Here is a 53,538-nt window from a genome sequence, read left to right as displayed (position 1 = left end):
CCGTCCTGCGGCCGCCCTGGGGCGCGCCCGATCCCGGCGTCGCGCAGGCCGTGACGCACGCCGAGGCGGACCAGCAGGTAGACGAGGACCAGCGGCAGGAGGTACACCAGCAGGATCACCAGGTGCGAGAGCTGGATGCGCATGCAGGCAACCTAGTCCCTGGCGTCCCACCGCGTCGCCCTCCGTCCGGAGGCGCCCCGGCCGCGTGCGCCGGGATCGGCACAATGGGGCTGCTGACCACCACCCCGAGGAGCCCCGTGTCCCAGGACCACCCCACCATGCGGGCCGTGCGCTTCGACGCGTTCGGCGAGCCGCCCTACGTCACCGAGGTCGAGGTCCCGCGCCCCCGGCCGGACGGCGTCGTCGTCCGGGTCGAGGCGACGGGGGTCTGCCGCTCGGACTGGCACGCCTGGCAGGGCCACGACGACGACATCACCGACCTGCCGCACGTGCCGGGGCACGAGTTCGCCGGAGTCGTGCACGAGGTCGGGGCGGACGTGCGGTCGGTGGCCGTCGGCGACCGCGTCGTGGTCCCCTTCGTCTGCGGGTGCGGCACCTGCGAGGTATGCCGTGCCGGCGCCTCCCAGGTGTGTCCCTCCCAGTGGCAGCCCGGCTTCAGCGGGCCGGGCTCCTTCGCCGAGCTCGTCGCCGTGCCGTGGGCCGACCACAACGTCGTCCACCTGCCCGACGAGATCGGGGCCGACGTGGCGGCGAGCCTGGGATGCCGCTTCGCCACCGCCTACCGCGGCGTCGTCGACGTCGCCCGGGTGACCGAGGGCGAGCACGTGGCCGTCCTCGGCTGCGGCGGGGTCGGGCTGGCGGCGGTCATGGTGGCCCGGTCGCGGCGCGCGCACGTGGTGGCGGTGGACGTCAGCCCGGATGCGCTGGAGCTGGCTCGGGCGGTCGGCGCGGAGGAGACCGTGCAGGTGGACGTCGCCACCGATCCGGGTATGGAGCGCGCCGTCGCCCGGGTGCGTGACCTCGTCCCGGGTGGGGTGGACGTGGCGGTGGACGCCCTCGGCAGCGTCGCGACGGCCCGCGCCGCGACCTCGGTGCTGCGCGTGCGGGGTCGCCACCTGCAGCTGGGACTGATGCCGCCGGTGGTCGTCGCGGACCGGGCGAGCGTCCCGATGCACCTGGTGGTCGCCCGGGAGCTGCAGGTGCTGGGCAGCCACGGGATGGCAGCGGCCGACTACCCGCGGATGCTGGCCGACGTGGTGGCCGGGCGGCTGGAGCCGGAGACGTTCCTGGGGCGGACGATCACGCTGGAGGAGGCACCGGCTGCGCTGGCCGCGATGAGCGGACGGACGACACCCGGGGTGACGATCGTCCGGCCGTGACGAGGTTCGTCTCCAGGGGTGGGCCGCTCCTACCGGTCGCGCAGGACCGCGGCCGTGGCGATCGCAGCGCCGGCGGCCTCGTGACCCTTGTCCTCCTGCGAGCCGGGCAGGCCGGCCCGGTCGAGCGCCTGCTGCTCGTCGTCGCAGGTGAGCAGTCCGAAGCCCACCGGGATCCCGGTGGCGACGGAGACCGAGGTCAGGCCGTCGGTGGCGGCGGAGCAGACGTAGTCGAAGTGCGGCGTCCCGCCCCGGATGACGACGCCGAGGGCCACGAGCGCGTCGTACCGTCCGGACCGGGCGAGCCGGGCCGCCGCGACGGGCAGCTCGAAGCTGCCGGGCACGCGCACCTCGTCGACGTCGGTGACCCCGGCCTCGGCCAGGGCCCGCCGGGTGCCGTCCAGCAGCCCGTCCATGACCACGGTGTGCCAGGACGCGGCGACCACGGCCACCCGCATCCCCCGGCCGTCGGCCTCCACGGTGGGGGCTCCGCTGCCGCTCATGTCCTGCTCCTCGTGTGCTCGGGGGTGGGGTGGGGCTCGTCCTCCGCCCCCGGTGGGGGCGTGCGGTCCAGCTCTCGGCGGTGGGCGACGAGCTGCTCGATGGTCAGCACCGGCAGGTCGTGCTCGGCCCCCAGGGCCAGCACCTGGGTCGTGCGCAGCATCTCCCCCTCGTCGTCGACGAGCTCGGCGATCGCCGCCACCGGCGTCAGCCCGGCCAGGACGCACAGGTCGACCGCAGCCCTCCGTGTGGCCACGCCGCGCGAGCACCCCGCCCGGTCGGGCCCGCAGCGGCACGACGTGGCCAGGTCGGCGCAGGTCCGTGGCGACCGTGGAGGGGTCCCCGAGGGCGGCCACGGTGCGGCACCGGTCGGTGGCGCTGATCCCCGTGGTGACTCCCTCGGCGACGTCCACCGTGATGGCGTACGCCGTACGCAGCGCGTCCTCGTTCTGCTCCACCATCGGCGGCAGGCCCAGCCGGTCCGCCCAGTCGGCGGGCATCGGCGCGCACAGGTAGCCCGAGGAGTGGCGGATCGTCCAGCCCGTCCACCGGGGCGTGATCGTCTGCGCGGCCAGGACGACGTCCCCCTCGTTCTCCCGGTCGACGTCGTCGAGCACCAGCACCGGAAGCCCCGCCCGCAGGGCAGCCAGGCCCTGGTCGACCGACGACAGCCCGGGCACGACGACCTGGCTGCTCATGACGGCACCTCGACGTCCACGCTGTCCGTCGCCGCGTCCGCACGGTCCGTTCCCGCCGAGGAACGACCCGCCGCAGTGTCCGGGGCGAGCAGCCGCTCGACGTCTTGGCGAGCACGTCCACCTCGACGTTGACCTCGTCCCCGGGCTGACGGGCGCCCAGCGTCGTCAGCTCCAGCGTGGTCGGGATGAGGCTGACCTCGAAGGCCTCCTCGTCGAGCGCGGACACGGTGAGGGACACCCCGTCGAGGCAGACCGAGCCCTTGTGCACGACATACCGGGCGAGCTCCGGCGGAAGCGCGAACCGGACCACCTCCCACCGGTCCCCCGGAGTGCGCGAGAGCACCCGGGTGGTCCCGTCGACGTGACCCTGCACGATGTGGCCGCCGAGGCGGGCGTCGACCCGGACCGCCCGCTCGAGGTTGACCGGGTCACCCTCCGTCAGCCGGCCCAGCGTGCTGCGCGCCAGGGTCTCGGCCATGACGTCGGCCGCGAATCCGTCGTCCAGGACCTCGGTCACGGTCAGGCAGACGCCGTTGACGGCGACGGAGTCGCCGTGCGCCAGGTCGGGGACCACGGTCGGTCCGTGGACCTCGACGCGGCTGCTATCCTGTCCTGTGCGTCGGTACGGCGGGCCAGGCGGCCCAGCTCCTCGACGATGCCGGTGAACATGGCGCTCCTTCAGGAGGTGGAGGACGGGGTGAGCGTCCGGTCGGTGGCGTGGGTCGGGGCGGGGTCGGTGCCGAGCGGCGCGGGGTCGGCGTGCCCCGGCGCGGGGCCGGCGGGACGGTCGGGGCGGGCGGAGACCGGGACGAGGGAGAGCCGCAGGTCGGGGCCCACGCGGGCCACGTCGCGCAGCTCGAGGCGGGCGGCGTCCTCGATCGAGCCGATGCCCAGGTCCCCCACTCCGGGCGGTCCGGCCCCCAGCAGCGCGGGCGCCAGGTAGACGAGCACCTCGTCGACGCATCCGGCCCGCCAGAAGGCGGCCGCCAGGGCGGGCCCGCCCTCCAGCAGCACCCGGTGGACGCCGCGTCGGGACAGCTCGGCCAGCACCTCGTGCGGGTCGTGGGTGCGCAGGTGGAGGAGCTCGCCGGCACCCGAGCGCAGCCTCGCCCCGGCGGGTACGTCCCGCCGACCCACGACCACCCGCAGGGGCTGGTCGGGCAGCAGCTCGCCCTGGGGCGTGCGCGCGGTCAGGCTGGGGTCGTCCCGCAGGGCGGTGCCGGTGCCCACGACCACGGCGCCGACCGTGGCGCGCAGCAGGTGGGCGTCGGCCCGGGCCTCGGCGGAGGTGATCCAACGGCTGGAACCGTCGGCGGCGGCGACCCGTCCGTCGAGGGTGGTGGCCATCTTCCACACCACGACGGGTCGACCGGCCCGGGCGGCCGCGGTCCAGTCCGCGACCAGCGCCCCGGACGCCGGGTGCTCCTGGTGGGTGACCTCGATCCCGCTGTCCCGCAGCACCTCCGCACCCCCGGCGGCCCGCGGGGTGGGATCGGGCACGGCATACACGACCCGGGTGACGCCGGCCCGGAGCAGCGCGCCCGTGCAGGGACCCGTGCGCCCGTGGTGGGCGCAGGGCTCGAGGGTGACGTATGCCGTGGCGCCCGCCCCGCGCGCGCTCCCCCCGTCGGCGAGCGCGCCTCGACCTCGGCGTGCGGCGTCCCTGCTCCGCGGTGGTGACCTTGACCCACGACGAGCGTCCCGCCGGGGGCGACCAGCACGCAGCCGACCCGGGGGTTGGGGTCGTGGGCGGGACCGTGGAGGGCCACCGCGACGGCGTGGTCCAGCCAGTCGGTGTCGGTGCTCATCCGGGTGTCCTCCGTCGTCGGTCAGGTCCGGGACGAGGGGGACGACGGCAGAGGACCGGGGGCCGGGGGGCGGTCGAGGAGCGACCGCCCACGCCGACACGTGGTCCACCGCGCGCTGCCTCCCATCCGGACTCTCACCGTCGGTCCTGGAGTTTCACCAGGTCAGCCGACCGCTGGCTGCGGCCGGTTCGCGGACTGTCACCGCCGGCTCGGACTTTCACCGACCCCGGAGCGCGTGTGCTCTACCCCTCCACGGTATCAGGACGGGGAAAGGTCGCAGTAGGACGGAGGACGGGTGGCGGGAGGACGAGGGCAGCAGCACGGGTGGCAGGAGGACGGGGCAGCAGCACGGGTGGCAGGAGGACGGGTGGTCGGGAGGCAGCAGGACGAGGAGGGGGCGGGCGACCCTGTTCAGGCGACCCGCAGCCGGACCGCCCGCACGAGGAGACCGCTGCCAAGGACCGCGGTCCCCACCAGCACCGCCATGACCGGCAGGGTCAGCACGAGGACGACGCAGCCCAGGGCACCCACGGCCTGCAGGACCCGCGGGAAGCGGCGGTGCTCCCCGTCCTGGGTCCACGCGGAGACGTTGGCGACCAGGTAGTAGAGCAGGACACCGAAGGAGGAGAAGCCGATCGCCCCGCGCAGGTCGACGGTCAGGACCAGCAGGACGACGACGACGGCCAGCGCGACCTCCGCGCGGTGGGGCACGTGGTGACGCGGGTGCACGGCGGACAGCCACCGGGGCAGGTCGTCCTGCCGGGCCATCGCCAGCGTGGTCCGGCCGATGCCGGCGATGAGCGCCAGCAGCGCGCGAGCGAGCGAGGCGGCGGCCCCGCCGATGCGCACCACGACCCCGGCCCGGTCCCAGGTGCTCGCGGCGACGACGTCCGCCAACGGGGCGGCCGAACCCGCCGTCCCCTCCGCGCCCAGGACCGCGAGGAGGGTGACAGCGACCGCGGCGTAGACGAGCACCGCCCCGCCCAGGGCGAGCTGGATGGCCCGGGGGATCGTCCGGGCGGGGTCGCGCACCTCCTCCCCCATCGTGGCGATGCGGGCGTAGCCGGCGAAGGCGAAGAAGAGCAGGCCGGCCGACTGGAGGATCCCGTACCAGGACAGGCCGCCCCCCGCACCCAGGCCGGTCGCCCCGTCCACCCCGGTCGCGCCGCCCACCCCGGTCGCGCCGCCACCGTCCGACCCGGCCCCCACCCCGGGGGCTGTGCCGGTCGGCAGGACCCTGGTCCAGTCCGGGTCGCCCCCGACCAGCCCGGCGAGCACCACCACGCCGAGCGCCGTCAGCACGACCGTGACGATGATCCGGGTCAGGCCGGCGGTCCGGGTCACGCCGTGGTAGTTGACCGCCGCCAGCGCCACCACCGCCGCCGCGGCGACGGGTCGCTCCCAGCCCGGCGGCGCGGCATACGCCGCGAAGGTCAGCGCCATCGCGGCGCAGCTGGCGGTCTTGCCGATGACGAAGCCCCACCCGGCGGCGAAGCCCCACCAGTCGCCGAGCCGTTCGCGGCCGTAGACGTAGGTGCCGCCGGACGTCGGGTACTGGGCGGCGAGCTGGGCCGAGGAGGTGGCGTTGGCGTAGGCGACGAGCGCGGCGAGGGCCAGCCCCACGAGCAGTCCGGCACCGGCCGCCTGGGCAGCGGGGGCGAAGGCGGCGAACACCCCCGCGCCGATCATGGAGCCCAGGCCGATGACGACCGCGTCCCTCGTGCCCAGCCGTCGGGCCAGCGTCGGTCGGGTGCTCACCGGCTGCTCCTGGGGGGGGTGACGTGGGCCCGGGCGCACGGCTCCATCCTGGCACGCTCCTAGACTGTGGACATGTCACCCACCGCCCTGTCCGTGCTCGACCTGCTGCCCGTCCGCTCCGGGCAGTCCACCGCTCAGGCCCTCGACGCGGCCCGTTCGCTCGCCGTCGTGGCCGACCGCGGCGGGGTGACCCGCTACTGGCTGGCCGAGCACCACAACACGATGTCGGTGGCCTCGACCAGCCCACCGGGCGGCGGTCGGGATGCTGGCTGCGGCGACGGAGCGGATGCGGGTCGGCTCCGGCGGGGTGATGCTGCCCAACCACGCCCCGCTGGCGGTGGCGGAGCAGTTCGCGCTGCTGGAGGCGGCATACCCCGGTCGGATCGACCTCGGGATCGGGCGGGCCCCCGGGACCGACCCCGTGACCAGCTGGGCCCTGCGCGCGGGGCAGTCGGACGCCGATGCGGTGCAGCGGTTCCCGGAGTACGTCCAGCAGGTGATGGCGTTCATGGACCCCGAGGGCGCCGCCGTGCAGATCGGGCAGCGCCAGCACGCGATCCGCGCGACGCCGCTGGCCCGCACGGCCCCGCCGGTGTGGCTGCTGGGCTCCTCCGACTACTCGGCGCGGCTGGCGGCCGAGCTCGGGCTGCCCTACGTCTTCGCCCACCACTTCGCCGGGCGCGGGACGGCCGCGGCGCTGGAGCTCTACCGGTCCGGCTTCGCCGGCCCCGGCGAGCCGCGGACCTTCCTCACCGTCAACGCCGTGGTCGCCGACTCCCGCGAGGAGGCCGAGCGGCTGGCGCTGCCGTTCCACCTGATGATGGCCAGCCTGCAGGCGCCGGGCCCGCTGCGGATGCGGCCGCTGCTGACGGTGGACGAGGCGCTCGAGGAGCCGCTGCCGATCCCGCAGCCGGCCTTCGACGCCGTCACCGACCCCTGGCTGCTCGGCACCGCCGACGAGGTGGCCGACCAGGTGCGGGAGCTCGCCGGGCAGTTCGGCGTGGACGAGGTCATGGTCCAGCCGGTGGCGGGCGCGTATGCCGCCGAGCAGCTGGACCGGGACGTGCACCGTGAGCGCACGGTGGGTGATCTGGCGGCGCGCCTGGTCTGAGCCGGGCAGCGTGATCCACCTGCCCCGCAGCGTGGCTGCCCCCCCTCCCCCCCCCGGTACCGCGGGATCCCGGGCCCGCAGCATGGCTGACCCCCTCGGCGCAGCGGGATCCACGGGTCCCGCAGCCTCGTGGTCGCACGAGCGCACGAGTTGTTCCGAAGGATCCAGGGCGAGCCCAGGATTCCGGCCGAACAACCCGTGCACTCGTTCGGCTCGCTTCCCGCTGCTGGCTTCCCGCAGACAGGGTTCGGCGAGCGCCCGGGGACAGTGCAGCGTGCGGCCCAAACGGGGCAGCAGGCGGCGGACGTGGGCGGGTGCGTGGCGGTAGGAGGTCGACGATAGTTGACTTGTCACATAATATCCCGCTACCGTTGAGGCGAATCCCCGCACCACCCGATCTTCAAGGAGCTCCCCCATGGGTCTGTTCGACTGGTTCAAGAAGTCCGACACCGCCGCCTCGACGTCGTCGTCCTCGTCTCCGTCCACGACCACGGCCCCCGCCGTGACCTCCTCGGCGCCGGCCACCGAGTCCTCCGTCCCGGCCGCCCCGGCGAGCGAGACGCCGGCCGCCGCCCAGCTCGACGGCACCTGGACGCTCGACCCGAGCCACAGCAGCCTGGGCTTCGTCGCCCGGCACGCGATGGTGACCAACGTGCGCGGCACCTTCGACGAGTTCCAGGGCAGCGGCGTGGTCGACACCACCGACCTGTCCGGCTCCCACGCCACCGTGGTCATGAAGGCCGCGAGCATCAACACCGGCTCCGAGGACCGCGACGCCCACCTGCGGTCGGCCGACTTCTTCGACGTCGAGACCTACCCCGAGGTGCGCTACACCACGACCTCCGTCGAGCGCGTCGACGAGGAGACCTTCCGCCTCGACGGTGAGCTGACGATCAAGGACGTCACCCGTCCCCTGTCGATCGAGCTCACCTCCACCGGCCTGGCCCAGGACCCCTTCGGCAACCTGCGCGCCGGCTTCGAGGGTGAGACCAGCATCAACCGCAAGGACTGGGGCCTGGTGTGGAACGCCGCCCTGGAGACCGGTGGCGTCCTGGTCAGCGAGAAGATCAAGCTCGTCCTCGACATCTCCGCGATCAAGTCCGTCTGACGGAACGACCGGCCGCGCCCCCCGCGCGCGGCCAGGCTCGCCGGATCGCCGGCCACGAAACGGGTGGGGCTCTGTGGAGCCCCACCCGTTCGTCATGTCCCGGTCGTCATGAGCGTTCGTCGTGTGCCGGTCGTCATGAGCGTTCGTCGTGTCCCGGTCCTCATGAGCGCGTCGGCGGGCGGCGGGGCCCGGTGGCCTGGGAGCGGAGGTCCTCCCCCGTCGGCACGTCCTGGTGCTCCTCGGCCGTCGCGGTGCCCAGGTGCGCCAGGTGTGCCGACCGCTCGGGATCTCCGCCGCGCCGGGTGGCGTAGAGGCTCGTGGCGGTGACGAGCGCGAGGACCCCGACGATGACGAGCAGCGAGGCCAGGGTCGGCACCTCGGGCACGCCGGGCCAGATGCCGTGCGCCCAGTGCAGGACGAGCTTGACGCCGATGAAGCCGAGGATGGCCGCCAGGCCGTAGCCCAGGTGGACGAGCTTGCTGAGGGCGCCCTGGAGCACGAAGTACAGGGCGCGCAGGCCCAGGAGCGCGAACGCGTTGGTCGCGAAGACGAGGAACGGGTCGCCGGTGATGCCGTAGACGGCCGGCACCGAGTCCACCGCGAAGACGATGTCGGTGGCGAAGATGGCCACCACCACCACCGCCAGCGGCGTGAGCGCGCGACGCCCGCCCTCGCGGACGACCAGCCGGGTGCCGCGGTAGTCCTCGGTGACGGGGACGAACCGCCGAAGCAGGCGCACCGAGCGCATCGAGGAGACGTCCAGGTCGTGGTTGCCACCTCTGAGCTGGTCGCGGAGCACCTTGACGGCGGTCGCCAGCAGGATGGCCCCGAACAGCAGGAACGCCCAGGTGAAGTTGGCCAGCACGGCCGCGCCGAGGGCGATGAAGATCGCCCGCAGCACCAGGGCCGCGGCAATACCGAAGAGCAGGACCCGCTGCTGCAGCTCCTTGGGCACGGCGAAAGCTGCCAGCAGGAGCATGAAGACGAACAGGTTGTCCACGGACAACGACTTCTCGACCAGGTAGCCGGTGAGGTACTCCAGCCCGGTGGTGGAGCCGAAGCGGGTCCAGACGTAGGCACCGAACGCCAGCGGCAGCGCGATGTAGAAGACGCTCCAGCCCACCGCCTCCCGCATCGAGACCTCGTGCGGCTTGCGCGTCAGGGCGAAGTCCAGCGCGAGCAGCGCCAGGACGGCCGTCACGGTCACGGCCCACAGACCGGGCGTGGCGACGGTGGAGATGGCCGACGGGGCGTCGGCAGCAGCGATGAAGAGCATGGGGCGGGGGCCTCTCGGTCAGATCAGGACGATCGGATCGAGGTCTCCTTCACCCGGGCCACGGGCCGCCGTCCGAGACGCGTGCGCGTCGTAGTGACCGGAACGGCGCTGGGAAGTACTCCCCTCGCTGACGACGATGGTAGGGCATGCGCGACCTGGAGCACATCGCGCACCTGCGGACAGCCGGGCGCCAACCCGTCAGCGAACCATCGGGACGGCCCCCGTCAGTAGACGATCGAAAAGACCCAGACCGCCAGGGTCATCACCGTGATCGTCACCAGGACGATGCCGATGAGGTTGAGCCACAGGCCGCCCTTCATCATCTGCGGAATCGTCACGTAGCCGGAGCCGAACGCGATCGCGTTGGGTGGGGTGGCCACCGGCAGCATGAACGCGCAGGTCGCGGCGAGCGCGACCGGGATGACGAGCAGCATCGGGTCGACGCCGATGCCCAGGGCGACGCCGCCGGCGACCGGCAGGAAGGTCGCCGCGGTCGCGGTGTTGCTCGTGAGCTCGGTCAGGAAGATGATCCCGGCGGCGAAGACGACCACGAGCAGCACGACCGGCAGCCCGCCGAGACCCTCGGCCTGGGTGCCGATCCACTCGGTCAGGCCGGAGTCGCCGAACTGCGCCGAGAGCGCCAGGCCGCCGCCGAAGAGGAGCAGCACGCCCCAGGGCAGCTGGACCGCGCTCTCCCAGTCGAGGAGCCGGACACCGCGGGCGGCGCCCGCGGGCAGCAGGAAGAGCAGCAGCGCCACGGCCATCGCGATGCCGGCGTCGCTGATCGGGGGCTCGTCCCAGATGAGCGGGACGGTCACCCAGGCGAGCGCGGCGAGAATGAACAGGCCCAGCACCCGGATCTCTCCCTGGGACATGCCACCGAGCTTGGCGACCTCCTCGTCCATCAGCTTTCGCCCGCCGGGGATCTCGTCGATCTCGGGCTTGAAGAGCACCTTGGTCAGCAGGAACCAGCAGATCACCAGGAAGATCACCGCGAGCGGGACCCCGACCAGCATCCACTGGCCGAAGCCGATGGTGATGTCGTGGTTCTCGGCGAGGTAGCCCACCATCAGCGTGTTGGGCGGGGTGCCGATGATCGTGCCGAGGGAGCCGATCGAGGCGGCGTAGGCGATGCCGAGCATGAGCGCGGTGCCGAAGTTGGACTCGATGACGGCGTCCTTGACCGCCTTCGACTGCAGGTCGGGCTCGCCGTCGGCGTCGACGGGGACGTCCGTGCCCGCGCCCCGCTCGGCTCCCTCGCCGGCGACCGCCGGAGCACCGACCTTCTCGCCGAGCGTCGTCACGAGCATGAGCACCGAGACGCCGATCGGCAGCATCATCACGGCCGTGGCCGTGTTGGAGACCCACATCGACAGGAAGCCCGTGGCGATCATGAACCCGGCCACCACCATCGCCGGGTTGGTCCCCATCGCCCGCACCGTGACCAGGGCGATGCGCCGGTGCAGGTTCCAGCGCTGCATGGCCAGCGCCAGCATGAAGCCGCCCATGAACAGGAAGATGATGTTGTTGCCGTAGGACGCGCCGACGTCGTTGACGCTGGCCTCCCCCAGGACCGGGAACACCACCAGGGGCACGAGCGCGGTCGCCGGGATGGGCAGCGCCTCGGTCATCCACCAGATGCCCATGAGCACGGCGACCGCCGCGGTGAGCTTGGCGGGGTGGGCGACGTCGCCCATGAGCAGGTAGATGATGACGGCGGCGACCAGTCCGGCCGCCAACCCGCCCCAGCGGACCTTGTTGGCCCGGGGCTCCAGCCCGGGGTCCCGCTCGCCCGGGGACTGCTGCTCGATCTCGGCGCCGCGCTCCGGATCGGGGTCGAACCTGCGCAGATGGTCGCCGGGAACCGGCGGTGGCTGGTGGCTCATGGTGGGATCCTCTCCCCCTCGTCGCGGACCGGTCGTGCTCACGCTACCGCCGGACGCCCCACCAGCAACCGGAGAACCACCAGGGACAGGACGACGGACACGGCGACGAAGCCGACCACCCCCGTCCAGCCCCGGGCCTCGAAGGCCAGCCCGCCGGCCCACCCGAGGAGGCTGGAGCCGCCGTAGTAGGAGAGGTTGTAGAGCCCGGTCGACTGCGCCCGCGCCGTCACCGCCCGCGCACCCGCCCACCCCGAGGCCACCGAGTGCGCCCCGAAGAACCCGGCCGTCATCACCAGCAGGCCCAGCAGCACCAGCCACAACGGACCGCCCAAAGTGACCAGCAGGCCGGCGAGCATGACGAGCACGGAGGCGACGAGCACGGCATACCTCCCGTGGCGCGCCGCGAGCGCCCCCGCCCGCGGTGCCGAGACCGTGCCCGCCAGGTAGGCCAGGAAGACGAGCCCGACCGCCCACGCCGGCAGCAGGTAGGGCGCGGCCACCAGCCGGAACGCCAGGTAGTTGTAGACGGCGACGAACCCGCCCATGAGCAGGAAGGCGACCAGGTACAGGCCCAGCAGGGCCCGGTCCTGCAAGTTCGTCAGCACCCGCCGGGTGCGGTCGAGGAACGTCTCGCCGCGGACGCGGACGAACCGACGCTCGCGCGGCGCCGCAGCACGAACCCGACCGCGGCGACCGCCGCCATCGCCGACACGGTCGTCATCCCCATCCGCCAGGACGTCAGGTCCGCGACGGGGGTGGCCACGAGGCGGCCGATCAGACCGCCGACCGTCGTCCCGCCGACGAACCAGCCGGCGGCGACCGCTGCCGACCGCGCGTCGACCTCGTCGTTGAGGTAGGCCATCGCCAGCGCCGGCACGCCACCCAGGAACGCCCCCTCCAGCAGCCGCATGAGCAGGACCAGCTCGAAGGTCGGCGCCCACGCGGACGCCAGGCCGAGGACCGTCGCGCCGACGACCGCGGCGACCATGGCGCGCAGGCGGCCGTACCGGTCCCCCACGAAGGACCACGGCACGACCGCGAGCGCCAGCCCCAGCGTGGCGGCGGAGACGGCGAGCGCGGCCCGGTCGGCGGTGGTGCCCAGGTCGGTGGCGATCTGGGGCAGCACGCCCTGGGGCGAGTAGAGCTGGGCGAAGGTGGCCACCCCCGCCAGGACGACGGGGCGGCGAGCAGACGTCGGTATGCCGTGCTGCCGCGGGCGTGCCCGGGGTGCCCGGGCGTCGGGGGGTGGGGTCGGATCACCGAGGACCTACCCGGTCGCGGCCGGGGCGGGGTCGAGGAGCTGCTGGAGGGACTCGAAGGCGGTCGGCTCGATGACGTACCAGGTCTGTCGGCCGTCCCGGGTGCGGGTGAGGAAGCCCGTGTCGTGCAGGACCCCCAGGTGGTGGGAGACGGTCGGTTGGCTCAGGCCCAGGTGGTCGGCGAGGTCCTTGGTGGTGGTGCGGGCGCCGGCGCTGGTGCGGATCCGGCCGAGGATGCGCAGCCGCACCGGGTCGCCCAGCGTCCGCAGGGTCCGGGCGAGCAGCTCGGCGTCCGGGCCGTCGAGCTCTCCGGCGAGGACCGGGGAGCAGCAGAGGTCCCGCAGCCGCGCAGCCGGGTCCGGAACGTCCTCGGCGTCCGGCCGGCTCGCGGAATGAGTTGACACGGATCCACCTTTCATAGACAGTCATCTAATCATTAGATAGACATCTATGCAAAGGAGCTCCCGATGTCCATCCCGTCCTCCCATCTTCTCCTGCGGGTCCTCGAGCGGGTCACCGACACGGTCGAGGCCACCTGGCCGTACCTGGTCATCAGCGTCCTGCTGGCCTCGGCGATCCAGGTCTACGTCGGCACCGACCGCCTCGGCGGGTGGCTGCGGAGCAGCACCCCGGTCGCGGTGCTGGGCGCCGTGGCGCTGGGTGCGCTCACCCCCTTCTGCTCGTGCGGCACCATGGCCGTGGTCCTGGGGTCGCTGGTCGCGTCGGTCCCCTGGGCACCGGTCGTGGCGTTCCTGGCGTCCTCCCCGCTGACCAGCCCCGGTGAGTACGCCTGGTCGGTCGGGCTCTTCGGGCCGGGCTTCGCCACGACGTTCCTCCTCGCCGCGGTCGGCGTGGGGCTGCTGGGCGGCGGCGCGGCCTGGGTGCTGGAGCGGCACGGCTGGCTGGCCGGCCAGGCGAGGGTCGCTCCCGCGCCGGTACGCACAGAGCTGCCGGCTCAGGAGCCCGCCCGGGTGGCGGAGCACGGGCGGGAGGCCGAGCCCGCACGGGTGGCGGAGCACGCACGGGTGGCCGAGCCCGCGCTGGCGACAGCCGGCGGAGGGTGCGGGGCAGCAGGCGCGCCGACGGGCGCGACGGCATACCTCCCCGAGGGTGGTGACCCGCAGAGCTGCGGCGTCGACGAGGTCGCTGCGGCCCCACGCTGGGACCGGCACCGGGAGTTCGCGCGCGTCGTGCTCGCCAACGGTCGGCGGCTGACGGTCTACTTCCTGGCGTTCGCGACCCTGGGTTACTTGCTGATCGAGCTGGTGCCGTCGTCGGTCTTCGAGCAGCACCTGGGCGACGGCAACGCGCTGACCGCCGTGCCGCTGGCCGCCCTCCTTGGCGTGCCGGTCTACCTCAACACCGACGGCTCCCTGCCGCTGGTCGCCTCTCTGATGGACGGTGGCATGGGGGTGGGTCCGGCGCTGGCGTTCCTCGTCACCGGCGCCGGCACGAGCGTCGGGGCGGTGACCGGGATGCTGGTCGTGGCCCGCTGGCGGGTGGTCGCGCTCGTGGTCGGCACGCTGCTGGTCTCCGCGTGCCTCACCGGGTGGCTGGCGCCGCTGTGGCTGACCTGACCGGTGCCCGACAGACCGTCAGGAGCATGATGGAACCATGATCTGGTTCTGGACCGCGCTCCTCGTGGTGGGTCTGGCCCTGCTGGCGTACACGCTGGTGAGGGTGCTGGCCGGTGGAGCCGCCGACCGCCCTGCCGGTCACGGATCGCCGGGCGGGCAGGACCGGGGGGACGTCACCCGTGCCGGGCTGCCGGCCACGTCCCGGGCGCGGGCGATCCTGGACGAGCGCTACGCCACCGGAGAGCTCACCACGGAGGAGTACGAGCACCGTCGGGCCGTGCTGGCCCGGGGGGAGGGCGGGTCGTGAGGCCGATCAGTCGCCGCACCGCGCTGACCATGGGTGGCCTGGGGGTGGTGAGTTCCGTCGTGGGCGGGACGGGACTGTGGCGCGAGCTGTCCGGACCCGGTGGTGACGGGATCCTGAAGGGTGCCGTCAGCGGTGGCGGTGGCGCCGACGAGCTGGTGGAGCCCGAGGTGCTGGCCAGCAGCGACGGTCGGCTGGAGGTGACGCTGCAGGCGCGGTTCGGCACGCACGAGGTCGCCGGCCAGTCGGCCAGGACGATGGGCTACAACGGTGGCGTGCCGGGCCCGACGCTGCGGCTGCGGCCCGGGGACCTGCTGCGGATCGAGCTGGACAACGAGCTGGACCACGTCACCAACCTGCACGTGCACGGGCTGCACGTCACTCCCGAGGGGATGGGTGACGACGTCTTCGTGGAGGTCGGTCCTGGGGAGAGTCACCAGTACGAGTACCGGCTGCCCGAGGACCACCCGCCGGGCGTGTACTGGTACCACCCCCATCACCACGGCACCGTGGCCGACCAGCTGTTCGCCGGGCTCTACGGGGCCATCGTCGTGACCGAGGAGGAGGACGACCCGCCGGCCGTCGACCGGGAGCGGATCCTGGTCATCTCCGACATCACCCTGGCCGACGACGGGTCCGTGGTGGGCCCCTCGATGCCGGAGCGGATGATGGGCCGCGAGGGTGAGCTGGTCCTGGTGGACGGCCAGCTCGAGCCCCTGCTGCGCGGACGGGCCGGCGAGCGGGAGCGCTGGAGGGTCGTCAACGTCTGCTCCTCGCGCTACCTGTCGCTGCGCCTGGTGGGCCAGGACGTCACGGTGGTGGGCCGGGACGTGGGCCGCCTGTCCGCGCCCGTCGCCCTGGAGGAGGTCGTGCTGGCCCCCGGCAACCGGATGGACCTGCTGGTCGACCTGGCGCAGGGCGGGGCCGAGCTGGTCGCCGTGCCCGTGGACCGGGGCCAGATGATGGGCGGGATGATGGGCGGCGGCGCCGGCCCCGAGGACGCCGAACGGGTCCTGGCGCGCCTGGAGGTCGGGCGGGGCGGCGGGTCGAGCGCCGGTGGGTCCGGCAGCGGCACCGCCGGTGGGGCTCCTGGTCCCGACGGACCGCTGGCAGACCTGCGCGAGGCCCGCGTCGACCGGCGCCGGGAGCTGACCATGGAGATGTCCATGGGCGGGATGATGGGTCCGGGCATGGGTGACGAGGAGCGGGGTCCGGGCATGGGTGGCGGGGGCCGGGGCCCGGGCGGCGGAGGTCGCGGTGGCGGACCCGGCGGGATGATGGACTTCACCATCGACGGGCGGTCCTTCGACGTCGACCGCGTCGACCAGGAGGTCCGGCTGGGCACCGTGGAGGAGTGGACGATCGGCAACGTCGGTCCCCTGGACCACCCGTTCCACCTGCACGTGTGGCCGATGCAGGTCATGGACGTGGACGGACGCCGCCCCCCGGACCCGCTGTGGCTGGACGTGGTGAACGTCCCCGCCGAGGGCAGCGTCACCGTGCGGATCAGGTTCGCCGACTTCGGCGGGCGGACCGTGTACCACTGCCACATCCTCGACCACGAGGACCTCGGGATGATGGGCACGATCCTCGTCGAGTGACCCTGCCGATCAACAGCTGATCCGACCACCACCGGAAGGAGACATCATGTACGGCGACGGATGGGGCATGGGTATGGGCATGGGCTGGATGTGGCTCGTGTGGCTCCTGGTCATCATCGCCGTCGTCGCCCTCGTGGCGCTGCTGGTCCGCTCCGTCGGCGACCGGGCCCGCACGCGTGGGCCGGTCGAGCAGCCACCCCCGCAGCCACCCCCGCAGCCACCGGCGCACGAGGCCGACGAGGCGAGCGCCTCCGGCGGGGGGTCCGCGGCGCGCCGGATCCTCGACGAGTGCTACGCCCGCGGCGAGATCGACGAGCAGGACTACCAGGAACGACGCCGACGCCTCGCCGAGCCCGACGACTGAGAGCGACCTAGCCTGACGGTGCACCCGCTGAGGCGCACCCCTGACCGCACCACCGGTGACCCCCCTGAGGAAGGACCCGCATGTCCACCCCGCACGAGCAGCACGACCAGTCCCACGAGTCCTCACCCCACGAGCAGTCCGACCAGTCCCACGAGCAGTCCGCGCAGGACCAGCACAAGAAGCACGAGCGCAAGATGTACCTCATCTTCGCCGCGATGATCACCACCTCGACGGTGACGATGTTCCTGCTGACCTACACCAACACGTGGACCTGGGCGCACGTGACGTTCAGCGAGATGCGGGTGTACATGGCCCTCATCATGGGCTCGGCCATGGCCATCATCATGCTGGCGTTCATGTGGGGAATGATGTACAAGAACGTCGCGGTCAACCTCGCCATCATGGCGGGTGCGCTCGTCCTGGGCCTGACCGCGCTGTGGCTGGCCCGCTCGCAGACCTTCGTCGACGACCAGGCCTACATGGACGGGATGATCCCCCACCACTCGATCGCCATCCTCACCAGCGAGCGTGCCGACATCGACGACGTGCGCGTGCGCGAGCTGGCCGACGAGATCATCGAGGCCCAGCGCAAGGAGATCGCCGAGATGAAGTGGCTCGTCGACGACATCGAGGAGAACGGCGTCGTGACCTCCTCGGAGGAGGCCGAGCAGCGCCCGGTGCCCGAGCTCACCCCCTGACGCTCACCGAGGAAGGTGTCGTCCAGTTTGCCCGGATGCCACGGAGCGTGACCTGCGGAAACGTCGTGAGGGCCTGTGCAAACCGGACGAGACCTCAGCGCAGACCGCAGGAGCCCTGAGCACGCACCGCCGCAACGAGACACCAGCACACCGCATCAGACCTCAGCACGCACCGCCGCAACAAGACACCAGCACACCGGACGGACCTCGCCCAGACCCGACGAAGCCTCAACCGGCGCCCAGCAGCCGCCGCCAGCTGCGGACCGCCGAGCCCTCGGCCAGGTGCCCCACGAGGTCGTCGGCCGCGGCGGTGAGCGCGTCGTCGTCCATCGGGCCGAGCGCGTCGAGGATGAAGAGCGCCGTGGTCGTCGGCCGTCGTGCAGCTGGGTGCGGCGGGCCTGACGCCAGTTCCACCGTCGGCAGGTCACGCCGGCGTCGTCGGTCCACACGACCTCGCCGGGCTCGGGATGCTCCACCACCGCCTCCCCCTCCGCCGTCGCGTCGAACGGCTCGGTCCCCGTCGCCCGCAGCAGCCGGGGCGGACCGGCGTACCGGTCCAGGTCCTCCCCGCCCAGCGGCAGCTGGTGCAGCACCGACACCGCGTTGTAGACGTCCGTCAGCCGGTTGACCCGCGGCAGACCCTGGGGCGCGCGACGGGTCAGCGCCTCCAGGCTGTTGCGGGTGCGCTGGGGCTTGGCCCCGAAGGCGCGGTAGGCCTCGCGCCACGCCGCCACGTGCGGCAGCGCGTCGACCGGGGTGTGCTCGAGCAGCCCCCGGGCGTGCTCCTCGGCGGCGACGAGCAGTGCCTCGCTGCCGCTGTCCCCGGCCGCGGGGACGATCCCGTCGACGACGACGAGCAGGGCGCGGTAGTCCGGCAACAGCGCGAGCACCTCATCGGTGACGGATGCGCGGGCGAGCAGGTCCTCGGCGGTGGGGGTCAACGGGTGCCTCCTGGGGTGGTGGGGCCGACCCCCGGTTCGAGGACGGCCAGGGAGAAGCGGGCGGGTATGTCGTGCACGTTGCGGTAGGCGTGCGGGAGGTCGCCGCGAAAGGTCGCGGCGTCACCGGTCGCGAGTTCGTGGGTGGTGCCGTCGACCTCGAGCAGGACCTGGCCGTCGAGCACGTGCAGCAGCTCGGTGGTCCCGGCGGCGTGGGCCTCGGTCGCGTGGACGTCGCCCGGCGCGAGGGTCCAGTCCCATAGCTCCAGCACGTCTGGCGGCCGGGTTCCGGCGACCAGGACGCCGCGGCCCCCGTGCTCCCCGGTCCACAGGGTCGCCCCCTCGCCGGCACGGGTGAGTGCGACGTCCGCGCGGCCGTGCGGCGGCTCGACGAGGGTCGGCAGGCCGAGTCCGAGGGCGTCGGCCAGCCGGAGCAGCGTGCCGACGCTGGGGTTGGCCGCGCCCTGCTCGACGTTGACGACCATCCGCCGGCTCAGCCCGGACGCGTCGGCGAGCCGGTCCAGCGTCCAGCGCCGGTCCTGCCGCTCGCGGCGCACCCGGGCGCCGACGGCGACGGCGAGCTCGGCGGCCTGTTCGTCCATGAAGTGCAGCATAGTGCACTAGTTCGTGCACTCACGCGGAGCCAGGGGCGCTACGCGACACCTTGCTCGCCCCTGCCGGCGCCGCGGCCGCGGGTGCCCGGGCTGGTGCGCTGAGCCATACTGACGCCTGACCGTTCGGGAGGCTCGAAGGGATGGGACACGCATGAAGGTTCTGGTGACCGGCGCGACCGGCTACGTCGGCGGGCGGCTCGTGCCGCGGCTGCTCGACGAGGGGCACGAGGTGCGCACCACGACGCACGACCCGTCCAAGGAGGGGCCGTGGTTCTCCGACCGGGTCGAGACCGTGGAGATGGACATCAAGGACGCCGACCAGGTCGACGCGGCGATCGAGGGGGTCGATGCGGTCTACTACCTCATCCACGGGATGGGCGGGGGCGACGACTTCGCGCAGAAGGACCGCGAGGCCGCCCAGCACGTGGCCCGGGCTCTGACGAAGCACGGCACCGAACGCGTGGTCTACCTGTCCGGGATCGTGCCGCCGGTCGACGAGGACGAGCTCAGCGAGCACATCAGCTCCCGGCTGCAGGTGGAGGAGATCCTCAGCTCCACCCCCGCGACCGCGATCACCCTGCGGGCGGCCGTCCTCATGGGCAGCGGGTCCACCTCCTTCGAGATCATCCGTCAGGTCAGCGAGCGCATGCCGCTGCAGACCGTGCCGACGTGGATGAACTCCGACGTCCAGCCGATCGCCGTCGTCGACGCCATCGAGGCGCTCGTGGGGGCGCTGTCGGCCGAGGTGGGCACCCGCAGCTACGACATCGGCGGGCCCGACCGCGTGCCGTACGCCGAGCTGCTGGACCGGTACGCCCCGTCGCGGGCCTGGAGCGCCCCCAGGTGGAGGTGCCCTTCCTGCCCACCGACCTCGTGGGGACCCTGGCCGGCAGCCTCACCGACGTGCCCACGCCCACCGTGGAGGCCCTGGTCGAGAGCCTGCACCACGACATGGTCTGCGCCGAGGAGGACTTCCGCCGCGACCTGCTGCCGGAGGGGTATGCGTTGATGGGGTTGGACGAGTCCGTGCGCCGCTCGCTGGGCGACCCGCGCGAGGAGTCCGCCGCCGATCCGGCCACGGCCGACCCGATGGGGCCGATGCCGCAGGATCCCTCGTGGGCGGCCGGGGGCAAGGACCAGCCGCTGCTGGCCCGGGCGATGGACACCGTCCAGGGGGTCGTGGACCGGGTGAGGCCCGAGTAGAGGTCAGCAAGCCCGGGCCAGGCGCTCGGGGCAGGGGCCTCCGGTCAGGAAGCGCCCGGATCAGGGACTACCGATCAGGGCCTCCCGACCAGCGACTACCGACCAGGGCCTCCCGGCCAGGGCCTGGCGGTCAGGAGGCGGCGGCCACGCGGGTCGGTTGCAGCTCCTGCAGCGCCGCGAGGCCGGTGCGGGCACCGGTCCGGTCGACGAGCGCGATCGGGCCGGGCCGCCCTTCCTCGACCCAGCGCTGCTGCCACCGCTCCAGGAGGTGGTAGGCCCCGTCCGACAGCGGCTCCCGGGCCGGCGAGACGACGTACCCCCACTCGCGGCGGGGGTCGCCGGTGCAGGGCGCGAGGTCGTCCACGAGGACCCTCGGCAGCAGCCGGCGCAGGACCTCGGGATCGCCGATGTCGCGGCCCTCGAGCCAGTAGGACCGCAGCAGCAGGGCCAGCACCTGCGGGCCGCGGCCCAGCTCGACCCCCTCGGCGTAGGCGGCGGCGACCGGCCGCGGGTGCGGCAGGACGGCGGGGACGTCGTCGGGGATCTCCTCACCGTCGAGGGCGACCTCCCGGACCTCCGCCAGCTCCCGGCGCAGCTCCTCGCGCACCGGACCGGGCGTGCGCAACCCGGCCAGCGGCACGGAGGTCGAGGGACGCACCGCCCACCACAGGGGCCCGCCGTCGGGATGGTCGGAGTCGTGGGAGCCGTCCGCGCCCGGCGACGTCTGCGCCACCTGCGCCGCCCGGGCGCCCAGCCTCAGGTGGGCCAGGTAGGCCCACGGCGAGGTCAGGTCGGCGAGCAGGAGCGCCGGACCGCCGGCCGTTCCCACCGGGATCTCGTGGCGGGGCGCCCTGTCGGCGGAGGTCCGCAGGTGGCCCACCGGGCGGACGGGGCGCCCCGCTGACCGGCCGAAGGCGGGGAAGGAGGGCCGGGGGCTCCGGGGCATCGTGTTGTGCCGACGGTGGAAGACGTGGGTGGGGGCGACCCGCTGCTGGTTCTTCATGATGTATTTCTACTAGAGTTATCGTGTAAAAGGAAGCGGGTGCCCCCGCCCGAGCGAAGGAGTCCGTCATGACCTACGTCATCGCCCAGCCGTGCATCGACGTCGTCGACCGCGCCTGTGTCGAGGAGTGCCCCGTCGACTGCATCTACGAGGGTGAGCGGGCGCTCTACATCCATCCCGACGAGTGCGTGGACTGCGGTGCCTGCGAGCCGGTGTGCCCGGTCGAGGCCATCTACTACGAGGACGACCTACCGGCGGAGTTCACGCCATACTTGAAGGACAACGCCGACTTCTTCTTCGAGCAGCTGCCGGGCCGGGAGGAGCCGATCGGCTCCCCCGGTGGCGCCGCGGCCGTCGGGGCGCTCGGCCTGGACACGCCGCTGGTGGCCGCCAGCCCGCCGCAGGCCTGAGCGACCCCGAAGGTCAGGCGCGGGTGTCGGCGCCTGCCGGCGAGAGGTGGGCCAGGCACAGGGACGGGGTGACGAAGGGCTCGAGCCGTTCGACCGTCCCGGCCTCCCCGAGCACTCCCTCGATGAGCCCCAGGTGCACCGAGCAGGGCAGCGTGCGGTCCTGCCGCGACAGCGCGAGGAAGGGGCAGTGGTGCACCCGCAGGACGGCGCCTCCTGGGCCGTCGTCCACCTCCGGGGCGAACCCCTCGTCCTGCTGCACCACGACGAGCCGGTCCAGGGCCGCCTCCCACGACCATCCGTCCGTCTCCGTCGGGACGGCCCTCCCGAGGCGCCCCCGGCCCCAGGCTCGCCCGGACTCCCGGGCGGCCGCGGCCGGGTCCGCGGTCGACCCCGCCAGCGCGTCGCCCAGGACCGTGGCGATGAGGGCGTAGTTGTCCCGCGCCTCGTCCGGCTCCCGACGGGCGACGTAGGTCAGCGGCGGCCGCCCGGGACCGGTCGCCGCGCTGCTCGTCCGGTCCACCAGACCGTCGGCGACGAGCCGGTCGAGGTGGAAGCGGACGGTGTTCTCGTGCAGGCCGGTCGCGGCCGCCAGGTCCCGAATGCCACGACCATGCCGGGAGGCACGCAGCGCCTGGAGGATGTCCGAGCGCCGGGCCCCGGCGCGGCCCCTGGCCCGGTCGATCGGCTCATCGGTCGGCATTTTCCCAGCATACGCAGGGGAAAAACGCGCCCTCACCGCCCTCGGCGGTCCTGCTCCTGCTTCTGAGGTCGAGGCCGAGGAACCTGGCCAGCGAGCCCAGGTCGGCCCGGACGGCCTCGCGCGCGGACAGCTCGATCATCGTCGGCCGGGCCGAGCCCCCGGCAGAGCGGTCAGAGGGTCCGCCCCCACCCCGGGCCGGCCGGAGACAGCAGGAAGCCCCGCGCAGATCGCGCGGGGCTTCCTGGTGCATGCGGTCGTGGTCAGCTCAGAGGGACCGGACCTGCTCCGCCTGCGGGCCCTTGGGGCCCTGCGTGACGTCGAACTCGACCTTCTGACCCTCCTGGAGCTCACGGTAACCCGAGCTCTCGATGGCCGAGTAGTGCACGAACACGTCCGCGCCTCCGCCGTCCTGCTCGATGAAGCCGAAGCCCTTCTCGGAGTTGAACCACTTCACGGTGCCTGTAGCCACTGGTGCTGCCTCAATCTTGATCGCTTGTCGGGGCCCACGTGTGCGCGCCTCCGGACCCCCGCAAACGTCCACGAAGAGGAGCTCCGACCCACCTGGGGCACGAAGACCTCGCAGGACGTTGGTACGACGGGTCGATATGACGCTAGCACGGCGAGGGCCAGAACGCCGAGGCGCACCTTCTGGACACGCCGAGGTGCGCCCGGTGGAAAACCTCTCAGGACGCCCCCGGCCGGACCCGCACCCCTCCCGGACCGACCCCCGCACGCGCCTTCCCGCGGTGGCACAGTGGGCCCATGAGCATCGTCGTCGATCTGGACCAGCTGGCCACCGCCCTGGCGGACCACCCGTACGGCTACCTGCTGACGACCTCCGGCGGCGCCGTCAAGGCCGTCACGGTCACCGCGCACGTCGTGGGCGGGCACGTCCTGGTTCCGGTGCCCAGCAACGGCAGCGCCCGCAACCTCGCGGACAACCCGGCGGCGACGCTGCTGTTCCCGCCGGCCGAGCCGCGAGGATATTCGCTCATCGTCGACGGCACCGCGGTCAGCACGGACGACGGCTTCCGGCTCGAGCCGTCCCGGGCCGTCCTGCACCGCCCGGCCGACCACGCCGGGGCCGGAGGAGCACCGCATACGCACGACGGAGGCTGCGGGCACGACTGCCGTCCCGTCTGAGCCCCGAAGGCACCCGGCTCCCAGATCCGCGCCGCCGCCTGGCCCACCGCCCTCGCTTGCGGGCCGGGGCGACTCCGCTGGCGGGCGCGGCGCGACTGGTGTTCCCTTGACGGACACCGCCCACCAGCCGAAGGAGAAGCACATGGGACTCATCTCAGGACTGCTCAGCCGTGCGACCGGGGGGTCCCGCCGCGGCACCCGCGCCGCAGGAGTCGGCCGTGGCACCGCGCCCGGCGGAACGGCCGGCCGGTCCGGGGTCGGCGGACTCCTGGGCCGCCTCGTCGGGGGTCGGCGCCGACTCTGACCCACCCGCGCAGCGCCCCTCCGGACTCCGGAGGGGCGTTGCGCTGGCCATGAGGCTGACGATCGCGCGACCAGCCCGATCTCTGTCAGGCTGAGGGTGCGTCCCGGCACCGGGGCGCACCCCCCCAGCACCAGGAGGTCATCGTGACGTACAACGTCGGCTACTTCATCGGCAGCCTGTCCTCGGAGTCCATCAACCGGACCCTCTGCGAGGCGCTCATCAAGGTCGCGCCCAAGGACCTGCACTTCACCGAGATCCGCATCGACGACCTGCCCCTGTACAACCGCGACCTCGACTCCGACTACCCGGACGAGGCCGTGGCGATGAAGGAGGCCATCGCGGCCTCGGACGCGGTCCTGTTCGTCACGCCGGAGTACAACCGCTCCATCCCCGGTGCGCTGATGAACGCCATCGACTGGGCCTCACGCCCCTACGGTGAGAACTCCTTCGACCACGTCCCGGCGGCCGTGATCGGCGCCTCCCCCGGCGGCATCGGCACCGCGGTGGCGCAGCAGGGGCTGCGCGGGGTCCTCAGCTTCTGCAACGCACGGCAGATGACGGCCCCCGAGGCCTACATCCAGTTCAACCCCGAGGCCTACGGCGAGGACGGGGAGGTCAAGGACCCGGAGCTGGAGAAGATCCTCACCGACTTCATGCAGGAGTTCCGCGACCACGTCCAGCGGGTGCTGACGGTGCTGCCTCGACGCTGATCGAGGCCCGCACCCGCCCGCACCATCAGGGCCAGGTCACCCCTCCACCCGCTCCAGCGGGCGCGTCGTCCACGTGAGCCGCTCCCACCAGGGGCCGACGAAACCGTCGGCCTGCAGGTGGAGCCGGTCCTCCTCGAGCCGGAACGGAGCCTCGAGGAGGGTGTATGCCGCGCAGCGGGCGCCGCGCTCGGCACCCAGCCGCAGGACGGCGTCGTCGACCTCCACGCTGCCGACGCAGTCCGGCTCCACCTGTCCGTCCCGTCGGAGCTCGTAGCGCGGCCCCTCCAGGGTCAGGGTGTAGTCCCCGGCCAGCTGCTCCGCCCGCGCCAGCACCTCCTCCGCCGCCACCTCGTCCTGGTCTACGGCGAGCGTCGACCCCACGCCGTCCACGAACGCGCCCTGCAGCTCCTCCGTCGTCCAGGACAGGGCGTAGGTCCCCGTCAGCCCGGCCGGGTCCGTGCCCCCCGGTCGCAGGCCGCGCATCTCGGCCAGCACCGGGCAGTCCCGGTCGAAGCCGTAGGTCTCGCACTCCGTCTGGGTGTAGCCACGGGTCAGGGAGGAGCGCACGAGCTGGAGCAGCTCCTCGGGGTCGACGGTGACCACGACGGCGTCGCCGGTGGCGAAGGCCACGGCGACGTCGTGCTCCCCCACCCAGGCCGTCGCCTGCGGCTGTGACTCCTCGAACGCCACCTCGTGCACCAGGACACCGGTCCCGAGGTCCCACACCCGCACCGTGCCGTCCCAGCTGGCCGTCGCCAGCCGGGTCCCGCCGGGGTCGATCGAGCCGGCCCGCACCGACCCGTCGTGCACGTCACGGACGGTGCGGGTGACCTCGAGCGTCACGGGATCCATCCACTCCAGGGTTGCGCCGAGATCCTGCGCCCGGTAGCGGCCCATGGCGATGAGGTCTCCTTGGGCGGCGAAGCCGAGGACCCCGGCACGGTCCGTCGTCAGGCGACCGGAGGCCTGCACCGCCCAGGTCGTGGTGTCGAGGCGCAGAACCTGGCCGTCCTCGAGGGAGACCAGCAGTCCTGTCCCGTCGGGGGTGAAGATGAGGTCGCGGGCCACGTCGTCGAAGTCGTGCTCCTCCAGCACCGGCCCGGCGTGGACCAGATCGCCGGTGGTGGCGTCCCACACCGCCACCCCCGAGGCGGGAGCGAACGCCTCCGACTGGACGGTCGCCGCCAGGAGCTTTCCGTCGGGAGACCACGCGACCTCCCAGGCCCACAGGTCGAACGGCGTCTCGGGGAACTCTGCGCAGGCGGAGTAGTCCGTGTTGACAAGGTAGCTGCACGTCCCCTCGAGCACGACCAGGACGTCCCCCGCCCGGCTGTCCCGCAGGACCGCCCTGTCGACGGTCGCGGGGGGCTCACCGGGTCGCGCCACGCCCGTCCCGTCCTGACGGAACCAACGGGTCCCGTCGGGAGAGATCGAGGTGACCTGTCCCTGATGACCGGACAGGGAGAAGATCTGCTCCCCCGTGCTCGGGCGGTAGGCCAGGGTCGTGGAGTTCTTGGCATCGTCACAGGCCAACCCCAGAGTCACCAGGTCCTTCTCGACCGAGGCGTTGAGGGAGTCGGAGAAGACGAAGGCGGGACAGGTGGGCATCTCGGCGAGCTCGCCCCGCAGGGTGGTGTCCACCACCTGCACCCCTCCGTCGTCGCGCACGACCGCGAGCAGCCCGTTCCCCGATGCCGTCGCCGACTTGTTCCCCGCACCCGGGTACACCTCGACCTCCCTGCCGGTGCGTGCCTCCCACTGGTGCAGCGACCCGTCGTTCCCGCTGCTCACGATCGTCTCCGTGCCGGGCACCAACGAGGCGTGGTTGACGACGGCGTCATGCCCGTTGTAGGTCGCGACGAGCTCGCCGCTCCCGACGTCCCAGACCTCCATCGGTTCGATCGACACCACGACGAACGACGCGTCCTCGGCGAAGGCCCACAGCTCGGGGGTGCGCGTCTCCGCGCGCATGAGCTCCTCGCCCGTCTCCACGTCCATGACCACGACCGCGGACGGCTCCGGCTCGGCATAGGCGACCGTGCGACCGTCGGCGCTCAGCGTCGCGACCACGCCCCAGACGGCCGGGCCCGCTGGCAGGGTGGTCCGCTTCCCGGTCTCCCGGTCGACGAGAATGACGTCCGCACCCCCGGTCTCGTCCTCGTAGAACTCGGCACACCCGTTGTCGGCGCCGTCCGTGCGCGCCCGGGCCAGCAGGGTGGCCTCGGTCACCTGCATGACGACTCCACCGCAGGGTCCGAGATCGACCCGCTCGACGACCTCACCGGTCGCGGCGTCCCAGAGGTAGCCCCCGAGGAGGTCCTCCGGCGCCCCCTGGCCCTCCTCCCTGACCCACCCTGGACGACCCCCCTGGTGCGGCTCCCAGACGATCCCTCCGGCGAGCAGCTGCCCGTCGGGCGAGAAGTTGGGCACCATGACGTATGCCGCGTCGTGACCGGGGTCGCTCGGGAGCTCGTACGACCAGACGTCGTCCCCGGTGAGAGGGTCGACCACCTGCAGGCTCCGGGCTCCCTGGTCGAACCACACCCCGGACATCGCCAGCAGGGTCCCGTCGGGGTGCAGGGACAGTCCGCCGTCCACCTCGACGGGGTGCGTGTGCCGGGCGACGGTGTCGTCGGCCGCCCAGACCTGGTGCAGCACCCTGCTGGTCTCCACGGTCATCGGTGCGGTCATGGCGGCGGAGACCGCCAGGAGCTTGGCCAGTCCGGGAGACTGGCCGATCGCACCGACCGCCGACGCGGACAGCTCGTGGGCACGGGCCTGCCCCGCCTGGGCCCGGGCCTCGGCGGCCTGGGCGTCCGCCCGGTCCGCCTGTCGGAAGGCCACCGCCCCCACGAGGACGGCCACGAGCGCCAGCGAGGCCACCCCCGCCACGAGCGCCCGCAACCGCCGGTTGACCCGAACCTGGCGGGCCGCCTCCTGCTGCTCCCTGTCCTGCTCCGAGCGGTATGCCGTCTCGCTGGCCTCCAGGAAGTCCCGCTCGGCGTCGTTCAGGTCGTCCCCGGAGCGCTCGCGCCACTCCCGCGCCCGGGCCAGCCGCACGCCGCGGTACAGCTCGGAGGGTGGTCGGCCCATGGCGTCCCACGCCTCCGCCGACGTCGTGAGGTGACGCCAGATCCGTTGACCCTCCACGTCGTCGACGAGCCACTCGCGCAGCCGCGGCCAGGCCCGGGCCAGGGACTCGTGGGCGATCTCGACCACGCCGTCGTCACTGGTGACCAGGCGGGCACGGACGAGCGTCTCGATCATCCGCTCGTGCGCCTCGTCGGTCGCCACCGACCTGCGCGGCACCCTGGACCGGACCGGTTCGCCCTCGGGGGTGGGCGTGACCAGCCGGAGCAGCAGGTCCCGCAGCACGCGGTGCTCCCCTGCGGGCACCTGCGCGTAGACCGCGTCGGCGGTCTGGGCCACCGCCCCCCGGATGCCCCCGGTCGCCTGATAGCCCTCCACCGTCAGCGTCGACCCCTCCCGCCGGGCCCACGTCTGCTCCAGCGCGTGCGAGAGGAGCGGCAGCGACCCCGCCTCACCCTCCACCTCGCGCACGAGCAGGTCCACGAGCCCGGGCTCGAACAGCAGGCCCGCCTGGCGGGCGGGCGACTCGATCGCCTCGCGGAGCCCGGTCGAGTCCATGCCCGCCAGCAGGTAGAAGCCACGCTCGAGGAGCCGGACGAACTCCGGGTAGGGGGTGAACTCTCCCAGCTTGTCGGCTCGGAGGGCCAGTACCACCGGCGAGCGGTCGGCACGCTCGGCGACAGCCTGCAGGAACTCCGCCCGCTCGACCTCGTCGTCGCACAGCGTGACGACCTCCTCGCACTGGTCCACGGTCCGACCAGGACCGGCTCCCCCGTGCTGCCCGCCGCGGCAGCGAGAGCATCGAGCGGATGCGTTCCGGGGGTGATGATGACGACGTCCCGTCCCAACCGGCACAGCGCGGCGGCGACTCCAGCCCGCACCAGGGACGACTTGCCCGACCCGCTCGGCCCGACGACGGCCAGGACGCCTGAGGCCTCCACCCGGTCCAGCCCCTCCTGGATCTGACGACCGCGACCGAAGAAGTGCTCGGCGTCCTCCACGTCGTAGGGCACCAGACCCTGGTAGGGACAGACCGAGGTCCCGACGGGGGTCGTCGAGGCGCGGAGGGACTCGTCCTGGCGGAGGATCGCCTGCTCCATCGACACCAGCTCCGGCCCGGGGTCTACCCCCAGCTCCTCCGAGAGGACCCGCCGGGCCCGGCGCAGCGCCTCGAGAGCGTCACCCTGACGACCGGCCTGGTACAGGGCCAGCGCCCACGACGCCCACCGGTGCTCCCGCAACGGGGCCTCCGAGACCCGTGACCTCACCTCGGCGAGGACCTCCTCGACCCGCCCGGACTGCAGGGCCGCGTCCAGGCGCAGCTCCTCGGCGGACAACCGGATCTCCCGGAGCCGATCCGCCTCGATCCGGGCCGGTTCCCAGGCCTCCAGCTCGGGCCACGGGTCCCCCGCCCACAGCTGCAGCGCCTCGTCGACGGTGTATGCCGCCCGGTCGGGCTCGCCGAGCGCCAGGAACTCCCGTGCCCGTCCCACGAGTCGCTCGAAGCGGACCGCGTCGACCTCCTCGGCCGGCGACCGCAGACGGTAGCCGCGCCCCTGGGTCTCGATCGCCTCCGGTCCCAGCGCACGGCGCAGGCGGACGATGCACCCCTGCACGACCTTGGCCCAGGACGACGGCGGCCTCTCGGACCAGAGGGCGTCGGCCAGGGCGTCTGCGCTGACCACCTCGCCCCGCCGGACCACGAGCGCCCCCAGGACCACCCGGTCGCGAGGACCCAACGATCGGGACCCGTCCCCGAGACCCACTCCCCCGAGCACCCGAATGTCCATGAGTGATCGTCCTCCCGCCGTTGACGCAGCGTCAACGGGGTTGTTACCGGGCTGATACCGGGGCGGAGCCGGCCCGATACCACCGGTCTCCACGGTGGGTCCATCGGGACCGCACAGGCCCCGCCCCGACGGAAGGACCGGACCGATGAACACCGACAGAAGCCCCGTACCCCTCCTCGCAACAGCCCTGCTGGCGGGCACCTTGGCGCTCGGAGCATGCGGGGAGACCCCGGTGGAGACTCCGGCCCAGCAGCCGGCCACCGTCGAGCGGCCGCCAGCCACCGAGCGCGTCGCCACTCCGAGCCCCGGCCTCGTTCAGGAGGTTCCTCCAGCCGACCTCAGCAGGTCCTGGCCCGCTGACGGTCACCAGGAACAGGTCGGAACCGCCCCCGGACGGCTCCTGACCGAGCCGACCGACCGCCTCGCCCGCCACGTCCTGTGACACCTCGACACCGCATACCCGCTCCCACCACCCTCACACCCGTCAAGGAGACATCATGAACCAGTACATCGACCTCATGGCCGCCCACAGCATGGCGAAGGAGCGGGAGCGCCTGACCGAGGCGGACCTGCGCCACCGCGAGGCCTCCCGCCGCCGCACCCCGGCCGCCACGATGCCGGAGCTCGCGCCCCGCTCGTGGTGGCACGACCTGCTCGTCCGGGTGCACCTGGCGCACGCGCCCACACTCTGACCTTCCAGCAGCCCTCCGGCCGGGACGGCGTCCTGTCGTCCCGGCCGGAGGCCTGGCCGGCGTCCTGTCGTCGCGGCCGGAGGCCTGCCGGGGCGCCGTGGCCCCGCCATGAACGGCCACCCCTACGGGGGATTGTGCAGCCACCCAGACAGGCGGAGAGTGGAGGAGTCGCCCCAGGAGGTCATCATGTCCACGGTTCCTGAACTCGCCACCCTGCAGCCGACCACCGTCGCCGTGGTCCGGGACACGGTGCGGATGCGCGAGCTGCCCGACTTCTTCGGCAGGGTGTTCCACGCCGTCATGACGGTCGCCATGGACGAGGACGTGGAGATCACCGGCCCGCCGTTCGCCCAGTACTTCGGCGTCCCCGACGAGGCGGTCGAGGTCGCCGCGGGCTTCCCGACGGCCCGCCCTGTCACCCCCAGCCACGGGGTCACGGCCTCCGAGCTCCCCGGCGGCCGCGTGGCCCAGCTGCTCCACGAGGGGTCCTACGACGGCCTTCCCGACGCCTACCGGCGGCTCATGTCGTGGATGGACGACCAGGGCCTGCGACCGGGGGAGGTCATGTGGGAGAGCTACCTGACCGAGCCGCCTGCCGACGCCGGGGAGACCGCCCGCACCCTCATCTCCTGGCGGGTAGCGGACTGAGCGAAGGCCCTTTCGCTCCCGCGAGTTCCCCGGCCTCTGACGGCTGGGCGTGATGGCCTGGTTCACGATGTGCGACAGGTCACATCCTGGGGCACCCTGGAGTGGCCGGCTCAAGGCCGAGCCGGCGTCACCACTTGGGCGTCGTCGACGCGGTCAGCCCGGGCGGCGTCCCGGTGGAGGCCATGTCGGACCTCCGCTGCGAGGACGGCATGGCCGGCATCTTCCCCTGCCACAAGGTCGACCTGGCCTCCTTTACCCCGCTGCCCGACATGGAGTCGTCGTTCGTCAACGACCTGTGGGGCTGGGAGGACGAGGAGACCGGGATGCAGCTCGCGATCGTCGGCACGTTCGAGGGCACCGCGTTCATCGACGTCACCGACGGCAGCAACCCCGTCTACCTCGGCACGCTGGAGTCCGAGGTCCCTGGCGACTCCGGCAACATCTGGGGCGACGTGCGTGTCTACGAGGACACCGCCTACATCGGCAGCGAGGCGATCGACCTCGCGACCTACGACCCAGGTGCCGGGACGATCGAGGGTTTCGGGATCCAGGTCGTGGACCTCACCCAGTTCCGCGGCAAGACGGCGCCGACCGAAGTCGAGCTGACTGCGCACATCGACGACGTCACCAATTCGCACAACATCTCGCTCAACGAGGAGAGCGGTCGGATGTATGTCGTCGGCTCCGTCTACGACGTCGAGGTCTGCGGCACGCCGAACCCCGGTTTCCCGGTGCTCAACGGCAACGGTGGGGCCATCGTCTACGACGTCGCGACCGATCCGCACAACCCGCAGTTCGTCGGGTGCCTCACGGAGGACGGTTACTCCCACGACATCTAGTGCGTGGACTACGCCGGCCCGGACGCCGACTACACCGGGCGGGAGATCTGCATCGGCTCCAACGAGGACACGGTGACGATCTACGACGCGACCGACCCGGAGAACCCGGTGGTGCTCGACCGCTTCCGCTACGTCGACGAGTCGCTGGAGGTCGGTGACATCTACACCCACCAGGGCTGGCTGAGCGCCGACCACAGCTACTTCTTCCTCGGCGACGAGCTCGACGAGCTGAGCGGAGTGGCGAGCGAGCGCACGACCTACATCTGGGACATGCGCGACCTGGACCGACGCCAAGGTCATCGGCACGCACACCGGCGGCAACACCTCGATCGACCACAACATGTTCGTCGACGACTTCCTGCTCTACCAGGCCAACTACACCTCGGGCCTGTGGATCTACGACACCTGGAAGCAGGAGCAGGGCCGGGTGACGATGCGCGGCTTCTTCGACGTCTTCCCCGCCGACGACCGGACCGAGTTCTTCGGGTCGTGGGGCGCCTACCCCTACTTCGGTGACGGCAAGGTCGTGGTGACGAGCAGCGACGAGGGGGTCTTCGTGCTGCAGTCCCGCGCCAAGAGCTCCGACAACAGCGACAGGTCCGCCGGGAAGGGCGGCGGGCAGGGCCGCGGCAAGGGCGGCGGCTCCGCGAGGTAGTCCGTCACGCCTCCCAGGGGTGGGGGTCCGGGTCAGCCGGGTCCCCACCCCGCGACGTGTGGGTCGACGTCCCGGGTGGCTGATCCCGGGGCGAGCCGCCATGCTGTCCGTCATGGCCAAGCACACGCTCACGATCACCGTGGACGCCGAGATCACGGACGAGGAGGCTCTCGTCCAGTCGGTCCGGTCCGACACCCCCGAGGACTCGCTCTCCCCCGACGACATCCGGGAGGAGGACCGCGCCTCCGCCGCTCTCGTCGCCGGCATCTCCAAGGCACTCAGGGACCTGTCCGTGCCCGGGGTCGACATCGACGAGCCGAAGGTCGCCGCCCGGGACGCCTGACCCCGGGGAACCCGACGCCCACCCCGTGCGCACCTGTGCGCACCTGTGCGTACGGTCGGGCGCGGCACGGCGGGGACGGTCGTGATCTTCGACGGCGAGGTCGTGGCCCACCTCAGCTGACGCTGAACGGCATACCCCCGGGTTCGACGGGCGACGTCCGCCCGACCGCGTCGAGGACGGCGTCGAGGAGCTCCGGCGTCGGCAGGGTGCGCAGGCCCTCGTCGACCTCCTCCTCGGCCCACGCGCGCTCGCGCGGCGTCGCCGTCGGGTCGAGGGCGACCCTCGCCTGGGCGTGGAGGAAGTTGAACCGGGTGGAGAGCAGCATGCTGAAGTCGGCGCGCGTCCGCAGGCGCCCCGGACCGCCCGCCTCCACGTAGGCGGCGTAGGCCCGACGCATCGCGTCCAGGTCCGGGGTGCCGTCGTGGAAGCACAGCACCAGGGCGCCGGCCAGCTCCCGGGTCGGGTCGGCCGGTCCGACGTCGTCCCAGTCCACGACGACGAGCTCACCCGAGCCGTCGGTGAGCACGTTCTCCGGGTGCAGGTCGCGGTGGCACAGCCGGAGCCGGTCGGGGTCGGCGGGCCCGAGAGCGGCGGAGAGCGCCGAGATGCTGGCCGTCGCCGCGGCCAGCCGTGAGCTCCAGGACGTCCCCGCCCCGACCGCCTCGGCCGCCAGGCGGTCCCACCCGGCAGCCCCGGGCGGCGCCTCGTACCAGCCCTGCGGCGGTGCCCCGTCGGGCTCGTGCCGGACCGCGGGTGCGACGGTATGCAGTCGCGCGAGCAGGACGCGAGAGCGCGTCCGCGTCGACGGTCGGCTCGCACCGCCGCACGTCCATCCAGTCGTACAGACGCAGCCAGCCCCCCTCCGGCAGTGCCACCACGAGCTGCCCGTCGCGACCGGGACGACTCGCCGGCAACCGGACACCGGCTCCGGCCGCCGCCCGGGCGAGGACCAGCTCGGCCTCGACCGTCGCGCGGGCAGGAGGAGGACCGGTGAGCACGTGCTTAAGCGCATAAACCCTGTCGCCCACCTCCAGCCGCCACACCTGGCCCACCGCGCCCCGCGGCCCAGGGGTGACCCGCAGGCCCCCCTCGCCGAGGTCGAACCCCGCCCGCGCCCGGGCGAGGACCCTGGTCTCCACCGGTCAGGACAGCGCCGGAGCCCGTGCCGGGTCCAACCGCCCGGACCCGACCAGCCACCGGGTGGTGTCCCGCAGGGACTCCTCGAGCGACAGGGGGACGATGCCGAGCTCTGTCCTGGCCGGCCCGTCGTCGAGCCGGGTGTCCCGGCCGAAGATCTCCACCCCCTCGGACTCGGCCGGATAACGCAGGCGGGCCGGGAGGCGGGCCATCAGGTGGTCCGTCGCCCTCAGCTGCGGCGCCAGCACCCGGGCCGGCAGGTCCACGTGCGGCAACCGGCGCCCGGACACCCGGGACAGGGTGGAGTAGAGCTCCCGTCCGGTGACGTGGTGCCCGGGCACGACGAACCGGCGCGGTCCCCGACGGGGCTCGAGCACGGCGAGGATGACGGCGGCGACGTCCCGCACGTCGACGTAGTGCAGACCGCCGCTCGGCCAGATCGGGAACAGCCCCCGCAGGATCCAGCGGATCATCTCTCCCTGGTCGCCGCGGTAGGGGTCGTGCGGACCGAGCACGCCCCCGGGGTAGACGCACACGACGGGCCGGCCCTCGGCCTGCAGCTCACGGGCCACGACCTCGGACTCGACCTTGGACCGACCGTAGGTGGTCGTCATGTCCCCCAGGGGCAGTTCCGGTCCGGAACCACCACGACGCACGAGCGCGACGGTCGAGGACACGTGGACGACGGGGTCCAGGCCGGCAGCGGCGGCCAGCCCGAGCACGATGCGGGTCGCGCGCACGTTCGTCCGGGCCACCTCCTGGCGCCGCCGCGGGTCCGAGGTGTAGACGGCCGCCGCGTGGACGACGGCGTCCGTCCCGTCGAGGGCCGCGGCCACCGAGGCGTCGTCCAGCACGTCGCCGACGACGAGGTCGCTCACCTCCACCCCCAGCGGGCCGAGCGTGACCGGGACCTGCTCGGGTCGTCTCACCAGCAGCCGGACGTCGTGGCCGGCCCCGACCAGGGCGGCCACCGTGTGTCCTCCGACGAAACCGGTCCCACCGGTCACCAGTACGCGCATGGCTCAGTGTGCTCCTGCGCGGCCCCGATGGACAGGGGGGCCCGGCCGCCGGTCAGCGCAGCCCCAACCTCCGGACGACCTCGTCCCCGCCCATCCGGCGGACCGCGCCGGCGTCACCGACGACGACCAGCTTGTCGGTCGCCCGGGACAGCCCGACGTAGAGCCGCTCCTTGGACCGGTCGCGGGTGCCGTCCTCGTTGAAGCACAGCACGACCGCGCGCCGCTCCAGCCCCTTGCAGCCCAGCACGTGCCCGTAGAAGACGTCGTCGCCGTCCCAGAAGGTGCGCCAGTAGCCCTCCTGGCCGAGCTGCTCCTGCCGCGACTGCTGCTCGGGGTGCCGGGTCCCGGTCGTGATCAGCGCGACGTGGGAGGTCGGCCAGCCCTCGTCGAGCAGCCGCTCGACCTCGTCGTCGGCCACCCCCAGCGCCTCGTCCGCCGAGGCCTGGACGAAGGTGACCTCCGGCCCGTCGCCGCCCATCGGTCGCATCCGCATCGGGGCCAGCGCGCTGAAGCTCTCGGCGATCTGCCGGGTGTTGCGCAGGTTGTGGTCGAGCACCAGCGGCACCAGCGCCACCGGCGGGCGGCCGAACCGGGGGAAGAGCCGCTGGTTCTCGTCGGAGTAGACGTAGAGCCCGCCCTCCTCCGGGTCGCGCAGCGCGGTGAGCAGCGGCGTCCACCAGCCCTCGGCGAAGTCCTGGGCCTCGTCGACGATGATCGCGTCGAACTTCCTGCCCTCCGGCAGGTCGGCGGCCAGCCCGGCCATGCGCGCGGGCAGCTCCTTCTCCCAGAAGTCGCTGTCGTCCCGGCCGGCGGTGATGTCCGCGCCCCACGCCCGCCCGAGCTCCTCGAACCGGCCGATGAACGCCGGCGTGTGCTTGCGCGGGACCCCCTCGAAGGAGCGCTTGAACCACTCGCCGAGCCCGATCGAGTAGCACAGCAGCGCCACCCGCTGCGCCCTCTGCCCTGCGAACCCCCTCGTCAGCTGCTTCGCCTGGGCCATCGCCAGCACGGTCTTTCCGCTGCCCGCCCCGCCGCGCACCTCCACCCGCCGCAGCAGCCGGGTGACGCCCAGGATCATAGCCTGCTCCTGGGTCAGGCGTTCGGCGCGCGCCTCGCGGTCGTCGGACTCGGCCACGACGTCGTCGCGCTCATGAGATTGCGCCCGGTGAGGATCTCGGCGATCAGCTCCACGTCCCCGTGGTCGGGCCGGCGGTAGTTCGTCTCGTGCGTCTCCGCCAGCGTCCGCAGCCGCGTCGCCAGCCGCCCGAGGTCGTCGCGCCCGTGCACCATCTCCCGCGGGCACGCCGGCTGGGAGAAGCCCTCCGGGACCGCGCTGTACGGCGTCACCACCGTGTGCAGCCACCGCACGCGGGAGCGGGAGGAGTCGCGCCACCGCGGGTCGTCCTGGACGTACTGCCGCAGCGCGTGCTTGACCCGCTGGGCCTGCCCGACCGGGTCGATCGGCCGGGACGAGCCGCCGCCGCTCTGGTGCCAGCGGCCCTCGTGGTCGACCGAGACGCTGCCGCCCTTGACCTCCACGACCACGACCCCGGCGTCGGGGAGCAGCACGACGAGGTCGGCCTCGTGGTCCTGCTCGTGGTCGGTGAGATGGACGTTGGAAAGGAGGATGCAGTCCTCGTCCAGCTGGGACACGAGCAGGTCCCACACCTCACGCTCGGTGGGGTGGGCGAAGGCCGGCTCCGCCGGGATCAGCCGCGCGCCCACGTCATACCTCCCTCGTTCCTGCCCCGTCGCCCATGGAGCGGAGCATAGGGGCGGGCTCCGACAGGCACGAGCGGGCCCGCCCCGGCCCGGTCCACGTCCTCACCGTGGACGGGCGCGCCCGGGTGCGGGACCATGGCACATGGCGTCCCACGGACAGGACCTCGAGCTCTACCTGCAGGAGGTGCGCGCCCGGCGCGCCGAGATGCGGGAGTCGATCGGCGCGGTGCTCGACGCCCTCGCCGTCCCCCTCGGGCGGACCGACGTCTGGCCGGAGCGGGTGCGGGCGGCGCTGACCGAGCTGGCCCACGACTTCGAGGACCACATCGGGCTGACCGAGCGTCCGGACGGCATGTTCAGCGACGTCCTCGAGGGGCATCCGCGGCTGGCCCGGTCGGTGGAGGCCCTCCTGGCCGAGCACGCCTCCCTGCGCGAGGACCTCGACGGATGCCTCTCGATGCTGGACGGCGACGACGTGCCGACCGACCTGCCCGCCGTCCGCGAGGCGGTCACCTCCCTGGTCGGGCGGCTCGTGCGGCACCGGCAGCGGGGCAGCGACCTGGTCTACGAGGCCTATGCCGTCGACATCGGCGGGCAGGGCTGAGCGGTCCGGGGCGGTCTACTCCCCCGGCATCCCGCCCTCGACCCGCTTCCCGTCGACGACGACCTCGCAGCGCTCGGACCAGAAGCACACCAGGTCGCGCACCGGTTCGGCGTCGTGGAGCGGGTCGGGGTAGGTCCACGCGACGTCCTGGCCGCCCTCGACGTCGACGCTCAGGTAGCTCGCGCGCCCCTTGTAGGCGCACACCGTGTGCGTCGTCGACTCCGACATCAGGTCCGTCCGGACGTCCTCGCGCGGGAGGTACCAGCGGGGCGGCAGGTGCGTCTCGAAGAGGGCGACCGGCCGGCGGCGCGAGTCCGCCAGCACCGTCCCGCCGAGGCGCACGACGACGTGCCGGCTGCTGCGGAGGCAGTCGATGCGCTGGCCCGGGTCGTGGGGGTGGCCCATGACCGGCTCCTCCTCCTCGGTCCAGTCGAACGCCGCGAAGTCGAGGACGACCCGCTCGCCCAGCACCGGGTCGTCCGGCCGGAAGGCGACCTCGCGCGCCTCGGGGTCGTCCTCCAGGGCCAGCGGCGTCCCCGGGGTGGTGTGCCATCCGAAGTGGCCCGGGGCCAGCACCGGAGGGAGCGGGTCGGGCCGGTCGGCGGCCGCGGTCGGGACGAGGTCCACGAGCAGGTCGGCCTCGGGCACCGCATACTCCGGCACGATGCGCCTGGGCTCCCACACGAGCAGAGCTCCGGTGGTGTCCGCGACGGGGCGGCCGTCCCTGCTCGCGCGGATGCGCTTCTCGACCGCCCCGTAGCGCAGCTCGGGCAGGAGGTCGAAGGTCGTCCGGAGCATGTCGATGGCCATGACCTCCATGGTCCTCCGAGCGGCGTGAAGCCGCCAGGGTCTTGCGCACGCTGGAAGACTGGACGGCATGGACCCCGACGCGGGCAGGGACGGAGCCGGCGGCCACCGGCAGCGTCTCGCCACGGGCATCGCGATCGCGCTGGCGATCGGCCTGGCCCTGTCGTTCGCGCTCGGCAGCTGGACCATGCTCATGGCCGGGGTCGGGCTGGGCGTCGTCCTGTGGGCCGGCTCGGGGGGCGAGGGTTGAGCGACGGGGCCGCCCGATGCCCCTGCGGGCCGGCTGCTCGGACGACTGCTCAGACCGACAGGACCGGTCCGACTACCTGGCCTCGGCCGCGACCCTTCGCTGCGCCCGGTTGCCCCACCACTTGGCAGCCTGCTCCGCCACCCACCCCAGCACGAGCGCCAGGACCAGGGCGATGACGATGGCCAGCAGGGGTTGCTCCTTCACCCAGTTCCCGGCCAGCGCTCCGACGCCGACGTTGTAGGCGGCCCAGCTGAACACCGCGATGCTGTCGAAGAACATGAACCGGAGGCGGGGGAACTCCATGGCGCCCGCGGTCAGGTTCACGATCTGCCGGCCGCCGGGGATGTAGCGGCAGGCGATGATGATCATCCCGCCGCGGCGCAGCAGCAGTCCGGTCACCCAGGTGACGAAGGACCGCACCTTGGGTCGCCGGCTCTCCCGGAGCCGGCCCAGACGGGTGTACCGGCCCAGGCTGTAGGTGAGGTTGTCCCCCAGGAAGCCACCGACCGCCGCCACGGCGATCAGGGCGAGGATGTTGGGCTCGCCCTCCGCGACGGCCACCGCTCCGAGGGCCACCATCACGGTCTCGGCAGGCGCGGGTGGGAGGATCCCGTCGACGATGCAGACCAGGAGCACGATCGGCAGCAGCCAGGCCGAGTCGGCGTGCGACTCGATGAAGGCGTTGAGCGCCTCGATCATGCGTCCTCCCAGGGGTGCCGGCCAAGTATGCCAACAGAGGCGAGGTCACGAGGTCTGAACGTGGACGCCCCGCCCCCCCGGCACGACCCCTAGTCGGTCACGTCCTGCACGACCTCGTTGCGACGCAGGGGCGCAGGGACGACGGGCGGGTCGAAGCGCGCCCATCGGGGCGGACCCACGGGAGTCAACCCCGCCTCGCTGAGCGCCCGGTCCAGCACCGCCCGGTGCCGCTCGAAGGACGCCTGCGTCCACCTGCCCCGGTAGCGGCGGACCGCGGAGAGCACGGTCGGGCGGGTGTGCAGCGTGACGTCGGGGTCCGTCGGCACCGGCGCGCTCTCCAGGGTGAACGCCGCCGGGAGGACGAACGCGACGGCATACCCACCCTGCCCGGTCTCCTGCTGGACGACCGGGGACGTCATGGCGATCGTCTCCGACTCCTGCTGGACCACCGGTGCCGTCATGGCGATCTTGGCCCTCGAGCGGTTCTGGCCCCCGATGTAGCCGGCCAGCCGGCGGAAGGCGACGTTGCCGGCGTCCTCGAACGGCGCCCGGACGACCACCTCGGCGACGACGTGCGCGGGGTAGCGCCGCAGCTCGAACTCCGGATAGGAGCGGACGACCTCGTAGACCTGCTTCTCGGTCATGGTCGAACGCTACGCCCAGCAGGTGCCGGCCAGGAGGTCCCGACCGCGTGGCGGCGGGTCATCGTCCGGGACGGGCCTCGAGGCCCAGCATGGCCTCGCTGCGCTCCCACAGCCCCCGCGCCAGGTCCTCGTCCTTGACCTGCGGGTTGACCTTGCCGGGCTTGTTCTTCTCGTAGTACTCCCCCGAGTGCCACGTCTGCCCCGGCGTGCCCTCGGCGAGCCAGACGAGCCGCTTCCCCCCGGTCTCCACGCTCGTCATGAGGTGCTTGATCGGCGTGTGGTAGGCGAACCGCATGACGCTGGAGGTGTCGTTGGCGAAGTTGGTGGCGATGCCACCGGGGTGGAAGGCGGCCGCGCTCACGCCCTGGTCGGCGTACCGGCGGTGCAGCTCCTTGGTGAACAGCACGTTGGCCAGCTTGGCGTCGCCGTAGGCCTTGTTGGCGTTCCAGTCCCGGCTGTTGTCCAGGTCGTCCAGGTCGATCTTCCCGAACGCACGGTGCCCGATGCTGGAGGTCTGGACGACCTTCGCGTCGGCCTCGATCAGCCGGTCCATGAGCAGGTGGGTGAGCAGGAACGGCGCCAGGTGGTTGACCTGGAACGTCTTCTCGAAGCCGTCGACGGTCGTCTGCCGGGTGAAGATCCCGCCGGCGTTGTTGGCGAGCACGTCGATCCGGGGGTATGCCGTGAGCTCCTCCGCGAGGGCGCGCACCTGGGCGAGGTCGGCGAAGTCCGCGACGTGGAAGGGCGCGTCGATCTGTCCCGCGACGGCCGCGGTCTTCTCCGGCGAGCGCCCGACGACCACCACCCGGTGGCCGTGCTCGGTCAGCTGGCGGGCCGCTGCGGCCCCGATGCCGTCGCTGGCTCCGGTGATGACGATCGTCTGCTGGTCGGGCATGGGGATCCTTCGTCTCGGGAGGGTGTGCGCGGGGACGCGCTCCTGTGACAAGCGCGGCGGCGCCCATCTCCTTCCCGTGTGCGCCTTGGCCCGAGCGCCCAGGCGGGTGGCGGATTGGCTGGCCCGGTGCCATGCCGGACGGCCAGCCTCTCAGACCTCTCGCGCAGGCCGCATCGTGAGCTCGGGGTGACTCTGCGTGTCGGTCACCAGCTCCAGGGCGACCCTGCCCATCCGCAGACCCTTCCTCTTGGAGTAGTCCCGCATGGCGGTGTAGGCCGTGTCGACGTCCGTACCGCGCAGCTGGGCCAGGGCCCCCTTGGCCTGCTCGATGACGATCCGGCTGTTGAGCGCCCCCTGCAGCTGTTCGGTCAGCAGCTCACCCCGCCGGATCGCCTGCTGCTGCAGGATGCCGATCGTGGCCACGTGGGCCAGGCTCTGGATGATGCGGGCGTCATCCTCGGACAGGTCTTCGGCGGCGGTGCCGAACATGTTGAGTGCACCGATGACGGTCCCCTGGTGGCGCAGGGGCAGGGCGCACACCGAGCGGAAGCCCGCCGCCATGGCACGCGGTGTGAAGGCGGGCCAACGGCCGTGCGCCAGGTTCAGGTCGGCCACGACCACCGGCTCACCCGTGGCGTAGCAGTCACGGCAGGGACCCTGGTTGTTCTGGATCACGAACAGCTCCAGCAGCCGCGCCGACTCCTGGGAGGCCGCCATGAACTTCAGGTGACCGCGATGGTCAGCCAGCAGCAGACCGACCGCGGCCGTACCGCTCAGCGTGGCGACGTGTCCGGTGACCAGCTCCAGAAAGTCGATGAGGTCGAAGTCGTCGACGAGGGTGTCGGCGACCTCGACGAAGGCTTGGGCCAGAGGCTCGGGCGAGATCGTCTGCATCAGCTACTCCTCAACTCGCGGACGACGAGAGTCATCGGTGTCGTCTCGAGTCAGTTCCAGCGTACCGCCGGTGATGGCTCGAGCCACCTCACCGAGCCACTGGTCCTGGGCGTAGGCATGGGCCCGGATGCGCACCATCGCCTCACCCAGCGAGACGCCCAGCTGCACCATCACCATCCCTTGGGCCTGGTACAGCTCGACCGGGGTCATCGACCCGTCGAGGTCTTCCCACGGTCGGCGCTCGGTGGCGTCCTGCTGGTCGTCCAGCAGGATCGACAGGGCGACGTCGGCGAAGGTCAGCGTCTCCAGCACCTGGCTGGACGACAGCGACCCAGGTCGCGTCCGGTAGACGTCCAGCACCCCGGCGCACGCGCCTCCCACCTGCAGGGGGAAGGCGAAGACGGCCCCGATGTCCAGCTCTCGCGCCGCCGGGCCGTAGGCGGGCCACCGCGTCAGGCCAGGACCCCCCAGGTCGGACTCGAACACCGGCCTCCGTGCCGCGACCGCATCCACGCAGGGCCCCTCACCCAGCAGCAGCTGGAGTTCCTCGAGCTGGTCGGCCTGCCGACCGGAGGTGGCCACCACCAGGGACGGCGCGTTCTCGACCAGGACCGTCAGGCCCGCCCCGGTGGCGGCCACCTCCCGCACGAGCACCGTGCACAGCCGGCCCAGGGCACCGGCACGACCGCCGGAGTCCCCGGGAGCCGAGGGCTCATCCGCGATCAGTGAGCTGATCCGGGAGAAGCGCGCCGCGCCGTCATCCATAGGAGCGACCATCGTCCATGGAGACGGTCATCGTCCAGCCCCGATGATCGGCAGAACGCGTCCTGCGTCTGTGTGCCTCACGAGACCCCTCACTGCGACGTAGGAACTCGAACGCGTGCCAGGGTCCGGGCCACATGCAAGTGGAGGTCACCATAGTCGTTCGGACCTCTCGACGGCACCACCCCCCACCGCCGTCGTGGACCACCGTCTCGAGTCCTGCCCCTCCGACACCCACCATCGTTCCGGGGCAGACTGTCCGGACGAGGAAGGAGCCAGCCATGGTGGACACCGACGGGCACGGCGAGCGGCCCAACATCCTGGTCCTGTGCATGGACCAGTGGGACGTGCACATGGACCTGCCCCCGGGGGTCGACCTCCCGGCGATCCAACGGCTCGTCGGGGCGGGGGTCAGCCTGTCCAACCAGTACTGCACCGTGCCGCAGTGCACCCCCTCCCGAGCCACGATGTGGACCGGCCAGCACGCCAAGAACATCGGCATGTGGGACAACACCAACTTCGCCTGGACCGACCAGCTGGACGAGGGCGTCCCCACGATCGGCACGATGCTGCGCGAGCAGGGCTACTACACCGCCTTCAAGGGCAAGTGGCACCTCTCCCACCCCGACCGCTCCCCCGACGCCCTGGAGGACTACGGGTTCTCCGACTACCAGTCCTGGGGCGACAACTGGGGCGCCCCGCTGCACGGCGAGCAGCTGGACGGCACCGTGGCCTTCGAGACGGTGGACTGGCTGCGGCACGCCCGCCCCACGGACCGTCCGTGGCTGCTCATCTCCTCGATGGTCAACCCGCACGACGTCATGTTCCTTCGTGCCGGCGAGGACGAGCGTCCCCACGAGAACGGCGCGATGGGCTCCCTCGCCCACCCGCCGCAGCGGCTGGGTTTCCTGCGCGAGTATGACGTGCAGCTCCCCGAGAACTTCTCCGACGACCTCGACGCCCAGCCCTACGGCGTGCGCTCCTACCAGCGCAACGTGGAGTGGAACTACGGGGCCATCCCGGCGGGCCGGGAGGACCTGTGGAAGGTGCGGCGCAACTACCTCATCAACTGCCTGCGGATGGTCGACGAGCAGTTCGGCCGGATCCTCGACGAGCTGGACCGGCAGGACCTGTGGCGCAGCACGGTGGTGGTGCTGACCTCCGACCACGGGGAGATGAACGGCGCCCACCGGCTGACCCAGAAGGGCGCGATCCCCTTCCAGGAGGCCTCCGTCGTCAACATGACGGTCGTCTCCCCGCACGGGCCGAGCGGCGTGGCCTCCGACGCCGTCGGCTCGCACCTGGACCTGGCCACCACCTTCCTGTCGTGGGCCGGGCTGGACGGGGAGGGTGTCCGCGAGCGCTACCCCGCCCTGAAGGGCCGCGACCTGCGACCGGTGCTGGAGGCGCCCCAGGAGGCCGCACCGCCCCGCGGGTCGGCCTCGCAACCCGGTGGCGGCGCCCTCGTCATGTGGGACGGGCTGAACCAGCTGGACCCGGAGTGGGCGATCCAGGGCGCGCTCGGCGACCTCTCCCAGCTCGGGGACGGCCCGCCGAAGACCCTCGAGGACGCGCGGGCGGCCGGCGAGAGGTACGGCGCCCCGGACATGGACAAGCGCACCTTCTTCCGCGCCGTCTCCGACGGCCGGCACAAGCTGGTGCGGTGGTTCTCCCCCACGCAGTACGGCATACCCCGGACCGTCGATGAGCTGCACGCCACCTCCGACGTCGCGCTCTACGACCTGGCCGCCGATCCCGGCGAGATGCGCAACATCGGCGACCCCTCCCACCCCGACTACGACGAGCAGCTCGTGGCCAGCATGCTGGACAAGCTCGTGCGGCTCGTCGAGACCGAGGTCGGCGAGGACGAGGCACCCTTCGACCTCGACCTGTTCGGCACCCGAGAGATCAGGTACCGCCCGCAGGACGCCGAGGCCGGGGCACCCGCGCACGGGGAGTCCAGCGAGCTGCACCACCCCGGGACCGACGCCGAAGCGCAGGAGCGCACCTGAGCGCCCTCCTCTCCGGTCCAGGGACCCCCACGGGTATGGTGCTCGTCCCCGGCGGGGGCCTGTTCATGGGGTCGGACGACTTCTACCCCGAGGAGCGGCCCGCCCACGAGGTGCGGGTGACGTCCTTCCTGCTGGACCGGGCGCCGGTGACGGTGGCGCAGTTCGCCCGGTTCGTGGACGGGACGGGCTACGTCACGGTGGCCGAGCGGTCGCCCGACCCGCGCGACTACCCCGGGGTCGACCCCGAGGTGCTGGTGCCGGGGGCGCTGGTCTTCACCGGGTCCGACGGTCCGGTCCCGCTGCACGACCCCTCCCGGTGGTGGACGTGGACGCCCGGCGCGAGCTGGCGCTCGCCCGAGGGTCCCGGGTCCGACGCGACCGCGGACCGCGCCGACCACCCGGTGACGCAGGTCTGCCACGACGACGCCACGGGATACGCCCGCTGGACCGGGAAGCGCCTGCCCACCGAGGCCGAGCACGAGCTCGCCGCCCGGGGCGGCAGCAGCGGCACCGCCTACGCCTGGGGCGAGGACCGGGTGCCGGACGGGCGGCACCTGGCCAACACCTGGCAGGGCGCCTTCCCCTGGCTGAACACCGCCGAGGACGGCTGGGCGGGGACCTCCCCGGTCGGCTCCTACCCCGCCGACGCCTACGGCACGGTGGACCTGATCGGAAACGTCTGGGAGTGGACCAGCGACCGGTGGAGCGCCCGGCACCCGGACGCCGCGACCTCGCCCTGCTGCGTCCCGGCGGACCCGCGCACCCCGCACCGGGGACGCGAGCGCCCGCGCGACGCCTTCGTCGTCAAGGGCGGCTCGCACCTGTGCGCCCCGGAGTACTGCCTGCGCTACCGCCCCGCCGCCCGCCAGCCCCAGGACCGTGACTCCGCGACGACCCACCTGGGCTTCCGCTGCGCGAGGAACGTGGGCCGGCATCCCTGAGCGCTCTTCCACCGGCGCGCTCCCCTGGGTCTTCGCGGTCAGGTCTGTCAGACCCGACCATTAGGGTCAAGGTGACATCGAAGGCTGGTGAACGCATCGGCCGACGCCCACCGAGGAGGTCCCCATGACCGAAGACCCCAGCACGAGCGACTACCAGTCCGCCGCCACCCTGTCCAAGCTCATCGAGCTGTCCCGCGGGGTCCACCACGGCATCGCCCTCGGCGACGCAGCGGACCACCTCACCAGCTCCGCCCCGTCCTGGCCGGCCGGTGTGGCCACCCAGCTCATGCTGGCGACCACCGAGGGGATGGTGCGCGCCATGGAGCGGGCAGGCCAGGGTCTGGGCATCGACTGGGGCCACCAGAACCTCGAGGCCCTCCGCCGCTGGGCGACCGCCCAGCAGATCCCCGGCGTCGCCGGGAACCGCAGCGGGACGCCCAGCCTCCTCACCCGCTCCCCCGCGTTCGGCGCCCGGCGCGGCAACGCCCCGGCGACCGTGCGCAGCCTGCGTTCCGGCCTGCCCGCCGGTCCCGGGCACGGCAGCCTCGGCGCCCACGCCCTCGTCCGGACCCTCCCGTTCGGGGTGCTCCTGGCGCTGCACGGCCCGTCCCTGACCTGGCCGGTCGAGGAGCTCGTCGGCACCACCCACACCCACCCGCTGGCGGCGCCGACAGCGACGCTCGGCGCGCTGCTGGTCGCCCAGGCGGCGGACCGCTCCGTCCCCCTCGCCGAGGGATGGGTCACCCTGCTGGAGAACCACGCCCCCGAGGGCGGTGACCTGGTCAAGCAGCGGGTGGGTGCGGCGATCACCACGGCCGCGGTGGAGCCCCGCAGCCCCGCCCGGGTCGCCGACCTGGCCCCGGACCGTTCCGCGGCGTCGGCGCTGTCTGCCGCCGTCTACTTGGTCCTGTCCCACCCCGACCCGGACGAGCTCATGATGGCCATGGCCCTGGCCTCCTTCTCCCCGGAGAAGCACGGCACCTCCGCCGTCGTCGGCGGACTGCTCGGCGCCCGCCACGGCAGCACGCCCCTGCTCGAGCACGGCGCCACCCGGCTCGAGCTGGCGTGGGCCTGCGACGCGCTCGCGACCGACCTGGCCATGACCGCCATGCTCACGCCCCTGGCCAAGGAGCCCGACGGTGAACCGTGGCTCCCGTCGTGGGGCGCGCGCCACGGCGGGTGAGTCCTGCCGCGACCCGCGCGTCCGACTGCGGCGCGGGGTTCAGCGCCCGTCGACCCGCGGCTCGGTGAACTCCGCCAGGAACGCCACGAGCATCCGCGCGCTCACCTCCCTCGGCAGCGTCTCGATGAGGTCAAGCACCGCCGTCAGGTCCAGCTCGCCGTCCTCGCGCGCGGCCCGCGCCAGCTCCGCCGGGTCGGGCAGGTCCGGCGACCCCGCCACGCCATCACCGGCCGCAGCACCCGGGCCACCGGCTGCCCCGGCCCCCGCCTGACCCCGCACGTCGTCCGCCCCGCCCGCGAGCGCCTCCAGCAGCTCGTCGAGCACCCCGGCGGTCACCGGCGTCACGGTCAGGTGGGTCGACCGCGGGATCACCGAGCCGTGCGACTGCGTCAACGCCGGCTGCCCCTGCAGCACGAACCCCCTCCGCCGGACCGCCCCGGCCCACAGGTGCGGGTCGACCCGCTCCCCCGCCGGCACGTCCTCGTCCGCGACCACCGCGACCAGCGGTCCGACCGGGTCACCCAGCACCCGCAGGCCGACGATATCGTCGACGCACCCGCGCACCGCCGCCGTGGCGGTGACCAGACGCCGCGTCAGCGCGACATACCCCTGCTCCCCCAGCGCGGTCGTGACCGCCCACGCGGCGGCGAGCGAGGTGGCCGAGCGGGACCCGAGCACGGTGGGGTTGACGACCGGGTACCCCGGCCAGTCGGTGAGCGCGAAGTAGCGCGCCCGGTCCAGCGCGCGGTCGGCGAAGAGGAGGAGGGAGCTGCCCTTGGGCGCGTAGCCGTACTTGTGCAGGTCCGCCGAGATGCTGCTCACCCCGGGCACCCGGAGGTCCCACGGCGGCACCGGCCCGCCTCCCGCGGCCCCCCAGAACGGCAGCACGAGCCCGCCGATGCAGGCATCGACGTGGCACGGGACCCCGGCCTCCTGCGCCGCGGCGGCCACCTCGGTCACGGGGTCGACCACGCCATGGGGGTATGCCGGTGCGCTCACCACGACAAGCGTCGTCCCCTCGTCGAGGCGCCGGGTCAGGTCGGCGGCCGGCAGGGTGCCGGTCGCGGGGTCGACGGGGACGACGTCGACGTCCAGGTCGAGGTAGTGGGCGGCCTTGTGGAACGCCGCATGCGCCGTCTGCGGGAGCACGATCCGGGAGCGGGCCGTGCTGCCCGGGTGGCGCTCCCGCCAGACGTCGCGGGCAGCCTTGACCGCCAGCAGACAGCTCTCGGTGCCGCCGGAGGTGACCGACCCGACGGCGTCCGGGCCGTGCAGGATCTGCCGGCCGAACGCGACCAGGTCGCCCTCCATGAGCGCGACGGAGGGGAAGGTCGTCGGGTCCAGCCCGTTGACCGACTGCACCTCGCGGGCGGCCCGGGCGGCCAGCTCGTCGAGCGCGGCGAGGCCGCTGTCGTAGACGTAGGACAGCACCCGCCCGCCGTGGGTGGGCGCGTCGTGGCCGCGGTAGGCGGTCAGGCGGGCGAGCACCGCGTCCGTCTCGAACGTGATGTAGCCGGGGGTGGTCGGGTCGGGCTGGTGCGTCATACGGGATCCTCGATCGGGACGGCGGGGACGGGCACCGGGTCGCGGTAGCGGCGCAGCACGAGCAGGCTCGCGCCGACGAGCAGGGCGGGCAGCACGGAGAAGGCGACGACGATCGCCGCCAGCGCGGCGTCGGGCTGGGCGACGACCGTGTCGGCGGTGCTGGAGCGGAAGCCGGTGACGGACAAGAGCAGCAGCACGATGCCGGGGCCCAGGGCCAGTCCCCCGGTCTCCGCGGCGGTCCATAGCCCGCTCATCGACCCTCCCCTGCCGCGGCCGGCGGAGGTGATGACGTCGGGCAGCATCGCCAGCGGGAAGAGCTGCATGCCGGCGTAGGCGATGCCAGCGACGCAGACCGGCAGGTAGAGCCAGGCTCCCGGGAACCGGACGAGGGCGAGCAGGCAGAGCGCGGCGAGCGCGAAGAGGACCGACGCGAGGGTGAGCGAGCGGGGCTTGCCGTAGCGGGCGGCATACCGGGTCCACAGCGGCATGACGAGCAGCGCCGGGGCGACGAGGGCCACGAAGAGGAAGGTCAGGGCGGACTGCTGGCCGAGGGTGTAGGTCGCGACGTACTGCGCGGCGGCGAGCATGATCCCGGTCGCGACCGCCTGGAGCACGAAGACGACGAGCAGGACGCGGTATGCCGCCACGTCCCGGAGCGCGGCGAGCCCCTCGCGGTAGCCGCGCAGGGCGTTGCCGCGGACGCCGGCGCCCGGGTCCAGCTCCTCGGCCGGGAGGGCCCGGTGGCCGCGGACGCCCAGGACCGTGCCGAGCATGCCGGCGAGGAGGGCGACGGCGACGACCACTCCCATGAGCAGGTAGCCGGCCGCTCCCCCGCCGACCGCGTCCCGCACCGCCGGACCACCGGCACCCACGAGCAGGATGGCGAGGGCGAGGACCGCGATCCGCCAGCCCATGAGGCGGGTGCGCTCGTCATAGGAGCCGGTGAGGTCGGCCGGCAGCGCGATGTAGGGGACCTGGAACAGGCTGAACGAGGTCGTGGCCAGCACGAAGCACCCGGTGACCCAGACCGCCGCCCAGAGCGGGGTGAGACCCTCGGGGACGGCGAACATGCCGACGAAGCCGACCGGCAGGGTGAGCGCGCCGACCGCCATCAGCCGGGTGCGGGTGCCGCGGCCCCTGGTCTCGCGGTCGCTCAGCGCCCCCACGGCCGGGTCGATGACGACGTCCCAGACCTTGGGGACCACGACAACCAGCGTGGCCAGGAGGGCGGGGACGGCCAGGGTGTCGGTGAGGTAGTAGGCCAGCACCAGCCCGGGCAACGTGCCGAACCCCCCGGTGCCGACGCTGCCCGCGGCGTAGCCCGCGACGGCCCGGCGCGGGATGCGCTGCGTCGCGGTCCGGGCCATGGGCCGCACCCTAGCGGGGGGCGGGGCTGTGTTTGGACAGAAAGGGGATTTCGGCCCTGCGCGTAGGTCAGCCTGGGGTCTTGGGCCCAGGGGCGGTGAACTGCTTGCGCGAAACTCGCCAGTGACCTCCGTTCGTCTGGGAGTTACCCTGACCGTCGTGCTCGCCAACCACGAGCACTTCGGACGGTATGTCGAGCGGGATGAATCGCCTGGTCTTGCTGTGAGTCCCGGTCTCCCGGAGGGCGAACTGATCCCAAGCCTTCATGAACTGCGGTTGCTTCGGCGTCTTGAATCCGGCCAAGACGAAGGCAACGTCAACGGGGGCATCGGCATACGTCTGCCCGTTGGTCCCGAATATGGCGGCAAACCGCGCACTCTTGGACGCCACCTGCCCCGTCTGCCAGCTCGTGTGGGCCTTCGCTTCTACCAGCACCAGCTTCGTGCGCTCGCCAGCGACCCAACCGAGCAACAGGTCGATGTCCTCCTGGTTGCGCTCGAAGGCTTTCCCCTTTGGGGCACCCGAGATCTGGCCCGCGGACTCGTTGGAGGACTGGGCCAAGTCCTCGTTGACCGACTTACCCCGATAAGCGAGCTGAAGGGCAGCGGCCAGCCAGTTGAGATGGAAGTCCATCGCCAGCACGTAGGTGACTCTGTCCAGGTCAGGAACCTGGACGGTTTCAGGAAGCACAGCGTTGAGCCGCTCACGGAACTGGGCGCTCACGCCGAGGGGGACTGCACCGGCGCTCGCCTGCGTCATGAGGATGAATCGCTCCTTGCGGTTAAACGACTCCAACAAGGTCAGAAGGTCCGTCATGGGAGCACTCTGCCCCCTGTACAGGGTGCTGTCACCTCAGTACGGAGCGAGCCACCTCTCGTCGGCAGCCTACCCAATCACGGTGCCCCAGCCCCGAATTCCTGCAACTGATCAAGGACGTGAAGGGCGGCTGGACTCTTGCTTCGACGGGCGACGTCCCGGACGTTTTCCAACGCAGTTCGCAGGTCTTCGCCGTGCTGCTCCTTGACCAGATCGTCGTACCGACGGTCCATCAGGTAGCTGTGGGCGCCCTCCCGCGAGCGGGCTGCCGTCCATGCCACCCGATCGAGGAAGATCTCCAGTGTCCGCGCCGCAGCGGGAACCCCGTGCTCCTCCCTACCGAAGGACAAGTGGTCAAACGCACGATCCATGACCCGCTCCTCGTCGGCGAGCGACTTCAGGCCGAGCGCGGTGGCTACCTTGCGACTGCCCGCTCCGGCCCTCTGGTAGATGTCAGCGACGGGGCGGGCTTTCTCCAGGTAAGCGTTGTCCGTGAGGCTGAACCCCACAAAGAGCAGGTGGCTCGTCATCAGGAGAGCCTGAACCAGTCCGTAAAGAGGTTCCCCGGCTTCGCGGTGGGCCCGGTAGTCCTCTGTTGTCAGTACAACGCCGTGCCGATCCCCCGCCGTCCCGTGGAGCTTCAGCAACCAGGGCGCCTCGGCAGCAGCCCACTGCTGAGCCACGACCTTCAACTCGTCACCGTGCGTCGGCTTCATCGCCAACTCGAGCGCCCGGTCAAAGTTGCTGGTCACGTTCTGCTGCGTCTGCAAACCCGCCAGGAGCGCATGACCCAGCGCGTGGCGCTGAACATGAAGCATCTTTGCCAGGGTGTCGTCGTACGTCACGCCCAATTTCGACTTGGCCTGACCTGCTGCGTCCTTGAGCATTGATTCAGTGCTGTCGTCGGGCACGGTCTGCATCCCCGCCCGGGTAAGCAAGGCGTTCACGAGTCCAGACCAGCTCGGCAGGCCAAGGGGAACGCTGACACCTGCACCGACGAATAAGGAGAGCTGGTCGGCACCTGCTAGCCGACCCAAGCGATCAGCATGGTCCGTGTGCTCGTCGGACAGCTCGAAACTGCTGCTCCCCCGTGCGCCCTGGAGCGCGGCGTAGTCCCGGCCACCCTGCACGACGAGCGCAATGTCGACGCGCAGTTCGGTAGCGGAACGGACTAGTCCAGGGACCAGTTGTTGGACGACCGCACCACGCCTGTGGTCCAGGCCCCCGTTCCCCGTCCCGGGCATAGGCATGGCCAGCAAAGGGACCATGCGACCCGCGCCAGCGGAGTCGCCGACCCTCTGGGCTAGCGCCGCGAGGCCGCGACGCACCACGTCCACGAGAGCGCCCACGTCCTCGCCCGTCGAGACCGTGTCGACGAACTCATGCCGGACGGGACCCCGGGCCGTACGTCGCAACTCGGCCCCGGGTGGCAGCGGTTCCCACCGCTCGCCGCTCGACGGCGTCTGTTGGAACATGTCGAACCACCAGTCGCTGACAGAACCGTCCTGGTCGCACGGGATGAGAAGCCCATCACAGGACAGCGTGGTCAGGTCACCGTGCACAACGAAAAAATGTCCTGTCCGCGGCTCGTTCATGAACCGCACTCTCGCAGAACTACCACCGCTGTGGCCCACGGCGCGCATAGCGCGTCAGCGCCACTTCCCCAGTATGTCGGCCCCGTACCAGGTTGGGGGGCGGACGACTTCCCTTCGGCCCGTTGCCGCCCCATGCCACCTCCATGACGGGTCGACCGCCGACCAGCGCTCACAGGCCGAGCATCGCCTCGCTGCGCTCCCACAGCCCAGTGGCCAGGGCATCGTCGTGGACCTGCGGGTTGACCTTGCCGGGCTTGTTCTTCTCGTAGTACTCCCCCGAGCGCCAGGTGACCCCCGGCGTGCCCTCGGCCAGCCAGACGAGACGCTGACCGCCCTTCTCCACGCTCGTCATCAGGTGCTTGATCGGCGTGTGGTAGGCGAACCGCATGATGCTCGAGGTGTCGTTCGCGAAGTTCGTGGCGATGCCGCCGGGGTGGAACGCGACCGCGCTGATGCCCCGGTCGGCGTGGCGGCGGTGCAGCTCCTTGGTGAACAGGACGTTGGCCAGTTTGCCGTCGCCGTAGGCCTTGTTAGCGTTCCAGCCCCGGCTGTTGTCCAGGTCGTCCAGGTCGAGCTTCACGAACGCGCGGTGACCGACGCTGGAGGTCTGGATGACCTTCGCGCCGGACTCGACCAGGCGGTCCATCAGCAGGTGGGTGAGCAGGAACGGCGCCAGGTGGTTGACCTGGAACGTCTTGTCGAACCCGTCGACCGTGGTCTCCTGCGTGAAGATGCCGCCCGCGTTGTTGGCGAGCACGTCGATGCGCGGGTATGCCGTGAGCCGCTCGCCCGCGAGGGCCCGCACCTGGGCCAGGTCTGCGAAGTCCGCGACGTGCGACGGCGCGTCGATCGCGGCAGCGACGGCGGCGGTCTTCTCCGGCGAGCGCCCCACGACGACCACCCGGTGACCGTGCGCGTTCAGCTGACGGGAGGCTGCGGCGCCGATGCCGTCGCTGGCTCCGGTGATGACGATCGTCTGCTGCTCTGGCATGGGGTCCGTCTCCTCGAGGGGCGCGCGGGGTCTGCGCAGAGGTGCAAGGCGCACCCGCCCTTCGTTCTTCCCGGCGGCCCCCGCCCGCGCCGGGCCACTCCCCCGGGGAGGCGCACACTGTGGTGAGCATCCAACACGGCATGGAGGCACGCATGCGCCGATCGCCAGTCCTACCGCAGCGCACCGGCGGGGAGACCGTCGTGCGGCGCACCGCTCTCGCCCTCGAGGGACTCACGGCCCTCGCGGCCGTCGGCGGCGGGGGTGCGATGATCCTCGACCCGAAGGGCGCCATGGGCCTCCGGCCGTGGATGCTGGACCGGCTGCCCGTCGTCTCCTGGCTGCTGCCCGGGGTCGCGCTCATCGCCTCCAACGCGGTGCTCCCTCTCGCGACAGCCGTCGCGGAGCTCCAGGGCCGTCGCTGGCCGCGCCGCTTCGGGCACGTCCTCGCCGGCACGGTGCTTCTCGCCTGGCCGCTCACCGAGACGGCGACCTTCGGCTACCCGTTGGAGGGCGAGCCCCTCCTCCTGCGCCCGGCTGTCGCGGCGACGGGCGTCACCCTGGTCGCGCTCGGTGCGATGCTCCGCGCCCGGTGATCAGAAGTCGGTGAGAACGCCGCCCTGGTATTCGTAGCCGGTCAACGACGGTCCCCACGAGCTGCCGGTCCACCACTCGTGGTAGAGCGCCCTGTCGGTCCCGAGGACGAATGTCGCCGCCTACCACCACTGGCTCAACGCGGCTTGGCACGTATAGGTGCATCAGACCAGAAGCGTTGGGGCGCCGGAGGAGTGACTGTTTATTCTAGTAGCGCGCCGGAGGCCTCGAGGGCCGCCTCGAAGCTGCACAGCCGTCTGAACACCCCTCGTGCTCCCTCACGCGCACGACGCGCCAACCCACTCCCCTAGGAGGGGATGGTGTCGCCACCACGCGGGGTCGCGTCGATCTTGGTCGCCCACCAGTCATGGTTCGCCTTCGGCTGTTCCCGTGCTCGGGACAGCCGTGCCAGAAGCGCCCGTCCACGAAGATGGCCACGCGAGCCCGGGAAAAGGCGATGTGGATGGTCCGTCGCCGGTTTCCCCGAACCGGGTAGACGACCCTGAAACGCCGGCCCGCCGCGTGCAGGGCGCGCCGCTGAGCAAACTCTGGCGAGGTGTCGCGTCGACGTGCGGTCGACATCCGCACGGACATTGCCGTCGATGAAGACCCCAGAATGCGGCGGTGGAGTGGTGGACGTGACTTACCTCCCCCCCGGAACGCTACGCCGCAGAGCCAGAACACCTGAGGCCCCGAAG

57 protein-coding genes, 4 pseudogenes and 1 riboswitch (2 of these 62 running past the window's edge) are annotated in these 53,538 nt (G+C 72.5%); of the genes and pseudogenes, 24 read left to right on the top strand and 37 right to left on the bottom strand.

The features are described 5' to 3' along the window. A protein-coding gene (locus ACQ95T_RS06015) for a hypothetical protein (RefSeq protein ID WP_425940223.1) crosses the window boundary here: on the bottom strand, nucleotides 1-143 show its 5' portion. It extends 31 nt beyond the left edge of the window; the window shows 143 of its 174 coding nt (coding positions 1-143); the start codon lies at nucleotides 141-143; its stop codon lies off the left edge, out of view. Nucleotides 144-257: 114 nt separating this feature from the next. On the opposite strand from ACQ95T_RS06015, the gene ACQ95T_RS06010 reads away from it, so the two are divergent. Then, nucleotides 258-1,340 (top strand): alcohol dehydrogenase catalytic domain-containing protein, encoded by a 1,083-nt coding sequence (locus ACQ95T_RS06010; protein ID WP_425940221.1) that lies wholly within the window; start codon nucleotides 258-260, stop codon nucleotides 1,338-1,340. 29 nt (nucleotides 1,341-1,369) lie between these two features. Here the strand turns inward: ACQ95T_RS06010 and ribH are convergent, their stop codons facing one another. The 6 genes and pseudogenes from ribH to ACQ95T_RS05980 form a co-directional block, all read right to left on the bottom strand. Then, nucleotides 1,370-1,840 (bottom strand): 6,7-dimethyl-8-ribityllumazine synthase, encoded by a 471-nt coding sequence (gene ribH, locus ACQ95T_RS06005; RefSeq protein ID WP_425940219.1) that lies wholly within the window; start codon nucleotides 1,838-1,840, stop codon nucleotides 1,370-1,372. After that, nucleotides 1,837-2,094 (bottom strand): 3,4-dihydroxy-2-butanone-4-phosphate synthase, encoded by a 258-nt coding sequence (locus ACQ95T_RS06000; RefSeq protein WP_431473646.1) that lies wholly within the window; start codon nucleotides 2,092-2,094, stop codon nucleotides 1,837-1,839. The genes ribH and ACQ95T_RS06000 overlap by 4 nt, the downstream gene beginning before the upstream one ends. A gap of 46 nt (nucleotides 2,095-2,140) precedes the next feature. After that, nucleotides 2,141-2,536, bottom strand: a pseudogene (locus ACQ95T_RS05995) (3,4-dihydroxy-2-butanone-4-phosphate synthase); the annotation flags it as partial. Between the two features lie 160 nt (nucleotides 2,537-2,696). Further along, a pseudogene (locus ACQ95T_RS05990) lies at nucleotides 2,697-3,110 on the bottom strand (riboflavin synthase); the annotation flags it as partial. Nucleotides 3,111-3,214: 104 nt separating this feature from the next. Further along, complete coding sequence (gene ribD, locus ACQ95T_RS05985) at nucleotides 3,215-4,444, bottom strand: bifunctional diaminohydroxyphosphoribosylaminopyrimidine deaminase/5-amino-6-(5-phosphoribosylamino)uracil reductase RibD (protein ID WP_431473795.1); 1,230 nt, start codon at nucleotides 4,442-4,444, stop codon at nucleotides 3,215-3,217. 10 nt (nucleotides 4,445-4,454) lie between these two features. Beyond that, nucleotides 4,455-4,581: riboswitch (FMN riboswitch) on the bottom strand. A 174-nt stretch (nucleotides 4,582-4,755) separates the two neighbouring features. Continuing rightward, the gene (locus ACQ95T_RS05980) at nucleotides 4,756-6,102 is read right to left on the bottom strand and encodes an APC family permease (RefSeq protein ID WP_431473645.1); all 1,347 of its coding nucleotides are present in this window, start codon (nucleotides 6,100-6,102) and stop codon (nucleotides 4,756-4,758) included. Between the two features lie 262 nt (nucleotides 6,103-6,364). On the opposite strand from ACQ95T_RS05980, the gene ACQ95T_RS05975 reads away from it, so the two are divergent. Together ACQ95T_RS05975 and ACQ95T_RS05970 are read left to right on the top strand one after the other, a co-directional pair. Then, nucleotides 6,365-7,213: an MsnO8 family LLM class oxidoreductase gene (locus ACQ95T_RS05975; RefSeq protein ID WP_431473644.1), complete on the top strand. Its 849-nt coding sequence runs from the start codon at nucleotides 6,365-6,367 to the stop codon at nucleotides 7,211-7,213. A gap of 415 nt (nucleotides 7,214-7,628) precedes the next feature. Beyond that, nucleotides 7,629-8,321, top strand: coding sequence for a YceI family protein (locus ACQ95T_RS05970; protein WP_425940209.1), 693 nt, complete (start codon nucleotides 7,629-7,631; stop codon nucleotides 8,319-8,321). 160 nt (nucleotides 8,322-8,481) lie between these two features. On the opposite strand, the gene ACQ95T_RS05965 is transcribed toward ACQ95T_RS05970, so the two are convergent. The 5 genes from ACQ95T_RS05965 to ACQ95T_RS05945 form a co-directional block, all read right to left on the bottom strand. Further along, nucleotides 8,482-9,597: a TerC family protein gene (locus tag ACQ95T_RS05965; protein WP_425940207.1), complete on the bottom strand. Its 1,116-nt coding sequence runs from the start codon at nucleotides 9,595-9,597 to the stop codon at nucleotides 8,482-8,484. 224 nt (nucleotides 9,598-9,821) lie between these two features. Beyond that, on the bottom strand, nucleotides 9,822-11,483 hold the full coding sequence (locus ACQ95T_RS05960) for an SLC13 family permease (RefSeq protein ID WP_425940205.1): 1,662 nt from the start codon (nucleotides 11,481-11,483) through the stop codon (nucleotides 9,822-9,824). A 38-nt stretch (nucleotides 11,484-11,521) separates the two neighbouring features. Continuing rightward, nucleotides 11,522-12,088 carry a hypothetical protein gene (locus ACQ95T_RS05955; protein ID WP_431473643.1) on the bottom strand — a complete coding sequence of 189 codons (567 nt, stop codon included), beginning with the start codon at nucleotides 12,086-12,088 and terminating at the stop codon, nucleotides 11,522-11,524. Further along, entirely contained in the window at nucleotides 12,082-12,645 is a 564-nt protein-coding gene (locus tag ACQ95T_RS05950; RefSeq protein ID WP_431473642.1) for an MFS transporter, read from the bottom strand. Before ACQ95T_RS05950 ends, ACQ95T_RS05955 begins: the two co-directional genes overlap by 7 nt. 105 nt (nucleotides 12,646-12,750) lie before the next feature. Continuing rightward, a complete protein-coding gene (locus ACQ95T_RS05945; RefSeq protein ID WP_425940201.1) occupies nucleotides 12,751-13,146 on the bottom strand; it encodes an ArsR/SmtB family transcription factor in 396 nt (131 codons plus the stop codon). Nucleotides 13,147-13,209: 63 nt separating this feature from the next. On the opposite strand from ACQ95T_RS05945, the gene ACQ95T_RS05940 reads away from it, so the two are divergent. The 5 genes from ACQ95T_RS05940 to ACQ95T_RS05920 all read left to right on the top strand — a co-directional run bounded on the left by ACQ95T_RS05940 (nucleotide 13,210) and on the right by ACQ95T_RS05920 (nucleotide 17,286). Next, complete coding sequence (locus ACQ95T_RS05940; protein ID WP_425940199.1) at nucleotides 13,210-14,319, top strand: permease; 1,110 nt, start codon at nucleotides 13,210-13,212, stop codon at nucleotides 14,317-14,319. A 37-nt stretch (nucleotides 14,320-14,356) separates the two neighbouring features. Next, on the top strand, nucleotides 14,357-14,626 hold the full coding sequence (locus ACQ95T_RS05935; RefSeq protein WP_425940198.1) for an SHOCT domain-containing protein: 270 nt from the start codon (nucleotides 14,357-14,359) through the stop codon (nucleotides 14,624-14,626). Continuing rightward, the gene (locus ACQ95T_RS05930; protein WP_425940196.1) at nucleotides 14,623-16,224 is read left to right on the top strand and encodes a multicopper oxidase family protein; all 1,602 of its coding nucleotides are present in this window, start codon (nucleotides 14,623-14,625) and stop codon (nucleotides 16,222-16,224) included. The genes ACQ95T_RS05935 and ACQ95T_RS05930 overlap by 4 nt, the downstream gene beginning before the upstream one ends. Nucleotides 16,225-16,270: 46 nt before the next feature. After that, nucleotides 16,271-16,588 carry an SHOCT domain-containing protein gene (locus tag ACQ95T_RS05925; protein ID WP_425940194.1) on the top strand — a complete coding sequence of 106 codons (318 nt, stop codon included), beginning with the start codon at nucleotides 16,271-16,273 and terminating at the stop codon, nucleotides 16,586-16,588. Nucleotides 16,589-16,668: 80 nt separating this feature from the next. Then, complete coding sequence (locus ACQ95T_RS05920) at nucleotides 16,669-17,286, top strand: DUF305 domain-containing protein (protein ID WP_425940192.1); 618 nt, start codon at nucleotides 16,669-16,671, stop codon at nucleotides 17,284-17,286. A gap of 155 nt (nucleotides 17,287-17,441) precedes the next feature. On the opposite strand, the gene ACQ95T_RS05915 is transcribed toward ACQ95T_RS05920, so the two are convergent. Together ACQ95T_RS05915 and ACQ95T_RS05910 are read right to left on the bottom strand one after the other, a co-directional pair. Beyond that, entirely contained in the window at nucleotides 17,442-18,227 is a 786-nt protein-coding gene (locus ACQ95T_RS05915; protein WP_431473641.1) for a B3/B4 domain-containing protein, read from the bottom strand. Beyond that, a complete protein-coding gene (locus ACQ95T_RS05910; RefSeq protein WP_425940188.1) occupies nucleotides 18,224-18,826 on the bottom strand; it encodes a helix-turn-helix domain-containing protein in 603 nt (200 codons plus the stop codon). Before ACQ95T_RS05910 ends, ACQ95T_RS05915 begins: the two co-directional genes overlap by 4 nt. A gap of 175 nt (nucleotides 18,827-19,001) precedes the next feature. Here ACQ95T_RS05910 and ACQ95T_RS05905 point away from each other — a divergent pair, with 175 nt between their 5' ends. Then, nucleotides 19,002-19,847, top strand: coding sequence for an NAD(P)H-binding protein (locus ACQ95T_RS05905; RefSeq protein ID WP_431473640.1), 846 nt, complete (start codon nucleotides 19,002-19,004; stop codon nucleotides 19,845-19,847). Continuing rightward, the gene (locus tag ACQ95T_RS05900; RefSeq protein WP_431473639.1) at nucleotides 19,790-20,041 is read left to right on the top strand and encodes a hypothetical protein; all 252 of its coding nucleotides are present in this window, start codon (nucleotides 19,790-19,792) and stop codon (nucleotides 20,039-20,041) included. Before ACQ95T_RS05905 ends, ACQ95T_RS05900 begins: the two co-directional genes overlap by 58 nt. A 130-nt stretch (nucleotides 20,042-20,171) precedes the next feature. Here ACQ95T_RS05900 and ACQ95T_RS05895 read toward each other — a convergent pair whose 3' ends face one another. Continuing rightward, nucleotides 20,172-21,044, bottom strand: a complete 873-nt coding sequence (locus tag ACQ95T_RS05895; protein WP_425940184.1) for a hypothetical protein — start codon at nucleotides 21,042-21,044, stop codon at nucleotides 20,172-20,174. Nucleotides 21,045-21,112: 68 nt separating this feature from the next. On the opposite strand from ACQ95T_RS05895, the gene fdxA reads away from it, so the two are divergent. Then, entirely contained in the window at nucleotides 21,113-21,454 is a 342-nt protein-coding gene (fdxA, locus tag ACQ95T_RS05890; RefSeq protein ID WP_425940182.1) for a ferredoxin, read from the top strand. Nucleotides 21,455-21,467: 13 nt separating this feature from the next. Here the strand turns inward: fdxA and ACQ95T_RS05885 are convergent, their stop codons facing one another. Next, the gene (locus tag ACQ95T_RS05885; protein WP_425940180.1) at nucleotides 21,468-22,154 is read right to left on the bottom strand and encodes a helix-turn-helix transcriptional regulator; all 687 of its coding nucleotides are present in this window, start codon (nucleotides 22,152-22,154) and stop codon (nucleotides 21,468-21,470) included. 265 nt (nucleotides 22,155-22,419) lie between these two features. Then, entirely contained in the window at nucleotides 22,420-22,623 is a 204-nt protein-coding gene (locus tag ACQ95T_RS05880) for a cold-shock protein (RefSeq protein ID WP_425940178.1), read from the bottom strand. Between the two features lie 293 nt (nucleotides 22,624-22,916). Between ACQ95T_RS05880 and ACQ95T_RS05875 the strand changes: the two genes are divergently transcribed. Together ACQ95T_RS05875 and ACQ95T_RS05870 are read left to right on the top strand one after the other, a co-directional pair. After that, nucleotides 22,917-23,297, top strand: a complete 381-nt coding sequence (locus tag ACQ95T_RS05875; RefSeq protein ID WP_425940176.1) for a pyridoxamine 5'-phosphate oxidase family protein — start codon at nucleotides 22,917-22,919, stop codon at nucleotides 23,295-23,297. Between the two features lie 444 nt (nucleotides 23,298-23,741). Then, entirely contained in the window at nucleotides 23,742-24,311 is a 570-nt protein-coding gene (locus ACQ95T_RS05870) for an NADPH-dependent FMN reductase (protein WP_425941008.1), read from the top strand. Between the two features lie 36 nt (nucleotides 24,312-24,347). Here the strand turns inward: ACQ95T_RS05870 and ACQ95T_RS05865 are convergent, their stop codons facing one another. Both ACQ95T_RS05865 and ACQ95T_RS05860 read right to left on the bottom strand, forming a co-directional pair. After that, entirely contained in the window at nucleotides 24,348-28,151 is a 3,804-nt protein-coding gene (locus tag ACQ95T_RS05865) for a WD40 repeat domain-containing protein (RefSeq protein ID WP_431473638.1), read from the bottom strand. An 86-nt stretch (nucleotides 28,152-28,237) separates the two neighbouring features. Further along, a pseudogene (locus ACQ95T_RS05860) lies at nucleotides 28,238-29,191 on the bottom strand (BTAD domain-containing putative transcriptional regulator); the annotation flags it as partial. Nucleotides 29,192-29,688: 497 nt separating this feature from the next. Here ACQ95T_RS05860 and ACQ95T_RS05855 point away from each other — a divergent pair. The 5 genes from ACQ95T_RS05855 (at nucleotide 29,689) to ACQ95T_RS05835 (ending at nucleotide 32,368) form a co-directional block, all read left to right on the top strand. Beyond that, complete coding sequence (locus ACQ95T_RS05855; RefSeq protein WP_425940172.1) at nucleotides 29,689-29,883, top strand: hypothetical protein; 195 nt, start codon at nucleotides 29,689-29,691, stop codon at nucleotides 29,881-29,883. A 186-nt stretch (nucleotides 29,884-30,069) separates the two neighbouring features. After that, the gene (locus tag ACQ95T_RS05850) at nucleotides 30,070-30,531 is read left to right on the top strand and encodes a GyrI-like domain-containing protein (protein WP_425940170.1); all 462 of its coding nucleotides are present in this window, start codon (nucleotides 30,070-30,072) and stop codon (nucleotides 30,529-30,531) included. Nucleotides 30,532-30,713: 182 nt separating this feature from the next. Continuing rightward, on the top strand, nucleotides 30,714-31,370 hold the full coding sequence (locus ACQ95T_RS05845; RefSeq protein WP_431473637.1) for a choice-of-anchor B family protein: 657 nt from the start codon (nucleotides 30,714-30,716) through the stop codon (nucleotides 31,368-31,370). Between the two features lie 340 nt (nucleotides 31,371-31,710). Next, a complete protein-coding gene (locus tag ACQ95T_RS05840; protein WP_431473636.1) occupies nucleotides 31,711-32,025 on the top strand; it encodes a hypothetical protein in 315 nt (104 codons plus the stop codon). Nucleotides 32,026-32,137: 112 nt separating this feature from the next. Next, the gene (locus ACQ95T_RS05835; RefSeq protein ID WP_425940168.1) at nucleotides 32,138-32,368 is read left to right on the top strand and encodes a hypothetical protein; all 231 of its coding nucleotides are present in this window, start codon (nucleotides 32,138-32,140) and stop codon (nucleotides 32,366-32,368) included. Nucleotides 32,369-32,480: 112 nt separating this feature from the next. Here the strand turns inward: ACQ95T_RS05835 and ACQ95T_RS05830 are convergent, their stop codons facing one another. From ACQ95T_RS05830 to ACQ95T_RS05815, 4 genes are all read right to left on the bottom strand, one after another. Beyond that, nucleotides 32,481-33,380, bottom strand: a complete 900-nt coding sequence (locus ACQ95T_RS05830) for a phosphotransferase (protein WP_431473635.1) — start codon at nucleotides 33,378-33,380, stop codon at nucleotides 32,481-32,483. A gap of 130 nt (nucleotides 33,381-33,510) precedes the next feature. Next, nucleotides 33,511-34,524, bottom strand: coding sequence for an NAD-dependent epimerase/dehydratase family protein (locus tag ACQ95T_RS05825; RefSeq protein ID WP_425940165.1), 1,014 nt, complete (start codon nucleotides 34,522-34,524; stop codon nucleotides 33,511-33,513). 52 nt (nucleotides 34,525-34,576) lie between these two features. Beyond that, the gene (locus ACQ95T_RS05820; protein WP_431473634.1) at nucleotides 34,577-35,602 is read right to left on the bottom strand and encodes a hypothetical protein; all 1,026 of its coding nucleotides are present in this window, start codon (nucleotides 35,600-35,602) and stop codon (nucleotides 34,577-34,579) included. 14 nt (nucleotides 35,603-35,616) lie between these two features. Beyond that, on the bottom strand, nucleotides 35,617-36,249 hold the full coding sequence (locus ACQ95T_RS05815; protein ID WP_431473633.1) for a nuclease-related domain-containing protein: 633 nt from the start codon (nucleotides 36,247-36,249) through the stop codon (nucleotides 35,617-35,619). 139 nt (nucleotides 36,250-36,388) lie between these two features. Here ACQ95T_RS05815 and ACQ95T_RS05810 point away from each other — a divergent pair, with 139 nt between their 5' ends. Beyond that, nucleotides 36,389-36,850 (top strand): hemerythrin domain-containing protein, encoded by a 462-nt coding sequence (locus tag ACQ95T_RS05810; protein ID WP_425940162.1) that lies wholly within the window; start codon nucleotides 36,389-36,391, stop codon nucleotides 36,848-36,850. 15 nt (nucleotides 36,851-36,865) lie between these two features. Here the strand turns inward: ACQ95T_RS05810 and ACQ95T_RS05805 are convergent, their stop codons facing one another. Continuing rightward, nucleotides 36,866-37,660: a DUF427 domain-containing protein gene (locus ACQ95T_RS05805; protein WP_431473632.1), complete on the bottom strand. Its 795-nt coding sequence runs from the start codon at nucleotides 37,658-37,660 to the stop codon at nucleotides 36,866-36,868. Nucleotides 37,661-37,727: 67 nt separating this feature from the next. Here ACQ95T_RS05805 and ACQ95T_RS05800 point away from each other — a divergent pair, with 67 nt between their 5' ends. Beyond that, nucleotides 37,728-37,907 carry a hypothetical protein gene (locus tag ACQ95T_RS05800; protein WP_425940158.1) on the top strand — a complete coding sequence of 60 codons (180 nt, stop codon included), beginning with the start codon at nucleotides 37,728-37,730 and terminating at the stop codon, nucleotides 37,905-37,907. 72 nt (nucleotides 37,908-37,979) lie between these two features. Here ACQ95T_RS05800 and ACQ95T_RS05795 read toward each other — a convergent pair whose 3' ends face one another. The 5 genes from ACQ95T_RS05795 to ACQ95T_RS05775 form a co-directional block, all read right to left on the bottom strand. Beyond that, the gene (locus tag ACQ95T_RS05795) at nucleotides 37,980-38,606 is read right to left on the bottom strand and encodes a DedA family protein (protein WP_425940157.1); all 627 of its coding nucleotides are present in this window, start codon (nucleotides 38,604-38,606) and stop codon (nucleotides 37,980-37,982) included. Between the two features lie 89 nt (nucleotides 38,607-38,695). Continuing rightward, entirely contained in the window at nucleotides 38,696-39,250 is a 555-nt protein-coding gene (locus ACQ95T_RS05790; RefSeq protein ID WP_425940155.1) for an SOUL family heme-binding protein, read from the bottom strand. A 58-nt stretch (nucleotides 39,251-39,308) separates the two neighbouring features. Beyond that, a complete protein-coding gene (locus ACQ95T_RS05785; protein ID WP_425940153.1) occupies nucleotides 39,309-40,145 on the bottom strand; it encodes an SDR family NAD(P)-dependent oxidoreductase in 837 nt (278 codons plus the stop codon). Nucleotides 40,146-40,295: 150 nt separating this feature from the next. Then, nucleotides 40,296-41,039: a GAF and ANTAR domain-containing protein gene (locus tag ACQ95T_RS05780; protein WP_425940152.1), complete on the bottom strand. Its 744-nt coding sequence runs from the start codon at nucleotides 41,037-41,039 to the stop codon at nucleotides 40,296-40,298. A gap of 3 nt (nucleotides 41,040-41,042) precedes the next feature. Next, nucleotides 41,043-41,804 carry a GAF and ANTAR domain-containing protein gene (locus ACQ95T_RS05775; RefSeq protein WP_425940150.1) on the bottom strand — a complete coding sequence of 254 codons (762 nt, stop codon included), beginning with the start codon at nucleotides 41,802-41,804 and terminating at the stop codon, nucleotides 41,043-41,045. A 278-nt stretch (nucleotides 41,805-42,082) separates the two neighbouring features. Here ACQ95T_RS05775 and ACQ95T_RS05770 point away from each other — a divergent pair, with 278 nt between their 5' ends. The 3 genes from ACQ95T_RS05770 (at nucleotide 42,083) to ACQ95T_RS05760 (ending at nucleotide 45,937) form a co-directional block, all read left to right on the top strand. After that, a complete protein-coding gene (locus ACQ95T_RS05770; protein ID WP_425940149.1) occupies nucleotides 42,083-43,813 on the top strand; it encodes a sulfatase-like hydrolase/transferase in 1,731 nt (576 codons plus the stop codon). 35 nt (nucleotides 43,814-43,848) lie between these two features. After that, nucleotides 43,849-44,754, top strand: coding sequence for a formylglycine-generating enzyme family protein (locus tag ACQ95T_RS05765; protein WP_425940148.1), 906 nt, complete (start codon nucleotides 43,849-43,851; stop codon nucleotides 44,752-44,754). Between the two features lie 124 nt (nucleotides 44,755-44,878). Next, complete coding sequence (locus ACQ95T_RS05760; protein WP_425940146.1) at nucleotides 44,879-45,937, top strand: ADP-ribosylglycohydrolase family protein; 1,059 nt, start codon at nucleotides 44,879-44,881, stop codon at nucleotides 45,935-45,937. 39 nt (nucleotides 45,938-45,976) lie between these two features. On the opposite strand, the gene ACQ95T_RS05755 is transcribed toward ACQ95T_RS05760, so the two are convergent. The 5 genes from ACQ95T_RS05755 to ACQ95T_RS05735 form a co-directional block, all read right to left on the bottom strand. After that, entirely contained in the window at nucleotides 45,977-47,482 is a 1,506-nt protein-coding gene (locus ACQ95T_RS05755) for a pyridoxal phosphate-dependent decarboxylase family protein (RefSeq protein WP_425940145.1), read from the bottom strand. Beyond that, nucleotides 47,479-48,849, bottom strand: a complete 1,371-nt coding sequence (locus ACQ95T_RS05750) for an MFS transporter (RefSeq protein WP_425940144.1) — start codon at nucleotides 48,847-48,849, stop codon at nucleotides 47,479-47,481. Before ACQ95T_RS05750 ends, ACQ95T_RS05755 begins: the two co-directional genes overlap by 4 nt. A 67-nt stretch (nucleotides 48,850-48,916) precedes the next feature. After that, nucleotides 48,917-49,663, bottom strand: a complete 747-nt coding sequence (locus ACQ95T_RS05745; RefSeq protein WP_425940142.1) for a hypothetical protein — start codon at nucleotides 49,661-49,663, stop codon at nucleotides 48,917-48,919. A gap of 77 nt (nucleotides 49,664-49,740) precedes the next feature. Next, a complete protein-coding gene (locus ACQ95T_RS05740) occupies nucleotides 49,741-51,258 on the bottom strand; it encodes an SIR2 family protein (protein ID WP_425940141.1) in 1,518 nt (505 codons plus the stop codon). 169 nt (nucleotides 51,259-51,427) lie between these two features. Continuing rightward, nucleotides 51,428-52,249 (bottom strand): SDR family NAD(P)-dependent oxidoreductase, encoded by an 822-nt coding sequence (locus ACQ95T_RS05735; protein WP_425940139.1) that lies wholly within the window; start codon nucleotides 52,247-52,249, stop codon nucleotides 51,428-51,430. A 152-nt stretch (nucleotides 52,250-52,401) separates the two neighbouring features. On the opposite strand from ACQ95T_RS05735, the gene ACQ95T_RS05730 reads away from it, so the two are divergent. Then, entirely contained in the window at nucleotides 52,402-52,842 is a 441-nt protein-coding gene (locus tag ACQ95T_RS05730; RefSeq protein WP_425940138.1) for a hypothetical protein, read from the top strand. Here the strand turns inward: ACQ95T_RS05730 and ACQ95T_RS05725 are convergent. The 3 genes and pseudogenes from ACQ95T_RS05725 to ACQ95T_RS05715 all read right to left on the bottom strand — a co-directional run. After that, nucleotides 52,843-52,914 (bottom strand): annotated as a pseudogene (locus ACQ95T_RS05725) (hypothetical protein); the annotation flags it as partial. It lies immediately after the preceding gene. Nucleotides 52,915-53,047: 133 nt separating this feature from the next. Then, a complete protein-coding gene (locus ACQ95T_RS05720) occupies nucleotides 53,048-53,422 on the bottom strand; it encodes a very short patch repair endonuclease (RefSeq protein WP_431473631.1) in 375 nt (124 codons plus the stop codon). A 61-nt stretch (nucleotides 53,423-53,483) separates the two neighbouring features. Beyond that, nucleotides 53,484-53,538, bottom strand: partial view of a DUF262 domain-containing protein gene (locus ACQ95T_RS05715; protein ID WP_425940135.1) — the end only. 2,462 nt of this gene lie beyond the right edge of the window; the window shows 55 of its 2,517 coding nt (coding positions 2,463-2,517); its start codon lies beyond the right edge, outside the window; the stop codon is at nucleotides 53,484-53,486.

The sequence above is a fragment of the Ornithinimicrobium carbonis genome (assembly GCF_050703245.1).
GTDB lineage: Bacteria > Actinomycetota > Actinomycetes > Actinomycetales > Dermatophilaceae > Ornithinicoccus.
Note: the sequence above shows the minus strand (reverse complement) of the source record. Positions and strands in the feature narration are given on the sequence as shown.

Coding starts and splice junctions, on each gene's coding strand:
- ribH (WP_425940219.1), bottom strand. CDS start 1,840: ATGAGCGGCAGCGGAGCCCCCACCGTGGAGGCCGACGGCCGGGGGATG.
- ACQ95T_RS05975 (WP_431473644.1), top strand. CDS start 6,365: ATGCTGGCTGCGGCGACGGAGCGGATGCGGGTCGGCTCCGGCGGGGTG.
- ACQ95T_RS05970 (WP_425940209.1), top strand. CDS start 7,629: ATGGGTCTGTTCGACTGGTTCAAGAAGTCCGACACCGCCGCCTCGACG.
- ACQ95T_RS05965 (WP_425940207.1), bottom strand. CDS start 9,597: ATGCTCTTCATCGCTGCTGCCGACGCCCCGTCGGCCATCTCCACCGTC.
- ACQ95T_RS05960 (WP_425940205.1), bottom strand. CDS start 11,483: ATGAGCCACCAGCCACCGCCGGTTCCCGGCGACCATCTGCGCAGGTTC.
- ACQ95T_RS05940 (WP_425940199.1), top strand. CDS start 13,210: ATGTCCATCCCGTCCTCCCATCTTCTCCTGCGGGTCCTCGAGCGGGTC.
- ACQ95T_RS05935 (WP_425940198.1), top strand. CDS start 14,357: ATGATCTGGTTCTGGACCGCGCTCCTCGTGGTGGGTCTGGCCCTGCTG.
- ACQ95T_RS05925 (WP_425940194.1), top strand. CDS start 16,271: ATGTACGGCGACGGATGGGGCATGGGTATGGGCATGGGCTGGATGTGG.
- ACQ95T_RS05920 (WP_425940192.1), top strand. CDS start 16,669: ATGTCCACCCCGCACGAGCAGCACGACCAGTCCCACGAGTCCTCACCC.
- ACQ95T_RS05910 (WP_425940188.1), bottom strand. CDS start 18,826: ATGGACGAACAGGCCGCCGAGCTCGCCGTCGCCGTCGGCGCCCGGGTG.
- ACQ95T_RS05900 (WP_431473639.1), top strand. CDS start 19,790: ATGGTCTGCGCCGAGGAGGACTTCCGCCGCGACCTGCTGCCGGAGGGG.
- ACQ95T_RS05895 (WP_425940184.1), bottom strand. CDS start 21,044: ATGAAGAACCAGCAGCGGGTCGCCCCCACCCACGTCTTCCACCGTCGG.
- fdxA (WP_425940182.1), top strand. CDS start 21,113: ATGACCTACGTCATCGCCCAGCCGTGCATCGACGTCGTCGACCGCGCC.
- ACQ95T_RS05885 (WP_425940180.1), bottom strand. CDS start 22,154: ATGCCGACCGATGAGCCGATCGACCGGGCCAGGGGCCGCGCCGGGGCC.
- ACQ95T_RS05875 (WP_425940176.1), top strand. CDS start 22,917: ATGAGCATCGTCGTCGATCTGGACCAGCTGGCCACCGCCCTGGCGGAC.
- ACQ95T_RS05855 (WP_425940172.1), top strand. CDS start 29,689: ATGAACCAGTACATCGACCTCATGGCCGCCCACAGCATGGCGAAGGAG.
- ACQ95T_RS05850 (WP_425940170.1), top strand. CDS start 30,070: ATGTCCACGGTTCCTGAACTCGCCACCCTGCAGCCGACCACCGTCGCC.
- ACQ95T_RS05845 (WP_431473637.1), top strand. CDS start 30,714: ATGTCGGACCTCCGCTGCGAGGACGGCATGGCCGGCATCTTCCCCTGC.
- ACQ95T_RS05840 (WP_431473636.1), top strand. CDS start 31,711: ATGTTCGTCGACGACTTCCTGCTCTACCAGGCCAACTACACCTCGGGC.
- ACQ95T_RS05835 (WP_425940168.1), top strand. CDS start 32,138: ATGGCCAAGCACACGCTCACGATCACCGTGGACGCCGAGATCACGGAC.
- ACQ95T_RS05830 (WP_431473635.1), bottom strand. CDS start 33,380: ATGCGCTTAAGCACGTGCTCACCGGTCCTCCTCCTGCCCGCGCGACGG.
- ACQ95T_RS05825 (WP_425940165.1), bottom strand. CDS start 34,524: ATGCGCGTACTGGTGACCGGTGGGACCGGTTTCGTCGGAGGACACACG.
- ACQ95T_RS05820 (WP_431473634.1), bottom strand. CDS start 35,602: ATGATCCTGGGCGTCACCCGGCTGCTGCGGCGGGTGGAGGTGCGCGGC.
- ACQ95T_RS05810 (WP_425940162.1), top strand. CDS start 36,389: ATGGCGTCCCACGGACAGGACCTCGAGCTCTACCTGCAGGAGGTGCGC.
- ACQ95T_RS05805 (WP_431473632.1), bottom strand. CDS start 37,660: ATGGCCATCGACATGCTCCGGACGACCTTCGACCTCCTGCCCGAGCTG.
- ACQ95T_RS05800 (WP_425940158.1), top strand. CDS start 37,728: ATGGACCCCGACGCGGGCAGGGACGGAGCCGGCGGCCACCGGCAGCGT.
- ACQ95T_RS05795 (WP_425940157.1), bottom strand. CDS start 38,606: ATGATCGAGGCGCTCAACGCCTTCATCGAGTCGCACGCCGACTCGGCC.
- ACQ95T_RS05790 (WP_425940155.1), bottom strand. CDS start 39,250: ATGACCGAGAAGCAGGTCTACGAGGTCGTCCGCTCCTATCCGGAGTTC.
- ACQ95T_RS05785 (WP_425940153.1), bottom strand. CDS start 40,145: ATGCCCGACCAGCAGACGATCGTCATCACCGGAGCCAGCGACGGCATC.
- ACQ95T_RS05780 (WP_425940152.1), bottom strand. CDS start 41,039: ATGCAGACGATCTCGCCCGAGCCTCTGGCCCAAGCCTTCGTCGAGGTC.
- ACQ95T_RS05775 (WP_425940150.1), bottom strand. CDS start 41,804: ATGGATGACGGCGCGGCGCGCTTCTCCCGGATCAGCTCACTGATCGCG.
- ACQ95T_RS05770 (WP_425940149.1), top strand. CDS start 42,083: ATGGTGGACACCGACGGGCACGGCGAGCGGCCCAACATCCTGGTCCTG.
- ACQ95T_RS05765 (WP_425940148.1), top strand. CDS start 43,849: ATGGTGCTCGTCCCCGGCGGGGGCCTGTTCATGGGGTCGGACGACTTC.
- ACQ95T_RS05760 (WP_425940146.1), top strand. CDS start 44,879: ATGACCGAAGACCCCAGCACGAGCGACTACCAGTCCGCCGCCACCCTG.
- ACQ95T_RS05755 (WP_425940145.1), bottom strand. CDS start 47,482: ATGACGCACCAGCCCGACCCGACCACCCCCGGCTACATCACGTTCGAG.
- ACQ95T_RS05750 (WP_425940144.1), bottom strand. CDS start 48,849: ATGGCCCGGACCGCGACGCAGCGCATCCCGCGCCGGGCCGTCGCGGGC.
- ACQ95T_RS05745 (WP_425940142.1), bottom strand. CDS start 49,663: ATGACGGACCTTCTGACCTTGTTGGAGTCGTTTAACCGCAAGGAGCGA.
- ACQ95T_RS05740 (WP_425940141.1), bottom strand. CDS start 51,258: ATGAACGAGCCGCGGACAGGACATTTTTTCGTTGTGCACGGTGACCTG.
- ACQ95T_RS05735 (WP_425940139.1), bottom strand. CDS start 52,249: ATGCCAGAGCAGCAGACGATCGTCATCACCGGAGCCAGCGACGGCATC.
- ACQ95T_RS05730 (WP_425940138.1), top strand. CDS start 52,402: ATGCGCCGATCGCCAGTCCTACCGCAGCGCACCGGCGGGGAGACCGTC.
- ACQ95T_RS05720 (WP_431473631.1), bottom strand. CDS start 53,422: ATGTCGACCGCACGTCGACGCGACACCTCGCCAGAGTTTGCTCAGCGG.